This is a genomic window from Streptomyces sp. NPDC002698 (assembly GCF_042888945.1).
GTDB lineage: Bacteria > Actinomycetota > Actinomycetes > Streptomycetales > Streptomycetaceae > Streptomyces.
This window is the reverse complement of record NZ_JBIAQM010000012.1, coordinates 1-57,123: the sequence shown is the minus strand read 5'-3', so window position 1 is coordinate 57,123 and position 57,123 is coordinate 1. Positions and strand designations below refer to the sequence as shown.

The following is a 57,123-nucleotide window of genomic DNA, read 5'->3' as shown; positions in this document are numbered from 1 at the left end:
CAGCGCGTCCGTGGTCCCGGCCGGCGTCGTGGCGATCACCAGCGGCGCCCGCAGCGCCTGTTCGGCGTCACCCCAGCCCTCGGTGCGCACCTCGATGCCGAGGCACTCGCCCCACTGCCGCATCTCGGCGGCCCGCTCCCGGCTCCGTACGTACGCGACGACCTCACCGGTGCAGATCCGGGCGAGGGCGGCCAGTGCGGAGGAGGCGGTGGCACCGGCGCCGAGAACGGCGGCCGAGTCGACCTGCTCGATCCCCCGCTCGCGCAGCGCGGCGACCATCCCGGGGACGTCGGTGTTGTCGCCGACGCGCCGCCCGTCCTCGGTGAACACGACGGTGTTGACCGCCTCGACGGAGGCGGCCGTCTCGCTGACCTCGTCGAGCAGCGGCATGACGGCCCGCTTGAGCGGCATGGTCAGCGACAGCCCGGCCCACTCCGGTCCGAGTCCCTCGACGAAGGCGGGCAGCGCCGCCTCGTCGATCTCGAAACGGTCGTACGTCCACTCGCCGAGACCGAGTTCCCGGTACGCGGCGCGGTGCAGCACCGGCGAGAGGGAGTGCGCGATCGGCGAACCGAGCACGGCAGCCCGGCGGGCGTCAGTTGCCCGAGCTGGCATTGAACTTGTCCTTGAGTTTCTCGAACTGGGCCAGCGTCTTGGCGAATTCCGTATTGTTCTGACCGTCGGTCGCCACGAAATACATCCAGCCGTCCTTCGTGGGGTTGAACACCGCCCTGAAGGCGTCGTCGCCCGGATTGCCGATCGGACCGGGCGGCAGACCCCTGTGGTAATACGTGTTGTACGGGTCCGGATTGCTGTTGATCTCGGACTCGCCGATGTTGATCTCGCTCTGGCCCTTCAGGTAATTGAAGGTCGAGTCGAACTGCAGCTTCTGGTTGGTCTCGGTGTTGGTGACCTTCAGACGGTTGTAGACGACCTCGGCCATCTTGCGGTAGTCGTCGTGCGTCTTGCCCTCGGCCTGGACCAGGCTCGCGACCGTGACCACCTGAAGGGGGTTGTCGAGCTTGAGCGCCTTCGCCTTCGCCACGAGCCCCAACGCCGTGTACCTCTTGTTGGCCTGCGCGACCATGCCCTTCAGCACGGCCTCGGGCTTCATGCCCTTGGCGGCGGGGTACGTGAGCGGATAGAGGAACCCCTCGAGGGGGTCCTTTATGTCCTTGTCGCTGTTCGCCCAGCTCGGCAGCCCGAGGCTCTTGTACTTCTTCTTCGCCACGGCGCTGGTGGTGCCCTTGGCGAGTCCGAGCTTCGCGTCGATCAACTTGTACACCTGGGCATTGCGCAGACCCTCGCGCACGGTGACGTTGTTCTGGCTCTTGGGGTCGAGCATCAACTCGACGGCGCTCTTGGCCGACATCCCCTTGCGCAGGATATAGGCGCCCGCCTGGATCGACTTGCCCTTGGGATTATCGTTCTGAGCGGACACGAACGCGTCCACGCTCTTCACGACACCGGCCGCTTTGAGCTTCTGGCCGATCACATAGCCGCCCTCGCCCTTGCCGATCTCGACGGGAATTTCTCCCGTGCCCTCGCCGGCAAAGTCGGGGGCCGCGCCGAAACGATTCTGGTAGTAGTCGTACCCGAAATACCCGGCGCCCGCGATACCGCCGCCGAAGACCATGACGACCACCAGGCAGGCGAAGCCGTTGCGGCTCTTCTTGCCCTTGCCGCCGCGCTCCCTGCCGCCGCCCCGCTGCTCCTTGAGGTCCCCGCGGCCCCGGCGCTCCTTCGGGTCGTCGTCGTCCTCGTCGAGGTCGTCCTCGTCGTCGCCACCGGCGAAGAAGGCGTGCTCGCCCTGGTCCGGCCCCGGGTCCCAGTCCGGCTCGGGTTCGGGCTCGGCCCGGCGCCGGGCCGGCGGCTCGGGCGGAGGATAGGCGTCCGGGGTGTTGTAGCGGTCGGGCTGCTCAGCCGTGTACTGGCCCGCGTAGGGGTCGGCGGGGTCGGCCGTGTACGGCACCTGGGACTGCGCGCCGGTGCCGTTGTCCGCGTACTGCTGCTGCCCCTGGTTCGGGTACTGCTGCCCGCCCTGGGTGTCGTACTGCTGCTGACCCTGCCCCGGGTACTGCTGCTGGCCCTGCCCCGGATACTGCTGCTGACCCTGGTTCGGGTACTGCTGCCCACCCTGGGTGTCGTACTGCTGCTGCCCCTGCCCCGGGTACTGCTGCTGCCCCTGGCCGGGGTACTGCTGCTGACCCTGGAACTGCTGACCCTGGAACTGCTGGTCCTGGTACTGCTGCTGGCCCGGGTACTGACCGTGCTGGCCCTGCGGCGGGTACTGCTGGCCCTGGTACTGCTGACCCTGGCCCCAGTCGCCCTGCTGCGGATAGTGCTGCGGCTGGCCGCCGTCGTAGGCGGACTGGCCGTCGGCGGCCTGCCCGCCCCATCCGCCGTCCCCGTACAACGGGTCCTCCGGATGCCACGGTTCGGAGCCAGAGCCCCGGCCATACTCAGTCATCGATCCCCTACGAGCCGCGAGCCGGCAGCGGCCGGCTCCTATGGCCCGGCTCCCGTCCGCCTCTTTACTGTGCGACGGCTGTTCGAACACCACCGCATCGGGCGGAACGTTACCGTATCGCGATCACATGACCACTTCGACGCCCTCGCCGGGCGACTTGCCTGACACCCGTTCGGATTCCAGGGCCTGCTGAAGGATGACGACGGCTGCCGCCTGGTCGATCACCGACCGGCCCTTCTTCGACTTCACGCCCGAGGCGCGCAAGCCCTGACTGGCCGTGACCGTGGTCATCCTCTCATCCACGAGCCGTACCGGAACAGGAGCGATCCCTTCCGCGAGCTCCTGGGCGAAGGCACGGACCTTGACCGCGGCGGGCCCCTCGCCCCCCTTGAGGGAGCGAGGGAGTCCGACGACGACCTCGATCGGCTCGTACTCCTCGACGAGTTGCCTGAGCCGGCGGTGGGCGGCCGGGATGTCACGCCCCGGGACCGTCTCCACCGGTGTCGCGAGGATCCCGTCGGGGTCGCACGAGGCGACCCCGATCCGGGCGTCCCCGACGTCGATCGCGAGCCGACGTCCTCTGCGCATGTCCGCGGCCTCTACTTGGCCGTCTCGGCGACGAGGCGCTGGACCGCGTCGATGGCCTCGCCGACGGCGGCGGGGTTCTGGCCACCGCCCTGGGCGACGTCCGGCTTGCCGCCACCGCCGCCGCCGAGGGTCTTGGCGGCGGCGCGGACCAGTTCGCCGGCCTTCAGACCGCGCTCGCGGGCGGCCTCGTTGGTGGCGATGACGGTCAGGGGCTTGCCGCCCGCGACCGTGAACAGGGCCACCACGGCGGCGCGTCCGCCCTGGATGCGGCCGCGCACGTCGAGGACCAGCTTGCGCAGGTCGTCGGCGCCCGTGCCGTCCGGGACCTGACCGGTGACCAGGGCCACTCCGTTGACGTCCTTGGCGGACTCGACGAGACCGGCGGCGGCCTGGAGGACCTTCTCCGCGCGGAACTTCTCGATCTCCTTCTCGGCGTCCTTCAGCTTGCCGAGCATGGCGGAGATCTTCTCCGGAAGCTCCTCCGGGCGGCCCTTGACCAGTTCCTGGAGCTGGGCGACGACCGTGTGCTCACGGGCCAGGAAGTTGTACGCGTCGACGCCGACCAGGGCCTCGATGCGCCGCACGCCGGAGCCGATGGACGACTCGCCGAGCAGCTTGACCAGGCCGAGCTGGGAGGTGTTGTGCACGTGGGTGCCGCCGCACAGCTCCTTGGAGAAGTCGCCGATGGTCACGACGCGGACGCGCTCGCCGTACTTCTCGCCGAACTCGGCGATGGCGCCCTGCTTCTTGGCCTCGTCCAGGCTCAGGATCTCGGCGTGCACGTCCAGGTCGCGGGCGAGCACCTCGTTGATCTGCTGCTCGACGTCCGTCATCACGGCCGTCGGGACGGCGGACGGGGAGCCGAAGTCGAAGCGGAAGCGGCCGGGCTGGTTCTCGGAACCGGCCTGGGCGGCCGTCGGGCCGAGGGCGTCGCGCAGCGCCTGGTGCGTGAGGTGCGTGGCCGAGTGGGCGCGGGCGATGGCCGTACGACGGCGTACGTCGATGGTGGCCTGGGCCTTGGCGCCGACGGTGACCTCGCCGACCTGGACGACGCCCTTGTGGACGTACACGCCCGGGACGGGCTTCTGGCAGTCGCGGATCTCGATGACGGCACCGGTGTCGACCCGGAGGCGGCCCGTGTCACCGATCTGACCGCCGCCCTCGGCGTAGAACGGGGTGCGGTCGAGGACGATCTCGACCTCGTCGCCCTCGGTGGCGGCCGGGGAGGAGACGCCGTCGACGAGGATGCCGACGACCGTCGACTCGGCCTCGGTGCGGTCGTAGCCGATGAAGTCGGTCTCGCCGGCGGCGTCGGCGATCTGACGGTAGGCGCCGAGATCGGCGTGGCCGGTCTTCTTGGCGCGGGCGTCGGCCTTGGCCTTGTCCCGCTGCTCCTTCATCAGGCGGCGGAAGCCGTCCTCGTCCACCGACAGGCCCTGTTCGGCGGCCATTTCGAGGGTGAGGTCGATCGGGAAGCCCCAGGTGTCGTGGAGCAGGAAGGCCTTGTCGCCGGCGAGGACCGTGCCGCCGGACTCCTTGGTGTCGGTGATGGCCGTGTCGAGGATGTTCGTGCCGGCCTTCAGCGTCTTGAGGAAGGCGGCCTCCTCGGCGAGGGCCACGGTCTCGATCCGCTGCCGGTCGGTGACCAGCTCCGGGTACTGCTGCCCCATCATCGCGATCACGACGTCGATGAGGTCCTTGACGACCGGTCCGGTGGCGCCGAGCAGGCGCATGTTGCGGATGGCGCGGCGCATGATGCGGCGCAGCACGTAGCCGCGGCCCTCGTTGCCGGGGCTCACGCCGTCACCGATGAGCATCACGGAGGTGCGCATGTGGTCGGTGACCACGCGCAGCGAGACATCGGAGCCGTGGGCGGCGCCGTACTCGACACCCGTCAGCTCGGTGGCCTTCTTGATGACGGCCATGGAGGTGTCGATCTCGTACATGTTCTGTACGCCCTGCAGAATCATGGCGAGGCGCTCGAGACCGAGGCCGGTGTCGATGTTCTTGCTGGGCAGGTCGCCGAGGATCTCGAAGTCGTCCTTCGAGGTGCCCTCGCCGCGCTCGTACTGCATGAAGACCAGGTTCCAGATCTCCACGTAGCGCTCGTCGTTGACGGCCGGGCCGCCCTCGACGCCGAACTCGGGGCCGCGGTCGTAGTTGATCTCGGAGCACGGACCGCAGGGGCCCGGGACGCCCATGGACCAGTAGTTGTCCTTCTTGCCCAGGCGCTGGATGCGCTCGGCCGGGACGCCGATCTTGTCGCGCCAGATGGTCTCGGCCTCGTCGTCGTCGAGGTAGACCGTGATCCACAGACGCTCGGGGTCGAGGCCGTAACCACCCTTGTCCTGGGGCGAGGTGAGCAGCTCCCAGGCGTAGGTGATGGCGCCTTCCTTGAAGTAGTCGCCGAAGGAGAAGTTGCCGCACATCTGGAAGAACGTGCCGTGGCGCGTGGTCTTGCCGACCTCTTCGATGTCGGGTGTGCGCACACACTTCTGCACGCTGGTGGCGCGCGCCCAGGGAGCCTTGACCTCACCGAGGAAGTACGGCTTGAAGGGGACCATGCCGGCGGGGACCAGGAGCAGAGTCGGGTCGTCCGCGATGAGCGACGCCGAAGGGACGACGGTGTGACCGCGCTCCTCGTAGAAGCTCAACCAGCGGCGGCGGATTTCAGCCGACTCCATCAGTGGTCCTCATTCCGGTTGTACGTGTACGTCGTGTTGTCGATGTACTTGATCTGCTTGTTGTCGCCCGGCTGCTCGCCGCCGCCGATCGCGGCGATGCGGCGCTGCGTGGGCAGTTCGGGATCCGGGTCCGCGTTCAGGCCGAGCACCTCGCCGAGTTCGGCCTCTCGCTGGGCCATCCCGTCGCGGACGTCGAGGGCGAACTCCTTGAGCCGGTGGCCCGCGTCGATCGCCTTGTTCGCGGCCTGTGCCGCGAGGCTCTCGGGGGTCAGCTTCTTGAGCTTGCGGTTGACCTTGGTGGTGGCCCATACACCCGCGGCTGCGCCCGCGGTGAACCAGAACGTACGGCGGAACATCGCTGCGTCAGTCCTTCTTCCGCTTTCCCCGCCGCGCGGACGGGACGGTGCGGCCCACGATCACGGTACGCCGGGACGCTTTGTCGGGCACATTCTCTCGACGGCCTCCGATGGCCCGGCGCACGCCGTACCCGAACGCCGCGACCTTGACCAGCGGGCCGCCGAACGTGGAGGCGACGGTCGTCGACAGCGCCGAGGCGTTCGACGTGACCTCCTGGACGTCCGACGCGATGGCGTCGACCCGGTCGATCTGCGTCTGCGCGGAGCGCACCGCCGCCGAGGCGTCGGCCAGGAGCGGGACGGCCTGGTCGGTCACGTCCGCCACGAGCTTGGTGGTCGCCCTGAGCGTCTGGGCCAGCCTCACCAGCGCGACGGCGAGGAAGGAGACCAGGATCGCCCAGAAGACGGCCACCAGGATCCCGGCCACCTCACCACCGGACACTGTGCACCCGCTCCCTGACTGTGTGCCTGAACATCGAAAAGTCGTCACCCGAGCCTATCGCGCCGGGGCCGGGGCTCCGTACCGCATTTATCCGCTCCGGAGTGTGGAGTTGCGGGAACCGATTGTACGGAGCGCTAGCGTGTCAGTACGCTCCGTATCTCATGCAGCGTTCTCAGCACGCCCGACACTCCGGTCCTGCCGCACCCGGCAATCTGCCCCTGGAACTCGACGCGTTCGTGGGGCGCTCCGCCGAGCTCGCGCGGCTGGCCGAGGCGCTGGAGACGGTCCGCCTGGTGACCGTGACCGGCATGGGCGGCGTCGGCAAGACCCGGCTCGCCACGCACGCCGCGGCGGGGACGTACCCGCGCGACGGCGTGTGGCGCGTGGACCTGTCCGCGGTGCAGGAACCGGAACTCGTCGAGTACGCCGTGGCCGAGGCCCTCGGTCTGACCGACCACACGGCGAAGCCGGTACGTCGGACGCTGCTCGACCACCTCGCCGGGCGCCGGCTCCTGCTGGTCCTGGACGGCTTCGAGCATCTGGTCGACGTGAGTGCCTCCTTGGCGGGCGAGTTGCTGCGGCGGGCGCCGGGACTGCGGGTGCTGGCCGTGGGCCGCAGACCGCTGGGCATCGCGGGCGAGCGGGTGTTCCCGCTGGCTCCGCTGGCCGCCGCGGAGGCGGTGGAGCTGTTCGCGGACCGGGCGGCGGCCCGGGTGCCCGGCTTCGCTCTGGACGAGGGCAACAGCTCCGACGTCCGGGAGCTGTGCCGGCGGCTGGACGGGATCCCGCTGGCGCTGGAACTGGCGGCGGGACGCGTCGGCGCCCTGTCCCCGGCGCAGCTCCTGGCCCGCCTGGAGGACCGGTTCCGGCTGCTGACCGGCGGGGTGCGCGACGCGCCGCCGCGGCACCAGACCCTGCGGACGGCGATCGGCTGGAGCCACGAACTGTGCACACCGGCCGAACGGCTCCTGTGGGCACGTCTTTCGGTGTTCGCCGGACAGTTCGACCTGGAGGCCGCCGAATACGTGTGCAGCGGGGACGGGCTGCGCTCCGACGACGTGCTGGACGTGCTGGGCGAGCTGCTCGCGCAGTCGGTGCTGTCGCGCGAGGACACCGCGGCGGGTGTGCGCTACCGGATGCTGGACACGGTCCGGGCCTACGGCGCGCACTGGCTGGAGGCGACGGGCGACGCGGAGCGGCTGCGCCGCCGCCACCGCGACTGGTACATGGGCCTGGTCACCTGGTGCGAGCTGGACTGGTTCTCGCCGCGGCAGGCCGAGGTGGCGGTACGCGTCGAGACGGAACTGCCGAATCTGCGCTGCGCGCTGGAGTACTCGCTCGGCGAACCCGACGAGGCGCATCTGGGCCAGTACCTGGCGGGCGCCCTGTGGTTCTACTGGGTCGGCTGCGGCCGGCTCTCCGAGGGCAGGCACTGGCTGGAGCGCAGTGTCGAGCTCGACGGCGACCGTGACCAGTCACGGCTGAAGGCCCTGTGGGTGCTCGGCTATGTGGCGGTCCTCCAGGGTGACTCGGTGCCCGCGCTGTCCGCGCTCCAGGAGTGCCGCGAGGAGGCGGAGCGCTGCGAGAACGCCGTCGCGGTCGCCTACGCCGAGCATCGCACCGGCTGTCTGGCCCTGGTCACGGACGACATGGCGCGTGCCGAGGAACTGCTGCGCTCGGCGCTGGACCGCTATCACGAGATCGGCGAGCTCAACAGCAATGTGCTGATGGCCCAGGTCGAACTGGCGATGGCGCTCGCCTTCCAGGGCGATCTGCCGGGAGCGGTGAAGCTGTGCGAGGACGTCCGCGGGGTCTGCGAGGACCACGGGGAGCGCTGGGCGCTGGCGTACGCGCTGTACGTCCTCGCGTACGAGGCCCAGGCCGAGGGCGATCAGGCCCGGGCCCGCGGCCTGCTGGAGCAGGGGCTCGGTATCGCGCACGGCTTCCACGATCTGCTCGGTGCCGTTCTCACGGTCGAGCTGCTCGCCCTGGTCACGGTGGCGGAGGGCGATCCGGCCGAGGCCGCGGTGCTCCAGGGGGCGGCGTCGCGGATGTGGCCGTCGGTCGGCCTGCCGCTGTTCGGTTCGGCGTACTACAACGCGCCGCACGAGCGCTGTGCGGCTCTTTCCCGGCAGCAGCTGGGCGACGAGCGCTACGAGGAGTGCGTACGGGCGGGAGAGCTGCTCGGGCAGGACGCGGCGGTCGCCCGTGCGCTGGGCGGTGCCGGGGTGCCGCCGCTCGGGGCGGTGCCGTCGCCTCGCAGACTGCCCCCGGACGTGCGAGAGCCCGCCGTCTCGCCCACCTCGAAGGGCGGGGAGACGACGGGCTGACACTGACGCGCAGGTGGTACCGCGTCCGCTGTCGGAAGATCAGCGGGCGTAGTACTCGACGACGAGCTGCTCGTCGCAGATCACCGGGATCTCCTTGCGGTTCGGCTCGCGGTCCAGGCGGAAGGCCAGGGCCGGGAGGTTCACCTGGAGGTAGCGCGGGGTCTCACCGTCGGGGGCGAAGCCGCCCGCGCGGGAAACCTCGAACAGCGTCTTGCTGCGGCTGCGCTCGCGGACCATCACGACGTCGTCGGGACGGACGCGGAACGAGGGCTTGTCGACCTTCTGGCCGTTGACCTCGATGTGACCGTGAACGACCATCTGGCGGGCCTGGTAGATCGTGCGGGCGATGCCCGAACGAAGGACCAGCGCGTCGAGACGACGCTCCAGCTCGATGATCAGGGCCTCACCGGTCTTGCCCTGGACCTTGGAGGCACGCTCGTAGGCGCGGACGAGCTGGCGCTCGGACACGTCGTACTGCGCGCGCAGACGCTGCTTCTCGAGCAGACGGACCTTGTAGTCCGAGTTCTGCTTGCGGCCACGGCCGTGCTCACCCGGCGGGTAGGGGCGGGCCTCGAAGTACTTGACAGCCTTCGGGGTCAGCGCGATACCGAGCGCACGCGACTTCTTGACCTTGGGGCGGGACTGGTTCGCCATGAACCAAACACCTCATGTTTCCGATACGAATACGGCTTCACCAGGGTTAGGGGAGGTCGCAATCCGCAGCCCGGGAAACCCTCCTCGCCGCTGTGGCGAACCACGTGGACGGGGCGGGCAGCCGCTCCTGGGTCTGGGCACATACGTGCAGCACGCGAATAACCCACCGGCCGGTCCCGGAGATCCGGGTGGTGGTGGGCTGCCCGCGACACCTTCGACGGTGCGCGACGCTCCTGGAATCCCCCCGTGGAGGCGGGGGCTCCGGCTGGATGTCCCGTTCTGGTGGTGCCGACCGGAGCCGGACACGGGACGCAGCGCTTCGAGCCATGCTACAGGGTGCTCAGGACCGCCCTCTACCGAGGCGTTTCCTGGTCCACTCCACCGCGTCGGCGTACCGCGCCTCCGCGCCGTGCCGGGTCGGCGTGTAGTACTCCCGGTCCGCGAGTTCCTCGGGCGCGTACCGCTGGGCGGCGATGCCCTCGGGCAGGTCGTGCGGATACACGTACCCCTGGGCGTGCCCGAGCTTGGCCGCGCCCTTGTAGTGCCCGTCGCGCAGATGCGTCGGCACCGGGCCGGCGTGACCCTTGCGCACGTCCTCCATGGCGGCGCCGATGGCCATGGTCGCGGCGTTGGACTTCGGGGCCAGCGCGAGAGCGATCGTGGCGTGGCTCAGGGTGAGCGCGGCCTCGGGGAAGCCGATCATCGCGACGGCCTGGGCGGCGGCCACGGCCATGGGCAGCGCGTTCGGGTCGGCGAGACCGATGTCCTCGCTGGCGGAGATCATCAGGCGGCGGGCGATGAAGCGGGGGTCCTCGCCCGCCTCGATCATCCGGGCCAGGTAGTGCAGGGCGGCGTCCACGTCGGAGCCGCGGATGGACTTGATGAGCGCGCTCGCCACGTCGTAGTGCTGGTCACCGTCGCGGTCGTACTTCACGGCTGCGCGGTCGACCGTCTCCTCCAGCGTCTGGAGGGTGATCTCCGGCTCGCCCTTGTCGAGCGCGGCGCCGGCCGCGGCCTCCAGGGCCGTCAGGGCGCGGCGGGCGTCGCCGCCGGCGATCCTCAGCAGGTGGTTCTCGGCGTCCCCGGGCAGGGCCACGGACTCCTTGAGGCCACGTTCCGAGCCGAGCGCGCGGCGCAGCAGGCCGCGCAGGTCGTCGTCGGTGAGCGGTTCGAGGGTCAGGAGGAGGGAGCGGGAGAGCAGCGGCGAGATCACCGAGAAGTACGGGTTCTCGGTGGTCGCGGCGATCAGGGTCACCCAGCGGTTCTCCACGGCGGGGAGCAGGGAGTCCTGCTGGGCCTTGCTGAAGCGGTGGATCTCGTCCAGGAAGAGGACGGTCTCCTTGCCGTAGCCGCCGGTGGCGCGGCGGGCTCCTTCGATGACCGCGCGCACTTCCTTGACGCCCGCGGTGATCGCGGAGAGCTCGACGAAGCGTTTGTCGGTGGCCTTGGAGACGACGTAGGCGAGGGTCGTCTTGCCGGTGCCCGGCGGGCCCCACAGGATCACCGAGGACGGTCCGGCGGGGCCGCCGCTCCCCTCGGCGACGAGTCTGCGCAGGGGTGAGCCGGGCTTCAGCAGGTGCTGCTGTCCCACGACCTCGTCGAGGGTGCGCGGGCGCATCCGCACCGCCAGCGGGCTGGCGGACGGGTCCTTCTCCTGGCGCTCTTCGGCGGCGGCGGTGAACAGGTCGGGCTCCACGTCCGAAACCCTATGTCACCCCACTGACAATCCCCGCGGGACCGTCAGCTGGTCCAGAAGTCCCACCAGCGGGTCAGGATCAGCATGCCGATGATGCCGATGTGCAGCGCGGGCAGGACCCAGGTGAACTCGCCGAAGAAGCTCTTGGCCCAGCGCGGGGCGGGCAGGAAGCCGTTGCGGACGTTGAAGGAGGTCACGTACCAGAACATGATGATCGTGGCGACCCAGGCCAGGCTGCACCACAGGCAGAGCGAGTTGATCCGGTACAGCGACTGGAACTGGAGCCAGGTGCAGAACGCGACGCCGAAGAGCGTGCCCGCGTTGAAGGTCAGCCAGTACCACCGGGGGAAGGTGGCCCGCGCGAGCAGGCTCATGCCGACGCAGATCACGATGCCGTAGGCGACGAGCCCCATCATGGGGTTCGGGAAGCCGAAGGCCGAGGCCTGGTCGCTCTTCATGATGTTGCCGCAGGAGACCACCGGGTTCAGGCTGCACCCCGGGACGAAGTTCGGGTTCTCCAGCAGCTTGAACTTGTCGATCGTGATGACCCACGCGGCAAGGAGACCGGCCGCACCCGTGATCACCAGCAGCACCGCGAGCGCGCGGCTGCCGCCGGCCGTCCGCACGGCGGCGGCGGGGCGTTCCTGATCGGTCGGGACGTCCTTGACTGTCGTCTTGTTCATCACGCCGTTTCCGTAGCTTCGAAGGGGCCTGCGGGCAGGCTCATTGTGCCGCACGCGCCCGCTCGTCCACCGTTCGGTGGACATAAGAAGGTACGCACGGTCGTTCCGGAGCGTTCGGTTCGGCGGGAGGCTCGCCGTCATGACAACAGACGCGGACCGGCTCGTGGTGGACGTACGGGGACTGCGCAAGCGGTACGGGGACGTGACCGCCGTCGACGGCATCGATCTCGGCATCCGGCGGGGCGAGGTGTTCGGCCTGCTCGGACCGAACGGGGCGGGCAAGAGCACCACCGTGGAGATCCTCCAGGGCAACCGGCGGCGGGACGCGGGCGAGGTCTCCGTGCTCGGCTCGGACCCGGCGGCCGCCACGCGCGCGTGGCGGTCCCGTGTCGGAATCGTCTGGCAGGACGAATCCGCGCCCGCCGAGTTGACGGTGGGCGAGACGGTGAGGCATTTCTCCCGTTATTACCCGAATCCCCGTGATCCGGAGGAAGTCATCGGCCTGGTCGGCCTGGAGGAGAAGGCGGGCAGCAGGACCAAGTCGCTCTCGGGCGGCCAGCGGCGACGGCTCGACGTGGCCCTCGGGGTGATCGGCGGCCCCGAACTGCTGCTCCTGGACGAGCCGACGACAGGCTTCGACCCGGCGGCGCGACGGCGGTTCTGGGACCTGATCCGCAAGCTGGCCGACGAGGGCACGACGATCCTCCTGACCACGCACTACCTGGAGGAGGCGGAGGCCCTCGCGGACCGGCTGGCGGTCGTCGCGCGGGGCCGTGTCGTCGCCGAGGGCGACCCGGCCGCGCTCCGCGAGCGCTTCGGCACCGGGGCCACGGTCGAGTGGACGGAGGCCGACGGCAGCCCGCGCAGCGAACGCACGGACACCCCCACCAGGACCGTCGCCGCGCTCACGCGCCGCTTCGACGGGGAGATCCCCGGGCTCCGGGTGAGCCGCCCCACCCTGGAGGACGTCTATCTGCGACTGACCGGCCTGGAGGACACGCGATGACCACGGCCGACGTACGACCGGGCACGAAGAACGCGTCCGGCCGGCTGCCCGGCGCCTGGGGACTGGGGCTGCGCCGCGGCGGCCTGGAGCTCCGGCAGTTCTTCCGGCAGCGCGACCAGGTGGTGTTCACCTTCGCCTTCCCGGTCGTCTTCCTGTTCCTGTTCGCGTCGATCTTCAGCGACGACGTGGCGGGCGCGGGCATCACCGCCTCCCAGCTGTACGTCCCGGCGATGATGGCCGCGGGCATCATGTCCACCAGCTTCCAGTCCCTCGGCATCTCGATCGCGATCGAGCGGGACGAGAAGGTGCTGCGCCGGCTGCGCGGGACACCGATGCCGCCGGCCGCGTACTTCCTCGGCAAGATATGGCTGGTTCTCGCGACCGGCGCCCTGGAGACGGCGATCCTTCTCCTCGTCGGCACCACGCTGTACGACGTCGACCTGCCCTCGGACCCCGGCAGGTGGGCGGACTTCGCCTGGATCTTCGTGCTGGGGCTCACGGCCTGCGCCCTGCTCGGCATCGCGATCAGTACGGTCCCGAAGTCGGGCAGGAGCGCCACGTCGGTGGTCGTCCTGCCCTTCCTGGTCCTCCAGTTCATCTCCGGCGTCTACATCGCCATCGACACCATCCCCGGCTGGATGCTGGACATCGGCGCGCTGTTCCCCCTCAAGTGGATGTGCCAGGGGCTGCGCGGGGTGTTCCTGCCCGAGTCCGCCAAGGTCCTGGAACAGGCGGGCGGCTGGGAGTTCGGGCGGATCGCCCTGGTGCTCGGGGCATGGTGCGTCGGAGGATTGCTGCTGTGTCTGCTGACCTTCCGCTGGAAGAACCGGCGCGACGGATGAGGACTCCGGCCGCGCGCCCCGGCCCGGCGCCGGACGCGGTGCGTCCGGCGCCGGAGCCAGGCGTGGTGCGTCCGGCGCCGGAGCCGGGCGGGGCCCGGGCGCGTCCCGAGCCGGGCGGGGCCCGCGCCTCGAACACCTGGGAGCTCTCGTTCCGGCTCTGGGACTCGTACTTCGCGGTCGTGTGGGTGGCCACCCTGGTGTTCGTGCTCGGCACGGCGCACCCGGGGACACACGTCCGTCTCGCGGCCGGCGGGCTCCTTCTGCTGCTGATCCCCTGGTACCTGCTGGCCGGGCGCCCCGTCCTCACGGCCGAGGAGCCCGACGAGCGCCGCGCCCTCGGCTACATCACGGGCGCGGTCCTGCTCTTCCTGCCCCCGGGGGTACTGGTGGGCGAGACCCGCCTGATGACCTTCGCGCTCATCCCCCAGTGCTTCATCGCCCTGCGACTGCCCCGGGCGCTCACCGCCACGACCGTGATCAACATCGCGCCGGTGGCGGGCTGGGCCCTGCTGTGGCGGCCCGAGGGACAGGTCCTCTTCTTCAACACGGTCTTCGCCGTGGTCACGCTCGTGTTCTCGACCGCCCTGGGCAGCTGGATCATCCGCATCATGGAGCAGAGCCGGGAACGGGCCGCGCTGATCACCGAGCTGGACGCCAGCCGCCACGAGATCGCCCGGCTCTCGGCCGCGCACGGAGCGCTGGCCGAGCGCGAACGGTTCTCCAGGGAGATCCACGACACCCTCGCCCAGGGCTTCACCAGCCTGCTGATGCTGGTCCAGGCCGTCGAGGCCGAGCTCGACCACGACCTGCCGCAGGCCCGCCGCCATCTGGCCCTGATGGACGAGACCGCCCGGCAGAACCTCGCCGAGGCACGGGCCCTGGTGACCGGGGGCACGCCCGCCGACCTGGACGGCGCCACGCTGCCCGACGCGCTGCGCCGGCTGGCCGCCCGCCACGACGCGAGCGTCGACGTGACCGGCCCGGTACGGCCGCTGCCCGCGGGCCCCGAGGTGGTGATCCTCCGCTCGTGCCAGGAGGCGCTGACCAACGCCCGCAAGCACGCCGGGAGTTCCCCCGCCGTCGCGGTCACCCTGACCTATGCCGCCGGCTCGCTGGCCCTCTCCGTACGCGACGACGGCAGGGGTTTCGACCCCGGCGTGCCGGTCGGCGGGTACGGGCTGGCGGGGTTGCGCGCGCGGGCCGCCGAGGCGGGCGGTACCGCGCTGATCCGCAGCGCGCCGGGCGACGGCACGACCGTCACCGTGTGCCTGCCCGTCCCCAGGAGTGACGCGTGATCCGGATCGTCCTCGCCGACGACCATCCCGTCGTACGCGAAGGGCTGCGCGCGATGCTCAGCGCGGAACCCGATCTCGAGGTGGTCGCCGACGCGTCCAGCGGGCCCCGCGCGGAGGCGCTGGCCGCCGAACTCCGGCCCGACATCGTGCTCATGGACCTGCGGATGCCCGAGGGCGGGGGCGTCGACGCGATCGAGCGGATGACGCGGGCCGGACTGCCCTGCCGGGTGATCGTGCTGACGACGTACGAGACGGACCGGGACATCCTGCGGGCGGTGGAGGCCGGGGCCGCGGGGTATCTGCTGAAGGATCTGCCCCGTGCCGAACTGGCGGACGCCGTACGGGCCGCCGCGCGGGGCGAGACCGTGCTGGCCCCGTCCGTCGCGGCCCGGCTGGTCGATCAGCTCCGTACCAGGCCGGAGCGGCCCCGCCTCTCCGCGCGGGAGACCGCCGTGCTGCGACTGGTGGCAGAGGGCTGCACGAACGCGGAGATCGGACGCCGGCTCTTCATCGGCGAGTCCACCGTGAAGACGCATCTGCTGCGGGCCTTCGGGAAGCTGGGAGTGGACGACCGGACGGCCGCGGTGACGAGCGCGATGCGCTTCGGACTGCTGGAGTGAGGCTCCCCCGCCCGGTCCCGCCGCTTCCCCGGACCCTCTCCGCGAACGCCGAAGGGTCCTCCGGCCCCTTCGGCGTTCGCGGAGAGGGTCCGGGGTGGGGCCCCCGGGGCCGGACGGACAGCGGAAAGCGTCCGCCCGACACCGGGGCCCGGGAGGATCCCGTCGCAGGGGCCGGACCGGCACCTGACCGGGCCGGCCGGGAGACCGGCCCGGCGGGGCGGCCGCGGAGGACCCGCCTCAGCCCAGGCGCGACCGCAGCTCGGCCACGATCGCGTCGACCGCGACCGCCGTCTGCTCCCCGGACTCCATGTCCTTGAGCTGCACGACGCCCTCGGCGAGATCCCGCTCACCGGCGACGACCGTGAAGCGGGCCCCGCTGCGGTTCGCGTTCTTCATCGCGCCCTTGAGCCCCTTCGCGCCGTAGGAGAAGTCGGCGGCGACACCGGCCCGGCGCAGTTCGGTGACCACACCGAAGAGCATCCGGCGGGCCTCCTCCCCGAGCGGCACCGCGAACACACTGGTGGCCGCGGGGAGTTCGAGCTCCACGCCCTCCGCCTCCAGCGCCAGCACCGTACGGTCGACGCCCAGCGCCCAGCCGACGGACGGCAGCGCGGGGCCGCCGATCATCTCGGACAGCCCGTCGTAGCGGCCGCCGCCGCCGACCGCGGACTGCGAGCCGAGACCGTCGTGCACGAACTCGAAGGTGGTGCGCGTGTAGTAGTCCAGACCGCGCACCAGCTTCGGGTCGTCCTCGAAGGAGACGCCCGCGGCCGTGATCAGGTCGCGCACCTCCTCGTGGTACGCCTTGCAGCCGTCGCACAGGTAGTCGCGCAGCAGCGGCGCCCCGCCCAGCTGCTTCTGGACGTCCTCGCGCTTGTCGTCGAGCACCCGCAGCGGGTTGATCTCCGCGCGGCGCAGCGTCTCCTCGTCGAGGTCCAGGCCGCGCAGGAAGTCCTGCAGCGCGGCCCGGTACACGGGACGGCACTCCTTGTCGCCCAGGCTGTTCAGCAGGATGCGGAAGTTCCGCAGACCCAGCGAGCGGTACGCCTGGTCGGCCAGGATGATGAGCTCGGCGTCGAGCGCCGGGTCCTCGGCTCCGATCGCCTCGGCGCCCACCTGGGAGAAGTGGCGGTAACGGCCCTTCTGGGGGCGCTCGTAGCGGTAGTACGAGCCCGAGTACCAGAGCTTGACGGGGAGGTTGCCGGTCTTGTGCAGGTTGGCCTCGAGGGCCGCGCGCAGGACGGAGGCGGTGCCCTCCGGACGCAGGGCCAGCCTGTCGCCGCCCTTGGTCTCGAAGGCGTACATCTCCTTGGTCACGATGTCGGTGGACTCACCGACACCGCGGGCGAACAGTTCGACGTTCTCGAAACCGGGCGTCTCGACATAGCCGTAGCCGGAGTTGCGCAGCGGGGCCGCGATGGCCTCGCGTACCGCGAGGTACTTGGCGCTGTCCGGCGGAATGAGGTCGTACGTGCCCTTGGGGGCCCTGAAGGTGCTCACGGAAGTCTGGTCACATTCCTCGTCGAGGAGCGGAGTTCGGGTCCGCTCCCAGGCCGGCGGCCACCTGCCGCAGATACGGGTTGGTGGCGCGCTCCTGGCCGATGGTCGTCTGGGGGCCGTGGCCGGACAGCACCACGGTCGAGTCGTCGAGCGGCAGGCACACGCGGCCCAGCGAGTCGAGCATCTCGTCCATGTCGCCGCCCGGCAGGTCGGTGCGTCCGATGGAGCCGGCGAAGAGCAGATCCCCGGAGAAGAACACGGACGGGATGTCCGCGCTCTCGGGCATCCGGAACGTCACCGACCCCTTCGTATGGCCCGGCGCGTGCGCGACGGAGAGGTCGAGGCCCGCCAGCCTCAGCTCCGCGCCGTCGGTCAGCGTCCGCACGTCGTCGGGCTCCCCCACGGTCAGCTCGCCCATCAGCGGCATGCCGATGGACCGCCCGAGCGCCTTCGCCGGGTCGCTCATCATGTACCGGTCCTCGGGGTGGATCCAGGCCGGAACGTCGTGCGCTCCGCACACCGGGACGACCGAGGCGACATGGTCGATGTGGCCATGGGTCAGGATGACCGCGACGGGCTTGAGCCGATGCTTCTTGAGCGCGTCCTCGACTCCCTGGGCGGCCTGATGGCCCGGGTCGATGATCACGCACTCCTCACCCGCGGCGGGGGCGACCAGGTAACAGTTGGTCCCCCAGGCCCCGGCGGGGAACCCGGCAATGAGCACGATCGTCCTTCGTGGTGGCGTACGCGCTGGTGTCGTACGGGGCGGTTGGCTGTGGATCAGAGCCTACCGGCGCTGCCGATTCCTCAGCGAACCCATATACGGTACGGGGCACACGCAGGCGGTCGGCTCAGGCGACGCACGCGTCCCACTCGACGTACGAGACGCACGAGGAGAAACCCGGTGGTCAGCCAGGAACAGCGGCGGCGTCAGCTCGCCCGGGAGAAGTTCTTGCGACAGCAGCAGCGCCGCACATCCGCTCGACGAAGGACCCATACACGTAACGCGGTGATCGCGGCGGTCGTCGGCGTGGTCGTCGCGGGCGGTGCGACGGCGTACGCGACCGGGGTCTTCGAGAGCGACGGCAAGAAGACCAACGCGGGCGCCGAGGCGACGCCCAGCGCGACGCCGACGAGCAAGGCGCCCGATCCGTGCGAGAAGCCCGCCGAGGGCAAGGTGAAGCCGCTCACGTGGAAGAAGGAGCCGGCGGTCACCATCGACAAGGCCGCCGCCTACACCATGAAGATGGCGACGACCTGCGGCGACATCGACATCGCTCTCAAGGCGTCCGCCGCCCCGCACACGGTGAACTCGTTCGCGTTCCTCGCCGGCAAGGGCTACTTCGACCACACCAAGTGCCACCGGCTCACCGCCGAGGGCATCTACGTGCTGCAGTGCGGTGACCCGCAGGGCACCGGCTCGGGCGGGCCCGGCTACACGATTCCGGACGAGAACCTCAAGGACAAGGTCCTGAAGGGGAACGTGTACCCGGCGGGCACCGTGGCCATGGCCAACCAGTACAACGCGCAGACGGGGCAGGGCCGCGACACCGGCGGCAGCCAGTTCTTCCTGGTCTACCAGGACAGTCCGCTCCCGCCCGACTACACACCGTTCGGGACGATCTCCAAGGACGGGATGAAGGTCCTCAAGAAGATCGCGACCGCCGGGGCGCAGGCCCCCGACCCCACGACACAGAACACCGCCCCGAACGCGACCGTCGTGATCAACAAGGCGACGGTCGTCAAATCCTGACCCCATCAACTGCGAGATTTCGGTCGCGCGGGATGCGGACAGCCGCCCCGCCGGTCGCCTATGTTGGCCGTGACGAAACTGTGGACGATGCCAGGGGCCCTGAAGCCCCACACAGGCATCATGTGGAGGAGGCGCTGTGAGCAGCGACCCGTGGGGCCGCGTCGACGAGACGGGGACCGTGTACGTGCGTACGGCCGACGGCGAGCAGGTCGTCGGTTCCTGGCAGGCCGGCACCCCTGATGAGGCGCTGGCCTACTTCGAGCGCAAGTACGAAGGCCTGGTTGTCGAGATCGGCCTCCTCGAAAAGCGAGTGAAGACCACCGACCTGTCGGCGAAGGACGCCCAGACCGCCATCGATCACATCCGCGGGCAGGTGGACGCCCACCACGCGGTCGGTGATCTGGACGCGCTGAAGGTGCGGCTGGACAAGCTGGTGGAGACCGTCGACGCGCGCCGTGAGGAACGCAAGGTCCAACGGGCCAAGCAGTCCGACGAGGCGCGGCACTCCAAGGAGGCGCTGGTCGTCGAGGCCGAGGAGCTGGCGCAGAGCGACCAGTGGCGGTCGGCCGGTGAGCGGCTGCGCGCGCTGGTGGACACGTGGAAGGGGCTGCCTCGGCTCGACCGCAAGTCGGACGACGAGCTGTGGCACCGCTTCTCGCATGCCCGCTCGGCGTTCTCCAAGCGGCGCAAGGCGCACTTCGCGTCGCTGGACGCGCAGCGCGAGGAGGCCCGCAAGACCAAGGAGAAGCTGGTCGCGGAGGCCGAGTCGCTGTCCGGCTCGTCGGACTGGGGCCCGACGGCGGCCCGTTACCGCGAGCTGATGGCGGACTGGAAGGCCGCGGGCCGTGCCCAGCGCGAGCACGAGGACGACCTGTGGAACCGCTTCCGCGGCGCCCAGGACGTGTTCTTCGCGGCGCGCAGCTCGGTCTTCGCCGAGCGCGACGCGGAGCAGACGGAGAACCTGAAGCTCAAGGAGGAGCTGGCCGAGGAGGCCGAGAAGCTCGTCCCGGTGCAGGACCTGAAGGCGGCTCGCGCGGCCTTCCGTTCCATCAACGAGCGCTGGGAGGCCATCGGCCACGTGCCGCGCGACGCCCGCCCGAAGGTCGAGGGCCGGATGCACGCGGTGGAGCGGGCTCTCCAGGAGTCGGAGGAGACCGAGTGGCGCCGGACGAACCCTGAGGCACGCGCGCGTGCCGAGGGTCTGACCGGTCAGCTTCAGGCTGCCGTGGACAAGCTCCAGGGCCAGATCGAGGCGGCGCGCTCCGCGGGCAACACCGCGAAGGCCGACAAGCTCCAGAAGGAGCTGGACGGCCGTCAGGCGCTGCTGGACCAGGCTCTGAAGGGTCTTCACGAGTTCGGCGGCTGACACACGCCGCAGACACGCGAAGGGGCTCCCGTACGCACCGTACGGGAGCCCCTTCGCGTGTCTGCGCCCGGCCGTGTGGCTGCCCGTCCGCCCGGCCGGGCGGACGGGCGACGGCGGGCGTCAGGCCTCGGAGGGCCTGCGGGCCGATGTCACGCGGTACACGTCGTAGACGCCCTCGACGCCTCGTACGGCCTTCAGGACGTGCCCCAGGTGCTTGGGGTCGCCCATCTCGAAGGTGAACCGGGAGGTGGCGACCCGGTCGCGGGAGGTCTGGACGGCCGCGGACAGGATGTTGACGTGCTGGTCGGACAGGACGCGGGTGACGTCCGACAGCAGCCGGGACCGGTCCAGGGCCTCGACCTGTATGGCGACCAGGAAGACCGAGGACTGGGTGGGCGCCCACTCGACCTCGAGGATGCGTTCGGGCTCGCGCGAGAGCGAGTCGACGTTGACGCAGTCGCTGCGGTGGACCGAGACACCGCTGCCGCGGGTGACGAACCCGATGATCGGGTCGCCCGGCACCGGCGTGCAGCAGCGGGCGAGCTTGACCCACACGTCGTCGACGCCCTTGACGACCACCCCGGGGTCGTTGTTGCTGCGCCGCTTGCGGCCACGGCCCCGGGCGGACGGTACGGCCTCGTCCATCTCCTCGGTGGCCGCCTCCTCGCCGCCGAGCGCCTGGACGAGCTTCTGGACGACGCTCTGGGCGGTGACATGACCCTCGCCGATCGCCGCGTACAGCGACGAGATGTCGGGGTAGCGCATCTCGTGCGCGAGGGTGACCAGGGAGTCGCCGGTGAGGATCCGCTGGATCGGCAGGTTCTGCTTGCGCATCGCGCGGGCGATGGCGTCCTTGCCGTGCTCGATCGCCTCGTCACGGCGTTCCTTGGAGAACCACGCGCGGATCTTGTTGCGGGCCCGCGGCGACTTCACGAAGCCGAGCCAGTCGCGGGAGGGGCCCGCGCCGGCCGCCTTGGAGGTGAAGACCTCCACCAGGTCGCCGTTGTCCAGGGTCGATTCGAGGGGCACCAGGCGGCCGTTGACCCGTGCTCCTATCGTCCGGTGGCCGACCTCCGTGTGGACCGCGTACGCGAAGTCCACCGGTGTCGCGCCGGCCGGAAGCGCTATGACGTCGCCCTTGGGCGTGAACACGAAGACCTCGTTGCGCGACAGGTCGAAGCGCAGGGACTCCAGGAACTCGCTGGGGTCCTCGGTCTCCTTCTGCCAGTCGAGCAACTGACGCAGCCACGCCATGTCGTTGACGGTGTCCTGGCCCGCGCTGCCCTTGGCCGCCCGGGGCACGTCGGTGCGGATCTTGGAGGAACCGGCGACGGTCTCCTGCTTGTACTTCCAGTGCGCGGCGATGCCGTACTCGGCACGGCGGTGCATGTCGAACGTACGGATCTGGAGTTCGACGGGCTTGCCGTTGGGGCCGATCACCGTCGTGTGCAGCGACTGGTACATGTTGAACTTCGGCATCGCGATGTAGTCCTTGAACCGGCCGGGGACCGGGTTCCATCGCGCGTGCACGGTGCCGAGTGCCGCGTAGCAGTCGCGGACGGTGTCCACGAGGACGCGGATGCCCACCAGGTCGTAGATCTCCGCGAAGTCACGGCCGCGGACGATCATCTTCTGGTAGACGCTGTAGTAGTGCTTCGGGCGGCCGGTGACGGTCGCCTTGATGCGGGCCGCGCGCAGGTCGGACTGGACCTCGTCGGTCACTATGGCGAGGTACTCGTCGCGCTTGGGGGCGCGCTCGGCGACCAGGCGCACGATCTCGTCGTACATCTTGGGGTAGAGGATCGCGAAGGCGAGGTCCTCCAGCTCCCACTTGATGGTGTTCATGCCCAGGCGGTGGGCGAGCGGCGCGTAGATCTCCAGGGTCTCGCGCGCCTTCTTCTCCTGCTTCTCGCGCTTGAGATAGCGCATGGTGCGCATGTTGTGCAGGCGGTCGGCGAGCTTGATGACCAGGACGCGGGGGTCCTTGGCCATCGCCACGACCATCTTGCGCACGGTCTCGGCCTGGGCGGCCTCGCCGAACTTGACCTTGTCCAGCTTGGTGACGCCGTCGACGAGCAGCCCGACCTGGTCGCCGAAGTCGCGGCGCAGGGTGTCGAGGCCGTACTCGGTGTCCTCGACCGTGTCGTGCAGGAGGCCGGCCATGAGCGTCGCCGGGTCCATGCCCAGCTCGGCGAGGATGGTGGTGACGGCGAGCGGGTGCGTGATGTACGGGTCGCCGCTCTTGCGCTTCTGGCCGCGGTGCCAGCGCTCGGCGACCTGGTACGCCTTCTCGATCTGCCGGAGCGTCGACGTCTCGATCTTGGGGTCGTTGCTGCGGACTATGCGCAGCAACGGTTCCAGAACCGGGTTGTACGGGTTCGAGCGCTGGACGCCGAGGCGGGCGAGGCGGGCTCGGACGCGGTTCGAGGAGCCGCCGGAGCGGGTGGGCTGCGCTGCCGTGGGACGGACCGCCGGGGTGTTCGCGGGGCGCTCGGGCGGCACCGGCTTGGGACGTGCTCCCTCGGCCGCCGCTCCGTCGGGCGCGGACTGGGCGTGCTCGACCGGCCCGCTCGCTCCGTTTTGTGCGGGCTTCTCCGCGGCACCCGGGGCGGGCTCGGGCTGGGTGGAGGCGGTTCGCCCCAGGCGTTCCGCGCTGGGGGCGAGTGGCTGGGCCTCGTCTGGCAAGAGGGCTCCTCGTGCGCGATCCGGGTCCCCCGGTCAGGCTCCGGAAACCCCATGGTAGCGATCCTTCGCGCCGGACTCGCTGTCGGCCGCCGGCAGCGGCCTCGTGGGGGGAAACGCCGGAGGCGGGCGCCGGATTCCTCCGGGCCCGCCTCCAGGGTGTCCTACGGGTGCCTCAGGCCTTTCGGGGGCCTTTCCGGGAGCGGACTCCCGGGTGGCGCGCACGCGGTCCTCAGACCGTCAGGAGCGCCTCCAGGGGAGCCCCGGCCAGAGCCGGCTCCAGACGGCCGCGGCCGCCCAGGAAGCCGAGCTCCATCAGCACGGCGACACCCGCGACCTCGGCGCCCGCCCGGCGGATGAGCTGGAGCGACGCCTCGGCGGTGCCGCCGGTGGCGAGGACGTCGTCGACGACCAGCACGCGGTCGGCCGCGCTCAGGTCCTCGGCGTGCACCTCGATCTCGGCGGAGCCGTACTCCAGGTCGTACGCCTGCGACAGGGTCGCTCCGGGGAGCTTGCCCGCCTTGCGCACGGGGATGAAGCCGATACCCGCGTGGACGGCGACCGGGGCCCCGAGGATGAAGCCGCGGGCCTCCAGACCGACGATCTTGGTGGCGCCGTTGCGCACGGCGATGTCCGCCAGAGCGCCGGTCAGGGCGCCGAACGCGGCCGGGTCGGCCAGGAGCGGGGTGATGTCCTTGAACATCACTCCCGGCTCCGGGTAGTCGGCCACGTCACGGATACGGCTGGTCAGCAGCTCTTCGATGCCGGTCATCGGCGCTTCCCCGAGGGGCGGCCGCGGCCGCGGGCGCGGGACGCGGGCTGGTTGCGGGGGCCGACGACCGCCGGGGTGACGTCGTCCTCGTCGTCCCCGTACGCCGCCTCGGCGGCCTGCGGCTCCAGGGACTCGCCCTTGGCGGCCGCCTGGGCCCGCTTGGCGAGGACCCGCTTGCGCAGGGCCTTCATCTCCGGCTCGCGCTCCTTGAGGTCGGCGACGAGCGGCGTGGCGATGAAGATCGAGGAGTACGCGCCGGCCGCGAGACCGACGAACAGCGACAGCGAGATGTCGTTGAGCATGCCGGCTCCGAGCACACCGCCGCCGATGAACAGCAGGCCGGCGACCGGCAGGAGCGCGACCACCGTGGTGTTGATGGAACGCACCAGGGTGCTGTTGATCGAGCGGTCGGCGACGTCGCTGTAGGTCCAGCGGGTCTGCTTGGTGATGTCCTTCGTCTGCTCCTTGAGGCTGTCGAAGACGACGACCGTGTCGTAGAGCGAGTAACCGAGGATCGTGAGCAGACCGATCACGGTGCCCGGGGTGACCTCGAAGCCGACCAGGGCGTAGATGCCGACCGTGATGGTGATGTCGTGGATCAGGGCCACCAGGGCGGCGATGGCCATGCGCCACTCGAAGGCGATCGCCAGGTAGATCACGACCAGGACCATGAAGATCGCCAGGCCCTCCCAGGCCTTGTTGGCGATCTGGTCACCCCAGCTCGGACCGACCAGGTCGGCGTTGATGTCCTCGGAGTCGACCTTCAGGTCCGTGGCGAGCTTCTGCTTGATCGTGTCGGACTTGTCGGTGTCGATACCGGCGATCTGGATGCGCAGGCCGCCCTTGCCGAGCTGCTGGACGATCGCGTCGTGGCCGGAGGCCTCCTCCGCGAACGTCTCGGCCTGGCTCACCGAGACGCTGCTCTTCCCGGTGGTGGTGAAGACGGCGCCGCCCTGGAACTCGATGCCCATGTTCAGGCCGCGCACCGTCAGGCCGAGGATGGCCGTGATGGTGATCAGGATCGAGACGCCGTACCAGATCTTGCGCTTGCCGACGAAGTCGTAGCCGATCTCGCCGCGGTGGAGCCGGGCGCCGAGGGTGCCGAGTTTCGACATCTCACGCCTCCTTCGTGTCGACGGGGGCGGACGCGCGACGGGTGCGGCGCAGCGGCGGCTTGGCGCCCAGTCGCTTCGGGTCGAGGCCGGACCAGCTGTGACCCTCCGCGAAGAACTTCCTGCGGGCGAGGATCGTCATCAGCGGCTTGGTGAAGAAGAACACGACGACGACGTCGAGCACGGTGGTCAGACCGAGGGTGAACGCGAAGCCCTGGACCTTGCCGACGGTGACGATGAAGAGCACCGCGGCGGCCAGGAACGACACGAAGTCGGAGACCAGGATGGTGCGCCGGGCACGCGGCCAGGCACGCTCGACGGCCGGACGCAGGGTGCGGCCCTCGCGGATCTCGTCACGGATGCGTTCGAAGAACACGATGAACGAGTCCGCGGTGATACCGATCGCGACGATCGCACCGCAGACGGCCGGGAGGTTCAGCGCGAAGCCGATGGCCGGGCCGAGCAGCGCCATGAGCACGTAGGTGAGGATCGCCGAGACGCCCAGGGACGCGATGGCGATGACCGACAGGCCCCGGTAGTAGATCACCAGGTAGAGGACGACCAGGGCGAGGCCGATGGCGCCCGCGATCAGACCGGCGTGCAGCTGCTCGCCACCGAGTGCGGCGGTCACCGTGGTGACGCTGGACTCCTTGAAGCTGAGCGGCAGGGCGCCGTACTTCAGCATGTTGGCCAGGCTCTCGGCCTCGGTCTGGGTGAAGCTGCCGGAGATCTCCGCGCTGCCGCTCAGCGACTGGGCCACGGAGGGGTCGGAGACGACCTGGCCGTCGAGGACGATCGCGAACTGGTTCTGCGGCGGCTGGTTCTGGGCGAGCTTGCCGGTGATGGCGGCGAACTTCTTGGAGCCACCGGACGTGAAGTCCATGGTGACCTTCCAGCCCGCGGCGCTCTGCGTGTCGAAGACCGCGCCGGCCTTCTTGATGTCCGTGCCGGCCACCTCGGCCGGGCCGAGGATGTACTTCTGCCACTCACCCGCGGAGTTCTTGTCCTGACCGCAGGCCACGATCGGGTCGGTCGGCTTGGTGCCGGCACCGGCCTTGGCACGGACCGACTTGTCGGTGCAGTCGATCGCGGCGTACTCGGCCTGGAGCTTGGCGGTCGCCGGGTCCACGCTGGCGCTCGCGGACGGCGAGGAGCTGGCGGAGGCGGAGGCCGAGGCGCTCGGGGTGCTGCTCGCGGACGGCGAGGAACCCGCCTTCAGGGCGTCGGTGACCACGCGGCCCTGGGTGGTGGCGGAGGCCGACGGCGTCGCGGAGGACGAGGAGGACGGGGTCGCCTTGTCCTCGGCCTTGCCGGAGGGGCTGCTGGAGGCGCTCGGCGACGGGCTGGACGACGCCGCCGCACCGGAGACGTCGGTGGTCAGCACGGGGCGGAAGTAGAGCTTGGCGGTGGTGCCGACCTGCGCCCGGGCTTCCTCGGAGTTCGTGCCCTTGGGGATGTTGACAATGATGTTGTCGGATCCCTGGGTCTGAACCTCGGCCTCGGAGACACCGAGACCGTTGACACGGCGGTTCATGATGTCGACCGCGGTGTCCATGTTGGTCTTGTTGATCGCGTTGGGCTGGCCCGGCTCGTTCTTCGCCGTGAGCGTGATGCTCGTGCCGCCGGCGAGATCGATGCCGAGACGCGGAGTGGTGTGCCCGGAGGCGAACATCCCTCCGGTGAGCGCCGCGATGGCGATCAGGATCAGGGCCAGCGAGCGCCCCGGCCTGCTCTGGGCGCTCGCGCTCCGGCCCTTCTTCGGTGCTGCCACCTTCTCGTACTCCCTCTCGGGCCGCCCTGCGCCGGGTGAGCGCGGAACGGCCATGCCATGGTGTCGGGACTCCGTGCGAGAACAGCACGTCCCGGGAGGTGCGCGGCGCGAGCGGATCGGGCCGGGCTCCCGGGTCGTGACTACTTCGCGTCGGCCCCGCCGTCGGTCTTCTTCGGCTCCGCGTCATCGGCGACGGCCTCGTCGGCCTTCGCCGCGACGACCTCGTCGGCGGGCTTGTCGGCCGCGTCCTTCTTGCCGAGGTCGAGAGGCTTGTCGTCGGAGGCGTCGGAAGAGGCGTCGGCGGCGGGCTCGTCGGTCTCGGTGAGGGAGGAGGCGTCGTCCGGCACGACGGTTCCGTCGGCCTTCAGGTCGTGCTCGATGCCGTGAACGATGCGGTTGTACTCGTCGTCCGTGAGGACGGCGCCGATCGCGTTCTTCGCGAAGAGCAGGTCGACGCCCGGGGCGGCGTCGAGGAGGACCGTGTCCTCGTTGACCTCCTTGACGGTGGCGTACATACCGCCGATCGTGCGCACGCCGGAGCCGGGCTGCAGCTCGTTGCGCATGGAAGCCGCCTGCTGCTGCTTCTTCTTGGCCGACCGGGTCATCAGGAACATGGCCCCGATGAGCACGATGAACGGGAGGAGGGTCAGAGGACTCACGGGTCGGGACTTCCTTCTTCAACCGCAAAGGTGAGCGGCCTGCTGGATGGGGGTATGTATGCCGCCGACATGGGCGGCATCGGCGGAGTCTAAGCGAGTCCGCACTCAGGGAACAACGCTCAGCATGGCACCGGGGTTCCTGCCCCGGTACGTACGCACGCCGTCACGCCCCGAACAGGTCTTCTTGTCCGTTTCCGCCTGCCGAACGGCGGGGCGGCGTGAGGCCGAGATGCGCCCATGCCGCGGGTGTCGCCACCCGGCCACGGGGAGTGCGCGCGAGGAGTCCCTCCCTTACGAGGAAGGGCTCGGCGACCTCCTCCACGGTCTCACGCTCCTCCCCCACAGCGACAGCAAGTGTGGACAATCCGACAGGGCCGCCGCCGAAAAGCTTGATCAGGGCTTCGAGAACTCCGCGGTCGAGCCGGTCCAGACCCCGCGCGTCGACCTCGTAGACCTTCAGGGCCGCGTTGGCGATCTCCCTGGTGATGATCCCGTCCGCTCTGACCTGCGCGTAGTCGCGTACGCGGCGCAGCAGGCGGTTGGCGATGCGGGGCGTGCCACGGGAGCGGCCGGCGATCTCCGCGGCCCCCTCGGCGCCGATCTCGACGTCCAGAAGGCCGGCGGAGCGGTGGACGACCCGCTCCAGTTCGGCCGGTTCGTAGAACTCCATGTGCGCGGTGAAGCCAAAGCGGTCGCGCAGCGGCGGGGGCAGCAGTCCCGCGCGGGTGGTGGCGCCGACCAGCGTGAACGGGGGCAGCTCCAGCGGGATGGCGGTGGCGCCGGGGCCCTTGCCGACGATGACGTCGACGCGGAAGTCCTCCATCGCCATGTAGAGCATCTCCTCGGCGGGCCGGGACATGCGGTGGATCTCGTCGAGGAAGAGGACCTCGCCCTCCTGGAGGGAGGAGAGGATCGCGGCGAGGTCGCCGGCGTGCTGGATGGCGGGGCCGCTGGTGATGCGGATGGGGGCGCCCATCTCGGCCGCGATGATCATGGAGAGGGTGGTCTTGCCGAGGCCGGGAGCGCCGGAGAGCAGCACGTGGTCGGCGGTGGCCCCGCGCGCGCGTGCGGCACGCAGGACCAGGTCGAGCTGCTCGCGGACCTTCTCCTGGCCGATGAACTCGTCCAGGTCCTTGGGGCGCAGCGCGGCCTCGACGGCCTGGTCCTCTCCGTCGGCGACCGATCGCACCAGCCGCTCCGCGGTGGCGCCGACGAGCCGCTCGTCGGCGGCTTCGTCTGTCGTGTCGTCCCAGTTCATCGGTGGTGCCTCGCGGTCTCGTGGTGGTGGGGCGGTCGGCGGTGCGGCGGGCGCGGGCCGCACCGGGGCGCGCGCCCGTCCCGGGCCCGGGGGCCCGGGCCGTTCAGCGTGTCCGGTTCAGGGTCTGCAGGGCGGCCCGGAGGAGCCGGCCGACCTGCGGGGTGCCCTCGGCGGCCTCGGCCTGCGGGGCGACGGCGGCGACCGCCTCGTCGGCCTCGCGGGTCGCGTACCCGAGGCCGATGAGCGCGGCGTGCAGCTGGTCGCGCCAGCCGGCGGTGACCGCCGTGCCGATGGCGGGGCCGCCGGCGCCGAGGGGCTCGCCGAGCCGGTCCTTGAGGTCCAGCAGCAGCTTCTGGGCGCCCTTCTTGCCGATGCCGGGAACGGCGATGAGGGCCTTCTCGTCGCCGGTGGACACGGCACGGCGCAGGGCGTCGGGGCTGTGCACGGCGAGCATCGCCTGGGCCAGGCGCGGGCCGACGCCGCTCGCGGTCTGGAGCAGCTCGAAGACCTGGCGTTCGTCGTCGTCGGCGAAGCCGTAGAGGGTGAGCGAGTCCTCGCGGACGACGAGGGAGGTGGCGAGTTTGGCCTGCTGTCCCGTGCGGAGCCCGGAGAGCGTGCTGGGCGAGCACTGGACGGCGATGCCGATGCCGCCGACCTCGACGACCGCGGAGTCGGGGGCGAGGGCGGCGACCGGGCCGCTGACGAAGGCGATCATGCGGTACGGCCTTTCGATGCTGGGTTCTGGGCGTGCGCGGCCGCGGCCTGCTGGAGTCTGTTCTGCGCGACGGCCCGGTCGGGACCGATCCGCGCGGCGGCCTGCTGGAGTCTGTTCTGGGCGGGGGCGCGCCAGATGTGGCAGATGGCGAGCGCGAGGGCGTCCGCCGCGTCGGCGGGCCTGGGCGGCGCGGAGAGCCGGAGCAGCCGGGTGACCATCGCGCCGACCTGGGCCTTGTCCGCGCGGCCGCTGCCGGTGACGGCGGCCTTGACCTCGCTCGGGGTGTGCAGGGCGACGGGGATGCCGCGCCGGGCCGCGCAGAGCATGGCGACGGCGCTGGCCTGGGCGGTGCCCATCACGGTCCGGACGTTGTGCTGGCTGAACACGCGCTCCACGGCGACGTACTCGGGTTCGTACTCGTCGAGCCACCGCTCGATCCCCTGCTCGACGGCGACCAGGCGAAGGCCCAGCTCGGCGTCGGCGGGGGTGCGTACGACTCCGACGCCGAGCATGGTCAGGGGCCGCCCGGCGACTCCTTCGACCACCCCGACACCGCACCGGGTCAGCCCGGGGTCGACACCCAGCACCCGCACCTGGCCCTCCTTCGATCGCGCACGTCGTCACCGGGGGTCTCCCCAGTTCGTGCAGGCTATCGGGTGCCACTGACAGAGCGACGGGCCGACGGGGGGTGTCCCGTCGGCCCGTCGCTTCGAGCAAGCCCTCGGTCAGGCGTCGACCTTCTCCATGACCTCGTCGCTGACGTCGAAGTTGGCGAAGACGTTCTGCACGTCGTCGCTGTCCTCCAGGGCGTCGATCAGCTTGAAGACCTTCCGGGCGCCCTCCTCGTCGAGCTCGACCTGCATGGTCGGGACGAAGTTGGCGTCGGCGGAGTCGTAGTCGATGCCGGCTTCCTGGAGCGCGGTGCGCACCGCGACCAGGTCGGTGGCCTCGGAGAGGACCTCGAAGCTCTCGCCGAGGTCGTTGACCTCCTCGGCGCCCGCGTCGAGCACGGCACCGAGGACGTCGTCCTCGGTCAGCTCGCCCTTGGGGACGACGATGACGCCCTTGCGGTTGAAGAGGTACGACACGGAGCCCGGGTCGGCCATGCTCCCGCCGTTGCGGGTCATGGCGACGCGCACGTCGGAGGCGGCGCGGTTGCGGTTGTCGGTGAGGCACTCGATGAGCACCGCGACACCGTTCGGGCCGTAACCCTCGTACATGATCGTCTCGTAGTCGGCGCCACCGGCTTCGAGACCGGCGCCGCGCTTGACCGCGGAGTCGATGTTCTTGTTCGGGACCGAGCTCTTCTTCGCCTTCTGGATGGCGTCGAACAGCGTCGGGTTGCCGGACACATCGGCGCCGCCGGTCCGGGCCGCGACCTCGATGTTCTTGATCATCTTCGCGAAGAGCTTGCCGCGCTTGGCGTCGATCACGGCCTTCTTGTGCTTCGTCGTAGCCCATTTAGAGTGGCCGGACATCTGCCTGTCTCCTTCGCGTAACCCAACCTGTACGGACTCCCCCAGGCTTCGGGAGCCTGGGAAGACCCCACAGATCCTACAAGGACGCCGGTGTCCGGTTCGCGCGCACCATGTCGACGAACAGACCGTGCACGCGGTGATCGCCCGTCAGTTCCGGGTGGAACGACGTGGCGAGCGCGTTTCCCTGGCGTACCGCGACGATGTGGCCGCCGTGCTCGGCGAGCACCTCGGCCTCGGCACCGACCGACTCGACCCAGGGTGCGCGGATGAAGACGCCCTCTACAGGATCGCCCTCGACGCCCTTGACGTCGACCGCCGCCTCGAAGGACTCGTTCTGCCGTCCGAAGGCGTTGCGGCGCACGATCATGTCGATGCCGCCGATGGTCTCCTGGCCCGAGCGCGGGTCGAGGATCTTGTCGGCGAGCATGATCATGCCGGCGCAGGTGCCGTAGACGGGCAGGCCGTCGCGGACCCGCGCGCGCAGCGGCTCCATCACTCCGAAGAGGACCGCCAGCTTGGAGATGGTGGTGGACTCGCCGCCGGGTATGACCAGACCGTCGACCTCGGCGAGCTCCTCGGGCCGCCGCACCGGCCTGGCCACGGCGTCCGCCGCGGCCAGGGCGATGAGGTGTTCCCGTACGTCGCCCTGGAGAGCCAGGACACCGATGACAGGAGTGCTCATGTGACTACCAGCCGCGGTTGGCGTAGCGCTCGGTCTCGGGGAGGGTGTCGCAGTTGATGCCGACCATGGCCTCGCCGAGGTTGCGGGACGCGTCCGCGATGATCTTCGGGTCGTCGTAGAAGGTGGTGGCCTTCACGATGGCGGCGGCACGCTTGGCCGGGTCGCCGGACTTGAAGATGCCGGAGCCGACGAAGACGCCCTCGGCGCCGAGCTGGCGCATGAGCGCGGCGTCGGCGGGGGTGGCGACACCACCGGCGGAGAACAGCACGACCGGCAGCTTGCCGAGCTCGGCGACCTCCTTGACGAGCTCGTAGGGGGCGCGCAGGTCCTTGGCGGCGGCGTACAGCTCGTTGTTGTCGAAGCCGCGCAGGCGGGCGATCTCGTTCTTGATCTGGCGCAGGTGGCGGACGGCCTCGACGACGTTGCCGGTGCCGGCCTCGCCCTTGGAGCGGATCATGGCCGCGCCCTCGGCGATACGGCGCAGGGCCTCGCCCAGGTTGGTGGCACCGCAGACGAAGGGGGTGGTGAACGCGAACTTGTCCGAGTGGTTCACCTCGTCGGCCGGGGTGAGGACCTCGGACTCGTCGATGTAGTCGACGCCGAGGGACTGAAGGACCTGGGCCTCGACGAAGTGGCCGATGCGGGACTTGGCCATCACCGGGATGGAGACCGCCTCGATGATCTCCTCGATCATGTTCGGGTCCGACATCCGGGCGACGCCGCCGTCCTTGCGGATGTCGGCGGGGACCCGCTCCAGGGCCATGACGGCCACGGCACCGGCGTCCTCGGCGATCTTCGCCTGCTCGGCGTTGACCACGTCCATGATCACACCGCCCTTGAGCTGCTCGGCCATGCCGCGCTTGACGCGGGCGGTACCGATCGCAGTGTTCTCGGCGGAGTTGGGGAGGGTGCTGGACACGGGTTGACCTCACTCGGGGAAAGGGGATTTCTGCAGCTCCGAGGAAACGCGAGGCGACCAGTCCACTGCAAGGGCCAATGGGGAGCCGGTGGATCGTTTTCGTCCCGGCCCACCGGTGTACATCAGTTCGTCGGCCGGTCCGCCAGAGCCGTCGGGGGCTCGTCGTCCATCTCGAAGGCCATGGGGAACGGGGCGTGGCCCGCGAGGCGGAACCAGCGGACCTTGCGGTGCCGGCGCAGGGCGCGGGCGGCACGTACGGCGTCGTTGTGGAAGCGCCGCGCCATCGGCACCCGGCGCACGGCCTGGGCCAGCTCGCCGGCCGCCTCCTCGCCGCCGGGCACCTCGCGTACCGCCTCGACCTGCTGGGGCTCCCCGAACACCGCGCGCAGGGCCTGGCTCAGCTCGCTCTCGGCCACCTCGCGCTGCTCCTCCTCGGCCTGCCGGGCCGCGTGCGCCGCTTCGTAGAGCACGATCGAGGCGGCCGGGTCGAGCACCCCGGAGGTGGCCAGTTCCTGCGCCACGGAGGCCCGGCGCAGCAACTGCGCGTCGAGGGCGGCGCGGGCGGCGTCGATACGGGCGTGCAGCCGGTCGAGACGCCCGGCGGTCCAGCTCAGGTAGAGGCCGATCGCGACGAGGCCGACGAGGGTCCAGATGAGGGTTGCGGTCACGGGCGGCAAGGCTACCCGTGCGCCTCACCGGTCCCCGTGCGCGAGGTGGACCGCCCGTCGGAGACCCGGCCGCTCCCGGGCCCGCCGCCCGGCCCGGCCCGCTCCGGACCGTCACGTTCCGGCCGTTCTCGGCGCGGCGGCGCCATCGGCGTCCCGCCCGGAGCCCGGGGACGTCAGTCCCGGGCCAGCCCGAAGCGGGCGCGCAGGCCCGTGCGTTCGTCCGTGGCCACCGCGGCGGCTCCGTCCGTCACCGTCTCGTACACGGACAGGATGTCCGCGCCGACCGTCGACCAGTCGAAGCGCCGTACGTGCTCGCTCCCCCGCTCGCGCAGCGCGGCCCGGCGCTCCGGGTCGGCGAGCAGCCGCAGCGCGGCGGCGGCCAGGTCGTCGGCGTCCTCGTTGGCGAACAGCTCACCCGCCGCGCCCTGGTCGAGGACCTGGGCGAACGCGTCGAGATCCGCGGCGAGCACGGGTGCTCCGGCGGACATCGCCTCGACCAGGATGATCCCGAAGCTCTCGCCGCCCGTGTTGGGCGCGACGTAGAGGTCGATGCTGCGCAGGAAACGGGCCTTGTCCTCGTCGCTGACCATGCCGAGGAACTCGACGCGCGAACGCATCTCGGCGGGCAGCGACTCCACGGCCTCCTTCTCGTCGCCGCGCCCGGCGACCAGCAGCCGCGTCTGCGGGCGCTCGGCCAGGATCGTCGGCAGGGCCTTCATGAGCACCGGCAGGCCCTTGCGGGGCTCGTCGATGCGGCCGATGAACCCGATGGTGTCGCCCTGCCACTCGGGCTTGGGCTTGGCCCGGGCGAAGAAGTCGACGTCGACGCCGTTCGGGATGACGACGGCGTCACCGCCGAGGTGCTCGACCAGGGTGCGCCGGGCGTACTCGCTCACGGCGATCCGCGCGCTGATCTTCTCCAGGGCGGCCTGGAGGATGGAGTACGCGGCGACCATCGCCCGGGAGCGCGGGTTCGAGGTGTGGAAGGTCGCGACGATCGGGCCCTGCGCCGCCCAGCACGTGAGCAGGCCGAGCGACGGCGAGGACGGCTCGTGGATGTGCACCACGTCGAAGGTGCCCTCGTGCAGCCAGCGCCGCACCCGGGCCGCCGACAGGAAGCCGAAGTTCAGCCGCGCCACCGAGCCGTTGTACGGAACCGGGACCGCGCGGCCCGCCGAGACGACGTACGGCGGCAGGGGCGTGTCGTCGTCCGCGGGGGCGAGGACGGATACGTGGTGCCCCAGGCCGATGAGGTGTTCGGCCAGGTCGCGGATGTGGAACTGGACGCCGCCGGGGACGTCCCAGGAGTACGGGCAGACGATGCCGATCCTCACGAGGCCCTCTTCTCGGGATCCGCGGTGCCGGCCCCCTCTCGGGGGGCCTTCCCGGCGTCGAGGTCCTTGAGCCACAACCGCTGCAGCATGTGCCAGTCCTCCGGGTGCTCGGCGATGCCGTGGGCGAAGGCGTCGGCCAGCGCCTGTGTCATGACAGACGTCTTCTCGGCACGGCTGCCTGACTCGGGGACCTCGACCGGCGGATGCACCTGGCCGCGCATCACGGGCGAGTCGTCGTACCAGAGCGTCACGGGCAGCAGGAGGGCGCCGGTCTGCTGGGCGAGCAGGGCGGGCCCCGCGGGCATCCGGGTCTTCTCGCCGAAGAACTCCACCTCGACGCCCGAAGCGGACAGGTCCCGTTCGGCGACCAGGCAGATCAGTCCGCCGTCGCGCAGGCGCCGGGCCAGCGTGCCGAACGCGGCACCCCCGCTGTGCGGCAGGACCTCCATGCCGAGGCCCTCCCGGTAGGCGACGAAACGGTCGTACAGCGATTCGGGCCTGAGGCGCTCGGCGACGGTCGTGAACGGCGTCTTCAGCCCGGTGGTGACCCAGGCGCCCGCGAGATCCCAGTTCGCCATGTGCGGAAGCGCCAGGATGACGCCCCGGTCGGAGGCGATGCCGTCGGTGAGACGGTGCGCGTCCTTGATCTCGCAGCCGTTCGCCACCCGCTCCTCGCTCCACGAGGGAAGCCGGAACGACTCCATCCAGTAGCGCAGGTACGAACGCATGCCGGCCCTGGAGAGCTCCGCGAGCCGCTGCGGTGTCGCGTCCGGCACCACGCGCGCGTAGTTGCTCTCCAGGCGCTGGACGCCCTTGCCGCGCCGCTTCCAGGCGATGTCGGCGATCGTGCGGCCGAGGCCCACGGCGACCGGCTCGGGAAGCTTCTTGACGACGCTCCAGCCCGCGGCGTAGGCGCCGTCCACCAGCCTGTCCCGCAGGCTGGTCACGAGGTGGCCTCACTGCTCTGCCCGGTGACCCCGGCGTCCGCCTCGGCGGCCTCCCGGCGGACGGTGACGACGCGCTGGATCAGCGTGACGAGGCTGCCGACGGCGACGATCCACAGCGCGATGGGCAGCAGCACCTGGACGCCGGGCACACCGAACGTGTGCAGTCCCGCCAGGCCGGCCGCGACCAGCGAGATCACCAGCCGCTCCGCGCGCTCGACGAGACCGTTGACCGCGACCGGCAGGCCGATCGACTCGCCGCGGGCCTTGGTGTACGACACCACCTGGCCGCTGGCGAGACAGAAGATCGAGACGGCGCACAGGACGTTGTCGTCGCCGTTGCCCGCGTACCAGAGCGCGAAGCCGCCGAAGATCGCGCCGTCGGCGACCCGGTCGAGGGTGGAGTCCAGGAAGGCGCCCCAGCGGCTGGAGCGGCCGAGCTGGCGCGCCATGTTCCCGTCGACCAGGTCCGAGAACACGAAGAGTGTGATGACGATCGTTCCCCAGAAGAACTCTCCCCGGGGGAAGAAGACCAGCGCCCCCGCCATGACTCCGGCCGTGCCCAGGAGGGTGACCGTGTCGGGGCTCACCCCCCGGCGGACGAGAAACGCGGCGAACGGTGTGAGGACACGCGTGAAGAATGCACGCGCGTACTTGTTCAGCATGGCCTTCCCGAGGGTCGGTGTCGCCGGGGGCCCCTGCTGGCCGTCGGCTGGCCCATCGTAGTCACGCGTGCGCTTGTGCGACGGTCGGGCACCCGCGCCCGGTGTCACGACCCGATGCCGCCGGTGTCACGGCGCGATCGCGTCCCTTGTATGGACGCACAGTGACGCGAGTGCAAAGCTCGAAGGACCGCGGGCGTCACCGGTGCCGCCACCGCACGCGGCTTCGGCATGTCCCGCGCCCACAGAGACCTCACCGTGCACGGGAGGCAAGACCATGGGCGACAAGGCGAACACACACACCGGAGCCGCCGGCAGGGCTACGGCGGCCGACCACCCCGCGTCCGTACGGAATGTGGTGCTGGTCGGCCACAGCGGATCGGGCAAGACGACATTGGTGGAGGCTCTCGCGCTGACGGCGGGAGCGGTGAACCGGGCGGGCCGCGTGGAGGACGGCGGCACCGTCTCGGACTACGACGAGATCGAGCACCGGCAGCAGCGTTCGGTGCAGCTCTCCCTGGTACCCGTCGACTGGGACGGGCTGAAGATCAACCTTCTCGACACCCCCGGATACGCCGACTTCGTCGGCGAACTGAGGGCCGGTCTGCGAGCGGCGGACGCGGCCCTCTTCGTCGTCTCGGCCTCGGACGGGGTCGACGGCTCGACCCGCATGCTGTGGGAGGAGTGCGCGGCCGTCGGCATGCCCCGGGCCATCGTGGTCACCCATCTCGAATCGGCCAGGTCCGACTTCGAGGAGATGACCGCGATCTGCGCGCAGACGTTCGGCGGCGACGATCCCGACGCCGTCCTGCCGCTGTACCTTCCGCTGCACGGCGCCGCGGGGCCGGACGGGCACGCGCCCGTGACCGGCCTGATCGGGCTGCTCACCCGGCAGTTGTTCGACTACTCCTCCGGGGAGCGCAAGGAGGCGGATCCGGGACCCGAGCAGCAGCCGTTCATCGACACGGCCCGCAACCGGCTGATCGAGGGGATCATCGCCGAGAGCGAGGACGAGAAGCTCATGGACCGCTATCTCGGCGGCGAGGAGATCGACCTCAAGACGCTCGTACAGGACCTGGAACAGGCCGTGGCCCGTGGGAGTTTCTTCCCCGTGCTGGCCGCCGCGCCCGCCGCCGAGGGAGCCCGGCAGGGGCTCGGCACGGTCGAGCTCCTCGAACTGATCACGGGCGGCTTCCCGACCCCGCTGGAGCGCCCGGCGCCCGCCGTGACCACACCGGACGGCGCACCCCGTGAGGTGAAGGCCTGCGACCCGGACGGTCCGCTGGTCGCGGAGGTCGTGAAGACGGCGTCCGACCCGTACGTCGGCCGGGTCTCCCTGGTCCGGGTCTTCTCCGGGACCCTTCGCCCCGACGCGACGGTGCATGTCTCCGGGCACGGGCTGACCGACCGCGGACACGAGGACCACGACGTCGACGAACGGATCGGCGCCCTGTCCGCGCCGTTCGGCAAACAGCAGCGCGCCCTCACCCACTGCATCGCGGGCGACCTCGCCAGTGTGGCGAAGCTGAGCCGCGCCGAGACCGGGGACACCCTTTCGGCCAAGGACGACCCGCTGCTGATGGAGCCGTGGCGGATGCCCGACCCGCTGCTCCCTCTCGCCATCGAGGCGCACAGCAAGGCGGACGAGGACAAGCTCTCCCAGGGGCTCGGCCGGCTGGTGGCCGAGGACCCCACGATGCGTCTGGAACAGAACCAGAACACCCATCAGGTCGTCCTGTGGTGCCTGGGCGAGGCGCACGCGGACGTCGCCCTGGAACGGCTGCGCAACCGCTACGGCGTGCAGGTCGACGTGGTGCCGCACAAGGTGTCCCTGCGCGAGACATTCGCCGGCCCGTCCACCGGGCGCGGACGCCATGTCAAACAGTCCGGCGGGCACGGCCAGTTCGCGATCTGCGAGATCGAGGTCGAACCGCTGCCGAACGGCTCGGGCATCGAGTTCGTGGACAAGGTCGTCGGCGGCGCCGTGCCCCGGCAGTTCATCCCCTCCGTCGAGAAGGGGGTGCGCGCCCAGGCGGCCAAGGGCGTGGTCGCCGGCTATCCGCTCATCGACGTACGGGTCACGCTGAAGGACGGCAAGGCGCACTCGGTGGACTCCTCCGACGCCGCGTTCCAGACGGCGGGCGCGCTCGCGCTGCGCGAGGCGGCCCGTGACGCCGTGATCCATCTCCTGGAGCCGGTGGCGGAGGTGACCGTCCTGGTCGGCGACGACTACGTGGGGCCGGTGATGAGCGACCTGTCGGGACGGCGCGGCCGGGTGGTCGGCACCGAGCAGGCGGCCGGCGGGCGCACGCTCGTCCGTGCCGAGGTGCCCGAGATCGAGATCGGGCGGTACGCCGTCGATCTGCGGTCCGTCTCGCACGGCACCGCGCGCTTCGACCGGAGCTACGCACGGCACGAACCCATGCCGCAGCACATCGCCGAGCGGCTCCGCGAACAGGAGGCGAGCGCCTGAGGCCAGGGGGACTTCGGGCGCTTCGCCGGGGGTTTCATCCGTCGGTGGGCGGCTTCGGCCGTCCGCCGACGAATGTCGGCCGTGGCCGATACTCTGAGAACTGATCAAGACGAAGACCTGATCAACAGGTGTGCGGGACACCGAAGTCGGGAAGGCCGCAGGAGCGGGTGCGGCGGCGATGGGGGCGGAAGTGGCGTTCGACGGTTTCGATTTCACTCCCGGGGCGCAGGTGCCGCTCACGGGCTCCGCGGGGCAGACGGCGGCGACCTTCGCGCTGGCCTCGGCGGCGTACCGCGACAGTCCGATGGAGGAGATCCTCAAGGCCGACAACGAGTGGCACCAGTCCACGGTGAAGGCCGGCCGGATCAAACTGTTCACGCCGAATCTCGGCGAGGCCTTCGCGGGTGCCGTCACGGCCCGCATGCTGGGCGCGGGCCGCGGTGCGCTCATCCAGTCCTTCGGCACCGAGCCGCAGGTCGTCGTGGAGCACTGTCTCGCGGCCACCAACATCCGCCGGGAGCGCGACAACTGGCTCTCGGCCGTCATGGTGCTCTGCGGACTGCTGTTCCTGCCCGGACTGCTGATCTGGCTGATGGTCTTCCAGATCCGTACGCAGATCGCCAAGCGCGCGGACAAGCGGGGTTCCGCGCTCGGCACCACGCTCCTGTTCGCCGTCGGCGCCCTGGCCGTCCTCTTCCTCGTCCGCATGCCGTTCACCGGCTTCTGGGCCTGGTACGCGCGCGCCGCGGTGGTCCTCCCGGTCGTGGGCTGGCTGTGGGCGAAGCGGATCTGCGAGCGCACCGCCAAGGATCTGCGGGAGCGCTGGGACAGCCTGCTGTCGGGCGGCGGCATCGGCGCCAAGATCCCCGAGGCGGTGCCCGGGAGCCCGGGTGAGACGGCGGCGGAGCAGCTGCGCCAGTCGCTCGCCCGGCTCACCGCGGAGCAGCAGTCCAACTCGGTCTTCTACGCGGGCCCCAAGGGCATACTCGGCATGGGCACCCGCTGGGGGAGCTGGCAGCTCGCCGAGAACCTGGTGGCGCAGGACCCGAAGAAGGAGATCCACCCCTTCCGCAGCTGGGACATCATCCGCAGCGTCCACGACCAGTTGCGCATGCTGGAGCGCGGCCCGCTCAACACCGGTGGTTTTCCGGCGCCTTCGATAAAGCACTGGATCGTCACGCCGATCGGCGAGAAGGCGACGGCGGTGTCCCGGCCCGGCGGCACGGACGTCGACGCCTACACGATCAAGACGCACGCCGTGCAGGACATCTGCAACAAGCAGCAGTTCGGCAGCGGCGACCGGCACTATCTCGGGGTCCAGTGGACGCTCTGGGACGGCCAGTTGATCATCACGATGATGATCACGGTGACCGTCCTGCACGAGACGCTGCGCATCGAGGTGACCGGGCATGCGCTGGGACCGGTGAACCCCCTGTTCACCAGCAAGCCCGAGGCCCCGTCCAAGCAGATCGCGAAGACCGTCAAGTTCTGGGAGACCCGCACGGTGAGCCTGCCGCTGGTCACCGCGGACGAGGTCGTACGGCTCGCGGCGCGGGCGCCCCTGACCTGGTATCCGCCGCTGCTGAACTGGCTCGGCGGCAGCCTCGCGCTGCCCGAGCCGTTCGGGCTGCGCCACGCCTGGGCCGATCAGCCGTGGCGGCACCGTTTCATGGCGGACGACGCGCTGCGGGCCGCGACGCCCGTGCTGCGCGTGGTGCACGCGGCGGCGATCAGGGTCCTCGAGGAGAACGGCGTCGACACGGAGAAGTTCGGCAGCCGCTCGGCGTTCCTGAGCACGGCGGTCCAGGACCCCTCGCCGCGCAAGGCCGACGTGTACGACGCCTAGGACCTGTCGTTTGGATCAGTTCGCACACGCGGGGTCTGGCACGCACTCCCCCAAGCTCTGCGAGCAGGGGGACCCCCAGCCGCGTTGTCGTCGGTCGCCAACGCTCCGGACGGCGGACGAGCCCCGGTGCGGAGGCGGAGGCGGACGGGGCGCCCGGTGGGGCGCCCCGGACCCGGCTACGCGGTGGGCCAGGCCTCCGCCAGCATCTTGCGGGTGTCCGCGAGAAGCTGCGGCAGGACCTTGGTGTGGCCGACGACCGGCATGAAGTTGGTGTCGCCGCCCCAGCGGGGCACGATGTGCTGGTGCAGATGGGCGGCGATACCGGCGCCCGCGACCGTTCCCTGGTTCATGCCGATGTTGAAGCCGTGGGCGCCGGAGGCGGTGCGCAGGGCGGTCATGGCCTGCTTGGTCAGCTCACCCAGTTCGGCCGTCTCCGGCCCGGTGAGGTCCGTGTAGTCGGCGACGTGCCGGTAGGGCACGACCATCAGGTGTCCACCGTTGTACGGGTAGAGGTTGAGCACCGTGTACACGTGCTCCGCGCGCCTCACGATGAGCCCGTCCTCGTCGGACTTGGCCGGTATCGAGCAGAACGGACAACCGTCGCCGGCCCCCGGGCCGGTGGGCTTGTTCTCGCCCTGGATGTAAGCCATCCGGTGGGGCGTCCAAAGGCGCTGGAACGCGTCCTGCGTTCCCACTCCGATCTGCTGCTCCGGCTCACTCGTCATGTGTTGCAGCATATTGCTTCGCCCGTTCGCGGCGTGTCGGCGGGTACCGGGCAAAGGAGCCTGCGGCCAAGCTGTGGCCATGGACGACGACAGCCCGATGACCCGATGGGAGCACCGCACCGAGGTACCGCTGGCGGTCGCGTCGATGCTGTTCCTCGCCGCCTACGCCGTGCACGTGCTGGCGCACGGCCTGCCCGAGGGCGGGCGCGACGTCTGCCTGGCGGTGATCGCGGTCGCCTGGGCGGCGTTCCTCGTCGACTACCTGGTGCTCTGGCGGCTGAGCGGACAGGGTCCGCGGTTCGTCCGGACCCACCTGCTGGACACCGTGGTGCTCGTCCTGCCGCTCCTGCGGCCGCTGCGGATCGTCAAGCTCTACGACTCCGTGCTGCGGCGCCGCGGAGAGCCCCGTCTCCCGCTGTACGCACGGGTGATCTTCTACGCGAGCATCGCGGTCCTGCTGCTCGGCTTCTCGGGCGCCCTCGCCGTCTACCAGGCCGAGTACCAGGCGCCGCACGCGACGATCGTCACCTTCGGCGACTCGGTGTGGTGGGCCGCCTCCACCCTCTCGACGGTCGGGTACGGGGACGTGACACCGGTGACCCCCCGGGGCCGCACCGTCGCCGTCGCCATGATGGTCTGCGGTCTGGCGCTGCTCGGCGCGGTGACGGGTTCCTTCTCCTCGTGGCTGTTGCAGCTGTTCTCGCGCGAGGGCGACGAGAAGCCCCCGGGAAGCTGAGCTTCCCGGGGGCTTCGGGCTCGGCCGGAGGGGCCGATCAGATCTGGGCGCGCTCCTCGACGACCTTCGCGATCTTGGCGATGGCCTCGTCGAGCGGGATGCCGTTCTCCTGGGAACCGTCGCGGTAGCGGAAGGAGACGGCACCGGCCGTCATGTCCTCGTCGCCCGCGATGACCATGAAGGGCACCTTCTGCTTCTGCGCGTTGCGGATCTTCTTCTGCATGCGGTCCGAGGACGCGTCGACCTCGACGCGCAGGCCCTTCTTCCTGGCCTCGGCGGCGAACTTCTGGAGGTACTCCACGTGCGCGTCGCCGATCGGGATGCCGATCGCCTGGACGGGCGCCAGCCATGCCGGGAACGCGCCCGCGTAGTGCTCCAGGAGCACGGCGAAGAAGCGCTCGATGGAGCCGAACAGCGCGCGGTGGATCATGACCGGGCGCTGCTTGGAGCCGTCGGGGCCGGTGTACTCCAGGTCGAAGCGCTCGGGCAGGTTGAAGTCGAGCTGCACGGTCGACATCTGCCAGGTGCGGCCGATGGCGTCCTTGGCCTGCACGGAGATCTTCGGGCCGTAGAAGGCGGCGCCGCCCGGGTCCGGGACCAGCGGGAGGCCCTGCTTCTCGGCGACCTGGCGCAGCGTCTCGGTGGCCTCTTCCCAGATCTCGTCCGAGCCGACGAACTTCTCGGGGTCCTTGGTGGACAGCTCCAGGTAGAAGTCGGTGAGGCCGTAGTCGCGCAGGAGGTTCAGGACGAAGGTGAGCGTCTTGTCGAGCTCGTCCGCCATCTGCTCCTTGGTGCAGTAGATGTGCGCGTCGTCCTGCGTGAAGCCCCGGGCACGGGTCAGACCGTGCACGACGCCCGACTTCTCGTACCGGTACACGGTGCCGAACTCGAACAGGCGCAGCGGCAGTTCACGGTACGAGCGGCCGCGCGCGTCGAAGATCAGGTTGTGCATCGGGCAGTTCATGGGCTTGAGGTAGTAGTCCACGCCCTCGTCGAGCTGCATGGGCGGGTACATGCCGTCGGCGTACCAGTCCAGGTGGCCCGAGGTCTCGAAGAGCTTCCCCTTGGTGGCGTGCGGGGTGTAGACGAACTCGTAGCCCTCCTCCTCGTGCCGGCGGCGCGAGTAGTCCTCCATGACCCGGCGGATGATGCCGCCCTTGGGGTGGAAGACGGCGAGGCCGGAGCCGATCTGGTCCGGGATGGAGAACAGGTCCAGCTCGTTGCCCAGCTTGCGGTGGTCGCGCTTCTCGGCCTCGGCGAGGAAGTCGAGGTGCGCCTTCAGCTCCTCCTTGGAGGGCCAGGCGGTGCCGTAGATGCGCTGGAGCATGGGGTTCTTCTCGCTGCCGCGCCAGTACGCGGCGGCGTTGCGCATCAGCTTGAACGCCGGGATGTTGCGGGTGGTGGGCAGGTGGGGACCGCGGCAGAGGTCCTTCCAGCACAGCTCGCCGGTCTTGGCGTCGAGGTTGTCGTAGATGGTCAGCTCGCCGCCGCCCACCTCGACGTCCGCGCCGTCGTCCGAGGACGCGGAGCCCTTGATGCCGATGAGTTCCAGCTTGTACGGCTCGGCCGCGAGCTCCTCGCGGGCGTCCTCGTCGGTGACGACGCGGCGGGAGAAGCGCTGCCCGCGCTTCTGGATCTCCTGCATCTTCTTCTCGACGGCCTTGAGGTCCTCGGGCGTGAAGGGCTTCTCGACGTCGAAGTCGTAGTAGAAGCCGTCCTTGACCGGCGGGCCGATGCCCAGCTTGGCGTCGGGGAAGAGCTCCTGCACGGCCTGGGCCATCACGTGCGCGGTGGAGTGGCGCAGGATGTTCAGGCCGTCCTCGGAGGAGATCTCGACGGGCTCGACCTCCTCGCCGTCCTGCACCTCGTACGCGAGGTCCCTCAGCTCGCCCGCGACACGGGCCGCGACGATGGTGCGGTCGCCGGTGAAGAGGTCGGCGGCCGTAGTCCCCGTCGTCACCACGCGCTCTTCCCGCTCGGAATCGCGTTGGATGATCACACGGACGTCTGACACCGGTCTCTCCTGACTGAAGGGGTGCCACACCACATACGGGATGGCATGGCAATGCCCCGAATCCTACCGAGCCCGGGGTGCCCTCCGCGAAACGGTTGTGGACAGTGCGCCCCGACCCTCCCCTCACGACCCCTCGGTCCTCCCCGTACGACCGCCTCAGTCCTCGCTGCACGCCTCCTCGAAGAAGTCCAGATTCTCCTGGAGCGACTTCATCAGCCGGTCCCGTTCGGCCTCGTCCACCTGGACGGGTACGACACCGGTGGCGTCCGTGAGCCTGCGGAAGCCGCCGCGGCTCTCCAGACGGCCGTGCACCCGTACCGGCAGCCCGACCAGATGGGCCTGGCCCGCTATCCGGTACGCCTCCTCGTCCAGGGTCATCCGGACGTGCGGGACCTCGGCGCCCGCGAGGACCCGCAGCCGTACCGTGCCCGCCCCGCGTGGGCCCGACCTGCGCATCCGGACCACGGCGCCGGTGAGCCGCACCGGCACGGACGGCTCCTCGCGCAGATAGCGGGCCCCGGCCTCGCGCAGCACGGGCAGGTCGCCGGGCGAGAACTCGACGGGCTCGGCGGGGTTCGCGCCGCCCTCGGGGACACCCGCGGCCGGTGACCACTCGACGGTGATCCGGGCACCCTCGGTGCCCCGGACGAGGGCCACCAGGGCTTCCATCAGTTCATGGCTGACGCCCGCCTCCACGGCCGCGTCGAAGGCGTCCATGCCGCCGGTGGCCCGCTGGTAGTCGATCGCCTCGCGGGCGGCGCACAGCGCCTCGTGCAGGCGTACGGCGAGCGGCCGGCCCGTGGTGACGGGCACGAAGGCGGTGAGACCGCGGCCGCCCGGTTCCGCGCCCACCAGGACGTTCTCCAGGGAGGCGGTGGCCGCCCTGCGGTGGCGGGCGCCGTAGTAGCCGGCACGCGCGTGTGCCGCGAGCGCGCCGGCGAGCAGGATCTGGCGGGCGGCCCCGCGCGTCTGTTCCTCGACGGTCCAGGGCGCCGCGCCCACGGGACCGGTCGGCACGTCCCGCCACCAGCGGATCTCGTCGCTGGGCACGGCCAGGGCGACGAGCACGTCCCGCGCGGCCGGGGAACCGCTGCGGGAGAGCGCGACGAGTGCCTCGCCGAGGAGGTCGTCGCTGTCGGGGAAGGCCCGGTTCTCCGGCACCAGCAGGCTGGTACCGCCGCCCCCGGGCCCGGGTGGGGTCCACCGGCCGTACCGTCCGGCGGCTCCCCCGCGGCGCTGCCAGCCGTGCCGCCGCAGCAGCGCGCCGAGCACGGCCGGGTCCACCTGGTCGGGGGCCGGCGGATCGTTCCAGAAGGCTTCGGCGGGGTGGGGCCTGACCGGCCGGAGCACCTCGTCGGTGGGGCGGTGTGTCATGGTCTGCCTCCCGTACCGACCCGCGTCATGATCTCGCACAGGGCCCGGTCGTCGAAGATCCGGGCCGTCGGGATGCGGACGGTGGTCCGGCGCCGGCCCGTGATGGCGTGTCCGGCGAGGTTGATCCAGTAGCAGCAGTGCCTGAGGTCGAGCCGGTCGTGGCTGGCGCGCAGCCAGTCGTCCTGGGATCTGGGCACGAGCATCACGACCAGGATCTTGTGCACCGAGACCGGGGTGCGCGCGAGCTTCGCCAGGTGCTCGTTGTCGAGCGTGAAGGAGAAGGCGGGCCCCGGGGGGTTGGGCGGGATCTGGTACGTGCACTTGAGCTGCACCTTGATGGTGACTTCGTCGTCGACCGTGTGCCCGGGGGCGCTGTGGCTGACGTGCCAGTCGATGCCGTTGTCGGGAAACGGCTGGGACAGCGAACAGCCCGCGGCCGCCGCGACCGCGTGCAGGTAGCCCACCTGCAAGGTCTCCATGCAGGCGGTGGTGGCGAGTGATCCACGATGGGGTGCCGTCCGCTGGGGCAGCAGCCCGCCCCGTTCGGGCTGCGCGAGTGCCATGAGTCCAACAGCCTTCCAGCCTTGATGTATCCCCGCGACGGGTCGCTGAACTGCAAAGACCCGTACCTCTGTTGTCTCCTTCCGGCGTACGGCGCAAACAGCCCGGGTATCACCAAACGGGCAGAAGACGGTGCGTCAGCTGCCGTGGGTGAACGAGGAGTTGTGTGCGTATGACGTGCTGGTACGAAGGCCCTTTGGCCGCGTTCGACACGGAGACCACGGGCGTGGACGTCGAGACCGACAGGATCGTGTCGGCCGCCGTCGTCGTCCAGGACGCCCCGGGTTCCCGTCCGCGGGTGACCCGATGGCTGGTGAACCCGGGAGTGCCGGTGCCCGCGGGGGCGACGGCGGTGCACGGGCTCACGGACGAACATCTGCAGCGCAACGGCCGCTGGCCGTCGCCCGTGATGGAGGAGATAGCGCGAGAGCTGAGTGAACAGGCCACGGCGGGCCGGCCGCTGGTGGTGATGAACGCCCCGTTCGATCTGACGCTGCTGGACCGGGAGTTGCGCAGACATCGGGCGTCGTCCCTCGACCGCTGGTTCGAGTCGACGTCGCTGCGCGTGCTCGATCCGCGCGTCCTCGACAAGCATCTGGACCGCTATCGCAAGGGCCGCCGCACCCTGACCGATCTGTGCGCGCACTACGAGGTGGCGCTGGAGGGCGCGCACGACGCGGCGGCCGACGCACTGGCCTCGATGGAGGTCGTCCGTGCGGTGGGGCGCCGTTTCGCGGCCCGTCTCGAGCGGCTGTCGCCGTCCGAGCTGCACACGCTCCAGGCGGTGTGGCACGCGGCGCAGGCGCGCGGGCTTCAGGCCTGGTTCGCGCGCAGCGGTACACCGGAGGCGGTCGATCCGGCGTGGCCGTTGCGCCCGGATCTGCCGGCGGCGGCCTGACCGGGCACGACGCCGCCGGGCACAACGAAAAACCGGTCCGTCGATGACGGACCGGTCTTCTCCCGGTGGGCGATACTGGGTTCGAACCAGTGACCTCTTCGGTGTGAACGAAGCGCTCTCCCACTGAGCTAATCGCCCGGGAACGCACTGAACAATACAGGTCCCGGCGGGTGGGGTTCAAACCGCTTCGAGGTGAGCTTCGAGGCCGCGCCGTCCCGCGCGCATCATCAGGGCGTGGTTGGCACGGAAGAACGGGCGTCCCGGTACCGCGAACCGCCGCAGCAACGGCGTGGTGACGTGCACGTTCTGGTCGTAGCGGGCACGGGTGCCCGGGCCGGCCGCGTCGAGGGTCCAGCGTGCCCAGCCGTCGAGATCGCCCGACATCTCCGTCTCCAGGACGCCGGCCGCCGGGTCCCGGCGCGCCTCGCGCGCGGTGATGGTGATGTCGTACGGCAGGACCGAGCGGATCCGGATGACGGCGCTGTGCCCGTCGACGGGGGTCACCTCGCGCACCTGGGGCCACCAGCGCGGGTAGGTCTCGGCCCGTTCCAGGACCGCGTAGACGTCCGCGGGCGGCGCGGGCAGCTCCCACACGGTGCGGAAGCGGTAGTGCGTCCAGTCCATGGACCGAGTGTGCCGACGCGTCGGACGTACCGGAAGTACCCGCCGGGCATGTCCGCGGATCTGAGTACGGCGTGAGTACGCGCGCTCATGTCCAAGGGCGTGACGCGGACCACACTCCGAACCATGACCCAGATCCCGTCCCCGGCCGAGGAGTTGCGGCTCCTGGACACCGAGCTGCGGCAACTCGACGCACGCCGGGCCATGTTGCTGACCCGCCGCGCCTGGCTGGTCCACGCGCTCCAGCCGACACCCGTACGGACCGCGTCCACGGCGCCCGGCGCCCGGCGGCCCGAGACCGGCGCACCCGGGGTGCAGAACGCGCTCCTGCTCCTCGGCGGCATCCTGCTGGCCGTCGCCGCCGTCGCGTTCACCCTGGTCGGCTGGGGGCACCTCGGGATCGCGGGGCGGTCGCTGGTGCTCGGCGCGGTGACGCTCGCCGCGCTCGGCGCTCCCGTGCCCCTGCTGCGCCGAGGGCTGCGCTCGACGGCCGAGGCGCTGGCAGGGACCGGGCTCGTACTGACGGTCCTGGACGCGTACGCGCTGTACGCGGTGGCGCTCCCCCGCACGGACGGCGTCGGCTACGCGGCGCTCGCCTCGACGGCGCTGGCCGCCGTGTGGGCGGCGTACGGCATCGCGCTGGGCTCGCCGCTCCGGACGGCCGGCCCCGGTGCGCGCGCGTCGCTGCGGCTGCCGCTGCCCGCCGCCGTGGTCGCCGCACAGCTTCCGCTGCTCCTGTGGGCGGTGGCCGCCTCCGCGGACGCGTACGCCGTCACGGCCGCCCTGCTGGTCACGGCGGCGCTCGACACGGCGCTCGCCCTGCGCCTGCCCGTGCGCTCCGTCCGCGCCGTCGCCGCCGGCCCGGCGTACGGCCTGGGCGGCTGGGGCACCCTCGCCGCCGGCTGGCTGTCCTGGACGTCCGCCGGCCCGGGCGCCGCCGCCCGTGCGGCGGCGCTCCTCCTCCTCGCCGCGTCGATCGCGCTGACGGCGGCGTGGGGCGCCCCGAAGCCGGGCCTCACCACGAACACCGCGACGGGCGTCGCGACGGCCGGCGGACTGATCGGTGTCACCGCGTTCGGCGGGCTGCTGCGCACGTCCCTGCCGGGCGAGTGGACGGTCCCCGGTCATCTGGCGTGCGCGATCACCCTGCTGGCCGTCGCCGGAGCGGGTGTCCCCACGCCGGTGCGGCGCGGGATCGCCCTGGCCTCGGGGTGCGTGGGCGCCCTCGCCGTGGCCTGGGCCCTGCCCGTGGTCGTGATCACCCTGCTGGGCCCGGCCGGCCGGGCGGGCTCCGCCTGGTCCGGTGCTCCGGAGAACGCGCGGGACGCGGTGACGAACGGCCTGCCCTGGCCCGCGGACGCGGTCACGGCACCGCTCGTGCTCGCGCTCGTCGCCGCCGTCCTGGTGGTGGCCGTCCGCGCCGCCGCCTGGCGTCCGTACGCCCTGGCCTGCGCGCTGACCCTGGCGTGGGCGACGGCCCTCGTCCTTCCGGCGACCCTCGAACTCCCCTACGTGGCCGCGCTGTCGGTCCACGGCCTCATCACGGCGGCCCTGCTCGGGTACGCCCGCCGGACCGGCCCCCGGCTGACGGCACTGGTGCTCTCTCTGCTCACCTCCCTCAGCCTCGCCTTCCTCGCGCTCGCCTCCGAGAGCGCGACCCTGACCGTGCTCGCCGCGCTGACCGTCCTGTTCGCGGCGGCCGCCCCCCGGCCCGGCCTCGGCCCGGTCGCGGCGCCCGCGGCACTCACCTACGCGGCGGCCCTCGTCTGCGCGGCGGGCGCCTCCCTCTCCCTCCAGCCCCAGCACACGGCACTGCTCGTGCTGGTCGTGCCCGTGACCGCCGCGCTGCTCGCCGCACGCGCCGAGGACGGCCCGACCACCCTGTCGATCGAGATCACCGGTGCCCTCGCCGGGCTGCTCGCCGTCGGGCTCGCGGTGGCCGATCCGGCGCTGCTGGCCACGGTCCTGGCCCTGTGCGGACTGATCGCCGCGGGTACGGCCGTACGGGAGGACCGGCGCGCCGTCGGATACGCGGCCACCGCCCTGTTCGTGCTGGCCTCGTGGGTGCGGCTCGCGTCCTGGGACATCGGCTCCCCGGAGGCGTACACGCTGCCGGTGACCGTTCCGGCACTGCTCCTGGGCGCGTTCAGGCGCCGCTCGGACACCTCGGTGTCGTCGTGGACGGCGTACGCGCCGGGCCTGTCCGTGACGCTGGTGCCGAGCCTGTTCGCGGCGTGGGGCGACGGGCAGTGGCCGCGTCCGCTGCTGCTGGGCACGGCGGCGCTCGCCGTCACCCTGCTGGGTGCCCGGCACCGGCTCCAGGCTCCGCTGGTGCTGGGCGGCGCCGTGCTCGTCCTGGACGCGCTGCACGAACTCGCCCCGTTCATCGTGCAGGTGGTGGACGCGCTGCCCCGCTGGACGCCTCCCGCACTCGCCGGCCTGCTGCTGCTCACGCTGGGCGCCACCTACGAGCAGCGGATCCGTGACGCACGGCGGGTGCGGGAGGTACTGGGGAGGATGGACTAGCGGGCGTTCACCCGGGACCGGTCACGACGGCATCCGGTCGCCGAGGAGCGCCAGGTTCTCGATGGCGGCGAGGCCGTAGAGCGCCGTGTCGTTCGTGTAGACCCAGTTGGCCTCGCTGCCCGGCACCAGCGTGACCGGTCCGCCCAGTTCCTCCGTCTTCCAGGGCGAGGCCTCGGTGTAGCCGTCGGAGCTGTAGAACTTCGCCCAGGCGCGGGTGGCGAGTCGGGTGTCGCCGGTCCGCACGGCGGCGTACGCGTCGAGGCGTGAATGGCCCTGGAAGAGCAGCAGGGTGCCGAAGTTGGTGCCGTAGCGGGCCGCCTGTTCGGCCTTGGTGGCGTTGAAGTAGCGGCAGTAGTCGAGGTAGGCCTCCTCGAAGGCGGGCATGTCGACGAGATCGATGAGTTCGGCGCACAGTTCGTTCAGGCCGAAGACGGCGGACAGGTGAGAGACGCCGACCACCGGCTCGGTGGCGACGGCGAACCGCCCGGTGTCGAGGTCGTACAGGCCGGAGCCCTGGACGAATCCGTTGGGCTGCGCGGCGATGGTCTCCATCGTCGACAGCACGCGTGCCCTGGCCTTCTCCCACTTGGGGCCCTTGCGCTCCCACTCGGTCAGCCAGGCCGAGACGAGCCCGCTCCAGTCCGTGCCGAAGCCGATCGACAGCGCGTGCCGGTCCGGCGTGTACGGCTCGGTGCGGATCTTGCGGATCGGGTCGAGGACGAGGAAGGTCTCGTCGGAGTCGACGTTGGCGTGCATGAGGTCGCCGACCCGCTCGTCGGCGGTGAGGAAGTAGTAGTAGCGCCGGTAGGTGGTGTTGGCGATGCGCTGCTGTTTGGCGCTGTCCGCGTAGTGCTGCACACCGTGCCGGGTGCCGAGGCCCGCCCACTGGCCGAGGTGGTAGACGTCGACCTCGCCGGTGTGCCGGGTCATCGCCTCGGCGAAGCGGAAGATGTCCGCGCGGCCGCTGCGCAGATACGCGAACCACAGCCAGAGGTCCGGCGACAGCTCGGAGTTGTCCCAGGCGTAGCCGCCGACGTCGTAACGCCACTGGTGTCTCACCGGGTCGTAGGAGTGCATGATGTCGCCGTAGTCCCAGAAGCCGTACCAACGGCGCATCTCCACCTGGTCCTTGTAATAGGTGAAGAGGAAGTCGAGGTGATCCTCGATCTTCGCCTTGGCGGGGGTGGACCGGTCGGGCTCCGAGTAGAGACCGGGGCCGAAGACCTGCGCCTTGATCAGCTGCTTGGGCGGGGCGGCGAGCTGCGGCAGCACGCGTACGGCGTCGACCTGTTCGGCGAGCTTCTCGGGCGTGGGCGTCGACTCGTTGGCCCAGAAGAGCAGTTCGGAGGTGCGGGCGATGCCGTAGGGGGTGCCGAAGCCCGGCTCGTAGTCCTCGTAGGTGATGTTGAGGCCTTCGAGCTGTTCGGCGTACGTGTCCTGGCCCATGCCGTCGTGGTAGAAGCGCAGGTCCATGGGCCGCGCCTCGGGCGACCAGAGCCAGAGGGTGACCTCGGCCTCGTCGGTGTGGGCGTCACGGATGTCGAGCTGGGCGGGGAACTTCTCCCAGAAGTCCCGCAGCCCGAAGGAGAATCCGCCGCTCGGCCCGCCGACGTATCCGAAGCCGGAGGCGCGCCGGCCACCGCCCGCGGCGATCCAGCCGTGCCCCTTCTTGGTGCGCTTGCGCAGGGTGAAGCCGTCGGCCGAGAGCTGGGAGAGGGTGTAGTCGCCCCACTCGGGGATGTACTGGAGCCGGGTGGTGACCCGCTGGTCCCAGGTGGACGGGTCGGCGAGCCTCTCACCGGCGAACTGGGCCGCCTGGACGGCCGCTCCGGGGTCGCGGCGCAGCCCGGTGACCCCCTTGACCGCCTCGCGCAGCAGACCGGTGTCGTCTCCGCCGATCCGGATGTGCCGGTCGTAGGCGGCGTCCCGCATCGGCACGGTGAAGCGGACGCCGAGCCCGCCCACGAAGTCACCGCTGCTCTTCCCGGGTTCCTGCTTCCCGTCGAAGGTGATCGTGTGCACCATGCGGAAGGAGTCGGCGCCCGCGTAGAAGTACAGGCGGACCGAGAAGGGCAGCCAGCTCCGTTCGCCCTTGCGGTGCTTGCCGTCGATGCGGACGACGGCCCGCACCGGGCCGTCCTGTTCGACCTCGGCCGCGGAGATCACGCTCTCGAAGCGCTCGGACTTCGCGGTGCCCTGGTCCTCGTCCTCGATCTCGGGCCGGCGGATGAGGACCAGGCGGCCGTTCCTGGCGATCTCGGCCGTACCGCGTGTCACGGACTTGACCAGTGCCGAGCCGCTCTTGCCGATCTTCGCGGTGATGACCCCGGTCGAGACGGTGATGGTTCCGCCGCTCTTGCCGACGGTGACCTTCCGCTCCGGCGCGGCGGGTTCCCCCGCGGTCAGCGTGAGCTTCCCGGCGTCCGAACTCACTGCGTGGGCGGTCCACTTGAGGGAGCCGTCCGGCCAGTAGGCGATCGGCCAGGACTGCACGGGGACGGCGTTGCCGTCGGCATCCGCGAGCGCGAACGTCTGGTCCTGCCGGTAGGTCCCCCTCGGCCAGGGAACACCGACGGTGGAGCCGGGGGCGGCGCCGAGGCCGCCGTCCTCCAGCCAGTCGAGGCCGACGGGATCCGGGTCGGCGGCCCCGGCTCCGGGGGCGGCCTGCGCTTTCGTGGTTCCGAGGGCCCAGCTGAACTGCGCGGCGGCTCCGGCGACGGCGGCCGCCTTGAGAAGGGACCTGCGGGGGATGGGCGACATGGCCTTTCCTCTCCTAACGGGATGGTCAGGGGCATGACAGTCATGAGGGCGTGACGGAACAGGGCCGGGCGCTCGGCACTCCGGCCCGCGGGAGCTCGCGCTCAGCGGCGCCGCCGGCGCTCCTCGACGGCGACGGCCGCCGCGGCCAGGGCCCCCAGGACGGGAACCGCCAACGGCGCGACGAGCAGAGCGGAGCAGACCACCACGGCCAGCCCGCCGACGAGCAGGAACGACCCGGCGGGATCGAGCACGGTCCGGCGTCCGGCGTCCGCGAGCAGCCCGCGCCAGGCCGCTCCCGGCTCCCAGACAGCGGCCGCGCGCAGTCCCGCGACGGCTCCCCCGATCAGCGCGAGGATCCCGACGGCCCCGACGAACGGACCTCCGGGGATTCCGGCGCGTACGGCCTGGACGTCCACCCAGACGGCCGCCGCCCCGGCCCATCCGGCGATTCCGGCGAGCCAGCCGCCCCGTACGGCCGCCCGGAAGTCGGCCACGAACTCCCGCCGTCCGCCGCCCTCATGGGCCGTGCGCCGGCGCAGATGCCGCGCGCCGGCAGCGAACGCGGCGGGAACGGTCACGAGGGGCAGCGAGGCCACCGCGATCCACACACCCGTCAGCAGACACTCCGCGAAGACGGCGAACCTCTCGGCGAGAACGGAATCCCGGGGCGCCCGGCGGGCCCGCGCCCCGGCGCGGGCCTTCGGCTGAGTGACCGTCATGTCAGCCCTTCAGTCCCGAGGTCGCCATGCCGTCGATCAGATAGCGCTGGAAGGCGAGGAAGAAGAGGAGCACGGGCAGCAGCGCCACCAGCGACATCGCGATCATGCCGCCGTAGTTGGCGACCCCCTCCTGGTCGCGGAACATCATCATGCCGAGCGAGACCGTGTACTTGCCGGGCTCGTTGAGGTAGATCAGCGGGCCCATGAAGTCGTTCCAGGCGTTGATGAAGGTGAAGATGGCACTGGTGATGAGGGCCGGGCGGCACAGCGGCAGCACGATCGACCAGTAGATCCGCAGGTGCCCGCAGCCGTCGAGCCGCGCCGCCTCGTCCAGTTCGCGCGGCAGGTTCCGCATGAACTGCACCATGAGGAAGACGAAGAACGCCTCGGTGGCCAGGTACTTGCCGATCAGCAGCGGCACATAGGTGTTGATCAGCCCCGCCTTCTGGAACATCACGTACTGCGGAATGAGCAGCACGTGATACGGCAGCAGGAGCGTGCCGATCATCAGCGAGAACAGCACGTTCCGCCCGGCGAACCGGATCCTGGCGAAGGCGTACGCGGTCAGTGAGCAGGAGATCAGGATGCCGGCGACGGAACCGAGCGCGTAGAAGAGGGAGTTCTGGAAGAAGGTGGCGATCGAGATGTCGGCGATCCCGTCGGCGAGCCCCTTGAAGTTGGCCAGGATCGGGCCGGCCGGGAACGGTTCCAGGCTGCCGATGATCTCGCGGCTGGGCTTGAAGGAGGCTCCGACGACCCAGAGCACGGGGTAGAGGACGACCGCGAGGATCAGCAGGGCCCCGATGTGCCAGCCGAGGGAGGCGGCGCGCTCGCGTCCGGACCTCCCGGGGCTTCCCGAGGCGGTCGCGGCCCCGGAGCCGATCGCCTTGCCGGTGACGCCGCTCATCGGGCGTCCTCCTCGTAGTGCACCCAGCGCTTCTGCGACCAGAAGAGGACGGCCGTCACCAGCGCGACGGCGAGCAGCAGCATCCAGGCCATGGCGGAGGCGAAGCCCATCTGGGACTCCCTGAATCCCTTCTGGTAGAGGTAGCAGGTGTAGACGAGCGTGGCGTCGGCCGGACCGCAGGTGGCGTTGGAGACCACGTACGCCGAACCGAAGATCTGGAACGAGTGGATCGTCTCCAGGAGCACGTTGAAGAACAGCACCGGGGACAGCAGCGGCAGCGTGATGCTCCAGAACCTGCGCAGCGGTCCGGCGCCGTCCACCTCGGCCGCCTCGTACAACTCCTTCGGCACCTGCTTGAGCCCGGCCAGGAAGATGACCATGGGGGCGCCGAACTGCCAGACGGTGAGCGCCACCAGGCTGTAGAGCACCCGTTCCGGGTCGCCGACCCAGCCCCCGGAGGGGAAGCCGAGGAAGGACTGCGTACGGTCCACGACGGCGTCGTCGGAGAACAGCGCGCGCCAGACGAAGCCGACCGAGACGCTCGCGCCGATCAGCGACGGGGCGTAGAACGCGGCCCGGTAGAAGGCCTGGCCGCGGCGGCTCCGGGCGAGGAGCAGGGCCACCCCGAGCGCCAGCAGCAGTTTGAGCGGCGTACCGATGACGACGTACTTGGCCGTCACCTCGACGGACTTCTGCCACCGGGGGTCGTCGAACATGGTGGTGAAGTTGTCGAAGCCGATCCACCGCGGCGCGTCGAAGAGGTTGTAGTCGGTGAAGGCGAAGTAGAGGGAGGCGGCCATCGGGCCCGCGGTCAGGAGCAGGAAGCCCGCGATCCAGGGCGACATGAAGAGATAGCCGGCGAGGTTGTCCCCGCTCCGCCGGCGCTTGTCGGCGCCGGGGGCCCCGGGGCGTCTTTGTGCCGCGTCGGGCGGAGCGTCCTTGACGAGCGTCACGGCGGTTCCCATCAGACGGCGAGGGCGGTCTTCGCCTCGGAGAAGAACTGCTTCACCGCGTCGGAGACCTTGGTGGTGCCCTGCGACATGTCACCGCCTATGCGCAGGAAGGCGGATTCGACGGTGTCGGCTCCTGCCGGATGCGGGGTGATGGCGCCCAGTACCCCGGCCGCGGCGACGTCCTGCTCGTACCGCGCGATGGCCTTGCTGGGGGCATCGGCGGGCTGGAACGCGTCGAACTGCTCGGTGGTGGCGAGAATCCCTCGGTCGTAGCCCATGATCTTGCCGACCTCGGGGTCGTGGACCATGAAATCGATGAACCGGGCCACTTCTTCGGGGTGTTTGGTGTGCGCCGAAGCGCTGAGCATCAGCGAGGCGAGGTACTGGCCGGTCTGCTTGCCGTCGGTCGTCGGGATCGGCGCCAGACCGTAACTGCTGTCACCCTCGGCCGTATAACGGACCGTGAAGTTGTCCCACGTGAACTCGGAGGCGGCGTGGCCCGCCGAGAGGGAGGACTTGGGCTTGTCCTGTTCGACCCGCTTGGGATCGGTGATGATGCCGGCCTTCACACGGTTGTAGCCGTCGGTCCACCACTCCGTCAGATCAGCCTCGTCGAAACCGAGTCCGTCCGGGGTGAAGAACGCCTTGCCGTTCTGCCGGAGGTAGAGGTCGTACAGGTACATGATGCTGAAGTAGCCCGTGTCGCCCGCGACCTTCTGCGTGTCGTGAATCTTCTTGAGCGCGGCGAAGTACTCGTCCCAGGTCCAACCCTGCCGCGGCTTGATACCGGCCTTCTCGAACACCTTCTCGTCGACGACAAGCGACATGGTGTTGGATCCGACGGGAATTCCGAGCTGCTTTCCGTCGACCTGGCCGACCTTCTCCACTCCGGCGCGGAAGCCTTTCAGGCTGAGATTCCCGGCGTCCATCTGGGACTTGAGGTCGAGCAGGATCCCTCGCTTGTCGTACTTCCGCAGAAATCCGACGGCGTTCTGGAATACGTCCGGCGGATTTCCGCCGGCGGCCTGGGTCTGGAACTTCTCCCAGAAGGCCACATAATCCTGGAAGTCCGTCTGCACCTTGATCTTCGGATACTTCTTCTCGAAGAGCGCGATGGACCGGTTGATCCGCTTCGCCCGCTCGTCCGCACCCCACCAGGCGTAACGGATCGTCACCGTCCCGTCCCCGGCGCCGCTTCCGCTCCCGCCGCAGCCCGTCGTCGCCGCCAGCCCCAGCGCGGCCACCGAAGCCCCGGCCGCCTTGAGTACCGTCCGCCTCTCGACACTCCCGTTGTTCCCCACTGCCGGGCCTCCCCGCAACGTCGACGCCGCCTGCATGAATCGTTTCAAGTAAGCGCTTGCTGGCACAAGTTACGGAGGCGCTCGGGGCGCGTCAATGATTCGGACAGGAATTGATGTGCGGCGGTCGGATCCCGTCGCGGCGGCCGCCGCACCCCTTCCGGGGCACTCGCACGGGAGTACGCAGGTCGGGCCCGCGCGGTCGGCCGGCCGAACACCCCGTGGACGACAGGACGGCTTGGCGGCGCGGCCGAAAACGTACTGCCGCGAGGGGTGCTGACGGGGTGTCGGCGGCCCCGACGGAAACGGAGCGTGAGCTTGCAGCAGCGTTACCGGGGCCTCGCCTCCCGCCCCGGGCACAGCCGCAGGCCGCTTTCGCCCTCTCCCCACCCACACGACCCGCGCGTGCGGCTCCGCCCGGCACCGGTGCTCACCCCCTGGGGCTCCGCCCCAGACCCCGCTCCTCGAACGCCGGAGGGGCTGAATTTTCCCCCGCAGCCGAAAGCGGTCCGGAAGGGCCGGTCCGGAAGGGCCGGAACCACGACGCACCCGCAGCCGGGATCCGGTGGAAGGGGCCGTGCCGGTACATCACATGCCCGTCGCTTACGTTCGGATCGAGCAGCGGTTCCCTCCCGGACCCACGTCTGATCCAACGGCGACGGGCGGATGTACCGGCACGGGGGGGGGGGGGGGGGGGGGGGGGGGGGGGGGGGGGGGGGGGGGGGGGGGGGGGGGGGGGGGGGGGGGGGGGGGGGGGGGGGGGGGGGGGGG

General features: G+C 70.7%; 48 protein-coding genes and 1 tRNA gene (1 of these 49 only partly in view). 12 read left to right on the top strand and 37 right to left on the bottom strand.

What is annotated here, in order from left to right; genetic code table 11:
• The 6 genes from ACFYW9_RS18830 to ACFYW9_RS18805 all read right to left on the bottom strand — a co-directional run.
• Positions 1-615: the 5' portion of a shikimate dehydrogenase gene (locus ACFYW9_RS18830; RefSeq protein ID WP_389151252.1), read on the bottom strand. Its footprint begins 234 nt before the window's first position; the window shows 615 of its 849 coding nt (coding positions 1-615); the start codon lies at positions 613-615; its stop codon lies beyond the left edge, outside the window.
• Positions 596-2,470: an endolytic transglycosylase MltG gene (gene mltG / locus ACFYW9_RS18825; protein WP_389151249.1), complete on the bottom strand. Its 1,875-nt coding sequence runs from the start codon at positions 2,468-2,470 to the stop codon at positions 596-598. The genes ACFYW9_RS18830 and mltG overlap by 20 nt, the downstream gene beginning before the upstream one ends.
• Before the next feature lie 123 nt (positions 2,471-2,593).
• Positions 2,594-3,058, bottom strand: a complete 465-nt coding sequence (gene ruvX, locus ACFYW9_RS18820) for a Holliday junction resolvase RuvX (RefSeq protein WP_328454536.1) — start codon at positions 3,056-3,058, stop codon at positions 2,594-2,596.
• Positions 3,059-3,069: 11 nt separating this feature from the next.
• Positions 3,070-5,742, bottom strand: a complete 2,673-nt coding sequence (gene alaS, locus ACFYW9_RS18815) for an alanine--tRNA ligase (RefSeq protein WP_351862512.1) — start codon at positions 5,740-5,742, stop codon at positions 3,070-3,072.
• Complete coding sequence (locus ACFYW9_RS18810) at positions 5,742-6,098, bottom strand: DUF6167 family protein (protein WP_351862511.1); 357 nt, start codon at positions 6,096-6,098, stop codon at positions 5,742-5,744. The genes alaS and ACFYW9_RS18810 overlap by 1 nt, the downstream gene beginning before the upstream one ends.
• Before the next feature lie 7 nt (positions 6,099-6,105).
• Positions 6,106-6,540 carry a DUF948 domain-containing protein gene (locus ACFYW9_RS18805; RefSeq protein ID WP_261702773.1) on the bottom strand — a complete coding sequence of 145 codons (435 nt, stop codon included), beginning with the start codon at positions 6,538-6,540 and terminating at the stop codon, positions 6,106-6,108.
• A 161-nt stretch (positions 6,541-6,701) separates the two neighbouring features.
• Here ACFYW9_RS18805 and ACFYW9_RS18800 point away from each other — a divergent pair, with 161 nt between their 5' ends.
• Positions 6,702-8,870 (top strand): ATP-binding protein, encoded by a 2,169-nt coding sequence (locus tag ACFYW9_RS18800; protein WP_389151244.1) that lies wholly within the window; start codon positions 6,702-6,704, stop codon positions 8,868-8,870.
• A gap of 39 nt (positions 8,871-8,909) precedes the next feature.
• On the opposite strand, the gene rpsD is transcribed toward ACFYW9_RS18800, so the two are convergent.
• The 3 genes from rpsD to ACFYW9_RS18785 form a co-directional block, all read right to left on the bottom strand.
• Positions 8,910-9,524, bottom strand: a complete 615-nt coding sequence (gene rpsD / locus ACFYW9_RS18795) for a 30S ribosomal protein S4 (RefSeq protein ID WP_054233962.1) — start codon at positions 9,522-9,524, stop codon at positions 8,910-8,912.
• Between the two features lie 340 nt (positions 9,525-9,864).
• Positions 9,865-11,220 (bottom strand): replication-associated recombination protein A, encoded by a 1,356-nt coding sequence (locus tag ACFYW9_RS18790; protein ID WP_389151241.1) that lies wholly within the window; start codon positions 11,218-11,220, stop codon positions 9,865-9,867.
• A 44-nt stretch (positions 11,221-11,264) separates the two neighbouring features.
• Complete coding sequence (locus ACFYW9_RS18785; RefSeq protein WP_389151238.1) at positions 11,265-11,903, bottom strand: vitamin K epoxide reductase family protein; 639 nt, start codon at positions 11,901-11,903, stop codon at positions 11,265-11,267.
• Between the two features lie 139 nt (positions 11,904-12,042).
• Between ACFYW9_RS18785 and ACFYW9_RS18780 the strand changes: the two genes are divergently transcribed.
• The 4 genes from ACFYW9_RS18780 to ACFYW9_RS18765 all read left to right on the top strand — a co-directional run bounded on the left by ACFYW9_RS18780 (position 12,043) and on the right by ACFYW9_RS18765 (position 15,666).
• Positions 12,043-12,909, top strand: coding sequence for an ABC transporter ATP-binding protein (locus ACFYW9_RS18780; protein ID WP_389151235.1), 867 nt, complete (start codon positions 12,043-12,045; stop codon positions 12,907-12,909).
• Positions 12,906-13,751: an ABC transporter permease gene (locus ACFYW9_RS18775; RefSeq protein WP_389151232.1), complete on the top strand. Its 846-nt coding sequence runs from the start codon at positions 12,906-12,908 to the stop codon at positions 13,749-13,751. Before ACFYW9_RS18780 ends, ACFYW9_RS18775 begins: the two co-directional genes overlap by 4 nt.
• A gap of 62 nt (positions 13,752-13,813) precedes the next feature.
• Entirely contained in the window at positions 13,814-15,046 is a 1,233-nt protein-coding gene (locus tag ACFYW9_RS18770; protein WP_389151229.1) for a sensor histidine kinase, read from the top strand.
• Complete coding sequence (locus ACFYW9_RS18765; RefSeq protein ID WP_351862504.1) at positions 15,043-15,666, top strand: response regulator transcription factor; 624 nt, start codon at positions 15,043-15,045, stop codon at positions 15,664-15,666. The genes ACFYW9_RS18770 and ACFYW9_RS18765 overlap by 4 nt, the downstream gene beginning before the upstream one ends.
• A 237-nt stretch (positions 15,667-15,903) precedes the next feature.
• Here the strand turns inward: ACFYW9_RS18765 and hisS are convergent, their stop codons facing one another.
• Both hisS and ACFYW9_RS18755 read right to left on the bottom strand, forming a co-directional pair.
• Positions 15,904-17,166, bottom strand: coding sequence for a histidine--tRNA ligase (gene hisS / locus ACFYW9_RS18760; RefSeq protein ID WP_351862503.1), 1,263 nt, complete (start codon positions 17,164-17,166; stop codon positions 15,904-15,906).
• A gap of 10 nt (positions 17,167-17,176) precedes the next feature.
• Entirely contained in the window at positions 17,177-17,890 is a 714-nt protein-coding gene (locus ACFYW9_RS18755; protein ID WP_389151224.1) for an MBL fold metallo-hydrolase, read from the bottom strand.
• 180 nt (positions 17,891-18,070) lie between these two features.
• Between ACFYW9_RS18755 and ACFYW9_RS18750 the strand changes: the two genes are divergently transcribed.
• Positions 18,071-18,919 carry a peptidylprolyl isomerase gene (locus ACFYW9_RS18750; protein WP_351862501.1) on the top strand — a complete coding sequence of 283 codons (849 nt, stop codon included), beginning with the start codon at positions 18,071-18,073 and terminating at the stop codon, positions 18,917-18,919.
• Positions 18,920-19,055: 136 nt separating this feature from the next.
• Positions 19,056-20,285, top strand: coding sequence for a DUF349 domain-containing protein (locus tag ACFYW9_RS18745; protein ID WP_389151220.1), 1,230 nt, complete (start codon positions 19,056-19,058; stop codon positions 20,283-20,285).
• A 120-nt stretch (positions 20,286-20,405) separates the two neighbouring features.
• Here ACFYW9_RS18745 and ACFYW9_RS18740 read toward each other — a convergent pair whose 3' ends face one another.
• From ACFYW9_RS18740 to pgsA, 15 genes are all read right to left on the bottom strand, one after another.
• On the bottom strand, positions 20,406-22,970 hold the full coding sequence (locus ACFYW9_RS18740; protein ID WP_351862499.1) for a RelA/SpoT family protein: 2,565 nt from the start codon (positions 22,968-22,970) through the stop codon (positions 20,406-20,408).
• Between the two features lie 229 nt (positions 22,971-23,199).
• Complete coding sequence (locus tag ACFYW9_RS18735) at positions 23,200-23,739, bottom strand: adenine phosphoribosyltransferase (RefSeq protein ID WP_151468457.1); 540 nt, start codon at positions 23,737-23,739, stop codon at positions 23,200-23,202.
• Entirely contained in the window at positions 23,736-24,854 is a 1,119-nt protein-coding gene (gene secF, locus ACFYW9_RS18730) for a protein translocase subunit SecF (RefSeq protein WP_351862498.1), read from the bottom strand. The genes ACFYW9_RS18735 and secF overlap by 4 nt, the downstream gene beginning before the upstream one ends.
• 1 nt (position 24,855) lies before the next feature.
• Positions 24,856-26,622, bottom strand: a complete 1,767-nt coding sequence (gene secD / locus ACFYW9_RS18725; RefSeq protein ID WP_389151215.1) for a protein translocase subunit SecD — start codon at positions 26,620-26,622, stop codon at positions 24,856-24,858.
• Between the two features lie 140 nt (positions 26,623-26,762).
• On the bottom strand, positions 26,763-27,281 hold the full coding sequence (yajC, locus tag ACFYW9_RS18720; RefSeq protein WP_387302939.1) for a preprotein translocase subunit YajC: 519 nt from the start codon (positions 27,279-27,281) through the stop codon (positions 26,763-26,765).
• Positions 27,282-27,444: 163 nt separating this feature from the next.
• Positions 27,445-28,539, bottom strand: coding sequence for a Holliday junction branch migration DNA helicase RuvB (gene ruvB, locus ACFYW9_RS18715; RefSeq protein WP_328667091.1), 1,095 nt, complete (start codon positions 28,537-28,539; stop codon positions 27,445-27,447).
• A 103-nt stretch (positions 28,540-28,642) separates the two neighbouring features.
• Positions 28,643-29,254, bottom strand: coding sequence for a Holliday junction branch migration protein RuvA (gene ruvA / locus ACFYW9_RS18710; protein ID WP_351862495.1), 612 nt, complete (start codon positions 29,252-29,254; stop codon positions 28,643-28,645).
• A complete protein-coding gene (gene ruvC / locus ACFYW9_RS18705) occupies positions 29,251-29,847 on the bottom strand; it encodes a crossover junction endodeoxyribonuclease RuvC (protein ID WP_389151209.1) in 597 nt (198 codons plus the stop codon). Before ruvC ends, ruvA begins: the two co-directional genes overlap by 4 nt.
• A 132-nt stretch (positions 29,848-29,979) precedes the next feature.
• Positions 29,980-30,732: a YebC/PmpR family DNA-binding transcriptional regulator gene (locus tag ACFYW9_RS18700; protein WP_351862493.1), complete on the bottom strand. Its 753-nt coding sequence runs from the start codon at positions 30,730-30,732 to the stop codon at positions 29,980-29,982.
• A gap of 76 nt (positions 30,733-30,808) precedes the next feature.
• On the bottom strand, positions 30,809-31,414 hold the full coding sequence (gene pdxT / locus ACFYW9_RS18695; RefSeq protein WP_389151205.1) for a pyridoxal 5'-phosphate synthase glutaminase subunit PdxT: 606 nt from the start codon (positions 31,412-31,414) through the stop codon (positions 30,809-30,811).
• Positions 31,415-31,418: 4 nt separating this feature from the next.
• Complete coding sequence (gene pdxS / locus ACFYW9_RS18690) at positions 31,419-32,333, bottom strand: pyridoxal 5'-phosphate synthase lyase subunit PdxS (RefSeq protein WP_037621192.1); 915 nt, start codon at positions 32,331-32,333, stop codon at positions 31,419-31,421.
• Positions 32,334-32,455: 122 nt separating this feature from the next.
• Complete coding sequence (locus ACFYW9_RS18685; protein ID WP_326788894.1) at positions 32,456-33,001, bottom strand: hypothetical protein; 546 nt, start codon at positions 32,999-33,001, stop codon at positions 32,456-32,458.
• 173 nt (positions 33,002-33,174) lie between these two features.
• On the bottom strand, positions 33,175-34,335 hold the full coding sequence (locus ACFYW9_RS18680) for a glycosyltransferase family 4 protein (protein ID WP_389151201.1): 1,161 nt from the start codon (positions 34,333-34,335) through the stop codon (positions 33,175-33,177).
• Positions 34,332-35,282 carry a phosphatidylinositol mannoside acyltransferase gene (locus tag ACFYW9_RS18675; RefSeq protein WP_389151198.1) on the bottom strand — a complete coding sequence of 317 codons (951 nt, stop codon included), beginning with the start codon at positions 35,280-35,282 and terminating at the stop codon, positions 34,332-34,334. The genes ACFYW9_RS18680 and ACFYW9_RS18675 overlap by 4 nt, the downstream gene beginning before the upstream one ends.
• The gene (pgsA, locus tag ACFYW9_RS18670) at positions 35,279-35,944 is read right to left on the bottom strand and encodes a phosphatidylinositol phosphate synthase (RefSeq protein WP_351862487.1); all 666 of its coding nucleotides are present in this window, start codon (positions 35,942-35,944) and stop codon (positions 35,279-35,281) included. The genes ACFYW9_RS18675 and pgsA overlap by 4 nt, the downstream gene beginning before the upstream one ends.
• Before the next feature lie 274 nt (positions 35,945-36,218).
• Here pgsA and ACFYW9_RS18665 point away from each other — a divergent pair, with 274 nt between their 5' ends.
• Positions 36,219-38,414: an elongation factor G-like protein EF-G2 gene (locus ACFYW9_RS18665; RefSeq protein WP_389151194.1), complete on the top strand. Its 2,196-nt coding sequence runs from the start codon at positions 36,219-36,221 to the stop codon at positions 38,412-38,414.
• Between the two features lie 178 nt (positions 38,415-38,592).
• The gene (locus tag ACFYW9_RS18660; RefSeq protein WP_389151191.1) at positions 38,593-40,260 is read left to right on the top strand and encodes a hypothetical protein; all 1,668 of its coding nucleotides are present in this window, start codon (positions 38,593-38,595) and stop codon (positions 40,258-40,260) included.
• Between the two features lie 176 nt (positions 40,261-40,436).
• Here the strand turns inward: ACFYW9_RS18660 and ACFYW9_RS18655 are convergent, their stop codons facing one another.
• On the bottom strand, positions 40,437-40,997 hold the full coding sequence (locus ACFYW9_RS18655) for an HIT family protein (RefSeq protein ID WP_389151188.1): 561 nt from the start codon (positions 40,995-40,997) through the stop codon (positions 40,437-40,439).
• Positions 40,998-41,064: 67 nt separating this feature from the next.
• Between ACFYW9_RS18655 and ACFYW9_RS18650 the strand changes: the two genes are divergently transcribed.
• The gene (locus ACFYW9_RS18650; protein WP_389151185.1) at positions 41,065-41,721 is read left to right on the top strand and encodes a potassium channel family protein; all 657 of its coding nucleotides are present in this window, start codon (positions 41,065-41,067) and stop codon (positions 41,719-41,721) included.
• A gap of 37 nt (positions 41,722-41,758) precedes the next feature.
• Here ACFYW9_RS18650 and thrS read toward each other — a convergent pair whose 3' ends face one another.
• The 3 genes from thrS to ACFYW9_RS18635 all read right to left on the bottom strand — a co-directional run bounded on the left by thrS (position 41,759) and on the right by ACFYW9_RS18635 (position 45,672).
• On the bottom strand, positions 41,759-43,735 hold the full coding sequence (gene thrS, locus ACFYW9_RS18645; RefSeq protein ID WP_351862480.1) for a threonine--tRNA ligase: 1,977 nt from the start codon (positions 43,733-43,735) through the stop codon (positions 41,759-41,761).
• A 156-nt stretch (positions 43,736-43,891) separates the two neighbouring features.
• A complete protein-coding gene (locus ACFYW9_RS18640; protein ID WP_389151180.1) occupies positions 43,892-45,109 on the bottom strand; it encodes a hypothetical protein in 1,218 nt (405 codons plus the stop codon).
• Positions 45,106-45,672 (bottom strand): DUF4365 domain-containing protein, encoded by a 567-nt coding sequence (locus ACFYW9_RS18635; RefSeq protein ID WP_037621207.1) that lies wholly within the window; start codon positions 45,670-45,672, stop codon positions 45,106-45,108. The genes ACFYW9_RS18640 and ACFYW9_RS18635 overlap by 4 nt, the downstream gene beginning before the upstream one ends.
• A 170-nt stretch (positions 45,673-45,842) precedes the next feature.
• Here ACFYW9_RS18635 and ACFYW9_RS18630 point away from each other — a divergent pair, with 170 nt between their 5' ends.
• The gene (locus ACFYW9_RS18630; RefSeq protein ID WP_389151176.1) at positions 45,843-46,568 is read left to right on the top strand and encodes a 3'-5' exonuclease; all 726 of its coding nucleotides are present in this window, start codon (positions 45,843-45,845) and stop codon (positions 46,566-46,568) included.
• Positions 46,569-46,634: 66 nt separating this feature from the next.
• Here the strand turns inward: ACFYW9_RS18630 and ACFYW9_RS18625 are convergent.
• Positions 46,635-46,706 (bottom strand) — tRNA-Val (locus tag ACFYW9_RS18625).
• Positions 46,707-46,745: 39 nt separating this feature from the next.
• Positions 46,746-47,192: an SRPBCC family protein gene (locus ACFYW9_RS18620; protein WP_389151173.1), complete on the bottom strand. Its 447-nt coding sequence runs from the start codon at positions 47,190-47,192 to the stop codon at positions 46,746-46,748.
• 87 nt (positions 47,193-47,279) lie between these two features.
• On the opposite strand from ACFYW9_RS18620, the gene ACFYW9_RS18615 reads away from it, so the two are divergent.
• Entirely contained in the window at positions 47,280-49,715 is a 2,436-nt protein-coding gene (locus ACFYW9_RS18615; RefSeq protein ID WP_389151170.1) for an SCO7613 C-terminal domain-containing membrane protein, read from the top strand.
• A gap of 21 nt (positions 49,716-49,736) precedes the next feature.
• Here the strand turns inward: ACFYW9_RS18615 and ACFYW9_RS18610 are convergent, their stop codons facing one another.
• The 5 genes from ACFYW9_RS18610 to ACFYW9_RS18590 form a co-directional block, all read right to left on the bottom strand.
• Positions 49,737-52,475, bottom strand: a complete 2,739-nt coding sequence (locus ACFYW9_RS18610; RefSeq protein ID WP_389151167.1) for a Tat pathway signal sequence domain protein — start codon at positions 52,473-52,475, stop codon at positions 49,737-49,739.
• 101 nt (positions 52,476-52,576) lie between these two features.
• Entirely contained in the window at positions 52,577-53,194 is a 618-nt protein-coding gene (locus tag ACFYW9_RS18605) for a hypothetical protein (RefSeq protein ID WP_389151164.1), read from the bottom strand.
• A gap of 1 nt (position 53,195) precedes the next feature.
• Entirely contained in the window at positions 53,196-54,101 is a 906-nt protein-coding gene (locus ACFYW9_RS18600) for a carbohydrate ABC transporter permease (RefSeq protein ID WP_389151161.1), read from the bottom strand.
• Entirely contained in the window at positions 54,098-55,054 is a 957-nt protein-coding gene (locus tag ACFYW9_RS18595; protein WP_389151158.1) for a carbohydrate ABC transporter permease, read from the bottom strand. The genes ACFYW9_RS18600 and ACFYW9_RS18595 overlap by 4 nt, the downstream gene beginning before the upstream one ends.
• 11 nt (positions 55,055-55,065) lie before the next feature.
• Positions 55,066-56,391, bottom strand: a complete 1,326-nt coding sequence (locus ACFYW9_RS18590; protein WP_389151155.1) for an ABC transporter substrate-binding protein — start codon at positions 56,389-56,391, stop codon at positions 55,066-55,068.
• Between the last annotated feature and the right edge of the window lie 732 nt (positions 56,392-57,123).

Excerpts from the sequence above, each read along its gene's own strand:
- pgsA (WP_351862487.1), bottom strand. The coding sequence starts at position 35,944 with ATGCTGAACAAGTACGCGCGTGCATTCTTCACGCGTGTCCTCACACCG.
- ACFYW9_RS18665 (WP_389151194.1), top strand. The coding sequence starts at position 36,219 with ATGGGCGACAAGGCGAACACACACACCGGAGCCGCCGGCAGGGCTACG.
- ACFYW9_RS18650 (WP_389151185.1), top strand. The coding sequence starts at position 41,065 with ATGGACGACGACAGCCCGATGACCCGATGGGAGCACCGCACCGAGGTA.
- ACFYW9_RS18620 (WP_389151173.1), bottom strand. The coding sequence starts at position 47,192 with ATGGACTGGACGCACTACCGCTTCCGCACCGTGTGGGAGCTGCCCGCG.
- ACFYW9_RS18800 (WP_389151244.1), top strand. The coding sequence starts at position 6,702 with ATGCAGCGTTCTCAGCACGCCCGACACTCCGGTCCTGCCGCACCCGGC.
- ACFYW9_RS18785 (WP_389151238.1), bottom strand. The coding sequence starts at position 11,903 with ATGAACAAGACGACAGTCAAGGACGTCCCGACCGATCAGGAACGCCCC.
- ACFYW9_RS18640 (WP_389151180.1), bottom strand. The coding sequence starts at position 45,109 with ATGACACACCGCCCCACCGACGAGGTGCTCCGGCCGGTCAGGCCCCAC.
- ACFYW9_RS18600 (WP_389151161.1), bottom strand. The coding sequence starts at position 54,101 with ATGAGCGGCGTCACCGGCAAGGCGATCGGCTCCGGGGCCGCGACCGCC.
- ACFYW9_RS18615 (WP_389151170.1), top strand. The coding sequence starts at position 47,280 with ATGTCCAAGGGCGTGACGCGGACCACACTCCGAACCATGACCCAGATC.
- ACFYW9_RS18780 (WP_389151235.1), top strand. The coding sequence starts at position 12,043 with ATGACAACAGACGCGGACCGGCTCGTGGTGGACGTACGGGGACTGCGC.
- secF (WP_351862498.1), bottom strand. The coding sequence starts at position 24,854 with ATGTCGAAACTCGGCACCCTCGGCGCCCGGCTCCACCGCGGCGAGATC.
- ruvX (WP_328454536.1), bottom strand. The coding sequence starts at position 3,058 with ATGCGCAGAGGACGTCGGCTCGCGATCGACGTCGGGGACGCCCGGATC.
- ACFYW9_RS18735 (WP_151468457.1), bottom strand. The coding sequence starts at position 23,739 with ATGACCGGCATCGAAGAGCTGCTGACCAGCCGTATCCGTGACGTGGCC.
- ACFYW9_RS18610 (WP_389151167.1), bottom strand. The coding sequence starts at position 52,475 with ATGTCGCCCATCCCCCGCAGGTCCCTTCTCAAGGCGGCCGCCGTCGCC.
- ruvA (WP_351862495.1), bottom strand. The coding sequence starts at position 29,254 with ATGATCGCCTTCGTCAGCGGCCCGGTCGCCGCCCTCGCCCCCGACTCC.
- pdxT (WP_389151205.1), bottom strand. The coding sequence starts at position 31,414 with ATGAGCACTCCTGTCATCGGTGTCCTGGCTCTCCAGGGCGACGTACGG.
- ACFYW9_RS18700 (WP_351862493.1), bottom strand. The coding sequence starts at position 30,732 with ATGTCCGGCCACTCTAAATGGGCTACGACGAAGCACAAGAAGGCCGTG.
- alaS (WP_351862512.1), bottom strand. The coding sequence starts at position 5,742 with ATGGAGTCGGCTGAAATCCGCCGCCGCTGGTTGAGCTTCTACGAGGAG.
- ACFYW9_RS18775 (WP_389151232.1), top strand. The coding sequence starts at position 12,906 with ATGACCACGGCCGACGTACGACCGGGCACGAAGAACGCGTCCGGCCGG.
- ACFYW9_RS18630 (WP_389151176.1), top strand. The coding sequence starts at position 45,843 with ATGACGTGCTGGTACGAAGGCCCTTTGGCCGCGTTCGACACGGAGACC.
- ruvB (WP_328667091.1), bottom strand. The coding sequence starts at position 28,539 with ATGAACTGGGACGACACGACAGACGAAGCCGCCGACGAGCGGCTCGTC.
- ACFYW9_RS18660 (WP_389151191.1), top strand. The coding sequence starts at position 38,593 with ATGGGGGCGGAAGTGGCGTTCGACGGTTTCGATTTCACTCCCGGGGCG.
- ACFYW9_RS18635 (WP_037621207.1), bottom strand. The coding sequence starts at position 45,672 with ATGGCACTCGCGCAGCCCGAACGGGGCGGGCTGCTGCCCCAGCGGACG.
- ACFYW9_RS18810 (WP_351862511.1), bottom strand. The coding sequence starts at position 6,098 with ATGTTCCGCCGTACGTTCTGGTTCACCGCGGGCGCAGCCGCGGGTGTA.
- ACFYW9_RS18590 (WP_389151155.1), bottom strand. The coding sequence starts at position 56,391 with ATGCAGGCGGCGTCGACGTTGCGGGGAGGCCCGGCAGTGGGGAACAAC.
- ACFYW9_RS18605 (WP_389151164.1), bottom strand. The coding sequence starts at position 53,194 with ATGACGGTCACTCAGCCGAAGGCCCGCGCCGGGGCGCGGGCCCGCCGG.
- rpsD (WP_054233962.1), bottom strand. The coding sequence starts at position 9,524 with ATGGCGAACCAGTCCCGCCCCAAGGTCAAGAAGTCGCGTGCGCTCGGT.
- mltG (WP_389151249.1), bottom strand. The coding sequence starts at position 2,470 with ATGACTGAGTATGGCCGGGGCTCTGGCTCCGAACCGTGGCATCCGGAG.
- ACFYW9_RS18655 (WP_389151188.1), bottom strand. The coding sequence starts at position 40,997 with ATGCTGCAACACATGACGAGTGAGCCGGAGCAGCAGATCGGAGTGGGA.